Origin of the sequence: Lelliottia nimipressuralis (assembly GCF_004115925.1) — a bacterium.
GTDB lineage: Bacteria > Pseudomonadota > Gammaproteobacteria > Enterobacterales > Enterobacteriaceae > Enterobacter > Enterobacter nimipressuralis.
In genome coordinates this window covers 57,449-114,245 of the sequence record NZ_SDDX01000020.1, presented here as the reverse complement: position 1 = coordinate 114,245, position 56,797 = coordinate 57,449, and the positions used below count along the sequence as shown (strand labels likewise).

At 57.0% G+C, this 56,797-nt stretch carries 54 protein-coding genes, 4 pseudogenes and 1 other annotated feature (2 of these 59 cut by a window edge); of the genes and pseudogenes, 29 read left to right on the top strand and 29 right to left on the bottom strand.

Features of this window, described 5'->3' with window-relative positions; genetic code table 11:
• Positions 1–594, bottom strand: partial view of a class I SAM-dependent methyltransferase gene (locus ETG88_RS16505; protein WP_129035816.1) — the 5' portion only. 405 nt of this gene lie to the left of the window's left edge; only the first 594 of its 999 coding nucleotides appear in the window; it begins with the start codon at positions 592–594; its stop codon lies off the left edge, out of view.
• Positions 595–731: 137 nt separating this feature from the next.
• Between ETG88_RS16505 and ETG88_RS16500 the strand changes: the two genes are divergently transcribed.
• From ETG88_RS16500 to ETG88_RS16445, 12 genes are all read left to right on the top strand, one after another.
• Positions 732–1,169, top strand: coding sequence for a hypothetical protein (locus ETG88_RS16500; protein WP_107702548.1), 438 nt, complete (start codon positions 732–734; stop codon positions 1,167–1,169).
• A 52-nt stretch (positions 1,170–1,221) separates the two neighbouring features.
• Positions 1,222–1,950 (top strand): MerR family transcriptional regulator, encoded by a 729-nt coding sequence (locus ETG88_RS16495; protein WP_100778223.1) that lies wholly within the window; start codon positions 1,222–1,224, stop codon positions 1,948–1,950.
• A 98-nt stretch (positions 1,951–2,048) separates the two neighbouring features.
• Positions 2,049–2,459, top strand: coding sequence for a hydroxyisourate hydrolase (gene uraH / locus ETG88_RS16490; protein WP_129035815.1), 411 nt, complete (start codon positions 2,049–2,051; stop codon positions 2,457–2,459).
• A gap of 184 nt (positions 2,460–2,643) precedes the next feature.
• Positions 2,644–3,078, top strand: a complete 435-nt coding sequence (locus ETG88_RS16485; RefSeq protein WP_100778225.1) for a nuclear transport factor 2 family protein — start codon at positions 2,644–2,646, stop codon at positions 3,076–3,078.
• The gene (locus ETG88_RS16480; RefSeq protein ID WP_129035814.1) at positions 3,075–3,794 is read left to right on the top strand and encodes an SDR family NAD(P)-dependent oxidoreductase; all 720 of its coding nucleotides are present in this window, start codon (positions 3,075–3,077) and stop codon (positions 3,792–3,794) included. Before ETG88_RS16485 ends, ETG88_RS16480 begins: the two co-directional genes overlap by 4 nt.
• The gene (locus ETG88_RS16475; RefSeq protein ID WP_129035813.1) at positions 3,791–5,056 is read left to right on the top strand and encodes an NAD(P)/FAD-dependent oxidoreductase; all 1,266 of its coding nucleotides are present in this window, start codon (positions 3,791–3,793) and stop codon (positions 5,054–5,056) included. Before ETG88_RS16480 ends, ETG88_RS16475 begins: the two co-directional genes overlap by 4 nt.
• Entirely contained in the window at positions 5,053–5,775 is a 723-nt protein-coding gene (locus tag ETG88_RS16470; protein WP_129035812.1) for a DUF1365 domain-containing protein, read from the top strand. Before ETG88_RS16475 ends, ETG88_RS16470 begins: the two co-directional genes overlap by 4 nt.
• Positions 5,772–6,992 carry an SAM-dependent methyltransferase gene (locus ETG88_RS16465; protein WP_129035811.1) on the top strand — a complete coding sequence of 407 codons (1,221 nt, stop codon included), beginning with the start codon at positions 5,772–5,774 and terminating at the stop codon, positions 6,990–6,992. The genes ETG88_RS16470 and ETG88_RS16465 overlap by 4 nt, the downstream gene beginning before the upstream one ends.
• On the top strand, positions 6,989–7,474 hold the full coding sequence (locus tag ETG88_RS16460) for a DUF2878 domain-containing protein (RefSeq protein ID WP_129035810.1): 486 nt from the start codon (positions 6,989–6,991) through the stop codon (positions 7,472–7,474). Before ETG88_RS16465 ends, ETG88_RS16460 begins: the two co-directional genes overlap by 4 nt.
• Positions 7,471–7,998: a chalcone isomerase family protein gene (locus tag ETG88_RS16455; protein WP_129035809.1), complete on the top strand. Its 528-nt coding sequence runs from the start codon at positions 7,471–7,473 to the stop codon at positions 7,996–7,998. The genes ETG88_RS16460 and ETG88_RS16455 overlap by 4 nt, the downstream gene beginning before the upstream one ends.
• Positions 7,995–8,525 (top strand): DUF3833 domain-containing protein, encoded by a 531-nt coding sequence (locus ETG88_RS16450; protein WP_129035808.1) that lies wholly within the window; start codon positions 7,995–7,997, stop codon positions 8,523–8,525. Before ETG88_RS16455 ends, ETG88_RS16450 begins: the two co-directional genes overlap by 4 nt.
• 12 nt (positions 8,526–8,537) lie before the next feature.
• Positions 8,538–9,497 (top strand): YbgA family protein, encoded by a 960-nt coding sequence (locus ETG88_RS16445; protein WP_129035807.1) that lies wholly within the window; start codon positions 8,538–8,540, stop codon positions 9,495–9,497.
• 147 nt (positions 9,498–9,644) lie between these two features.
• On the opposite strand, the gene ETG88_RS16440 is transcribed toward ETG88_RS16445, so the two are convergent.
• From ETG88_RS16440 to ETG88_RS16420, 5 genes and pseudogenes are all read right to left on the bottom strand, one after another.
• Positions 9,645–10,076 (bottom strand): hypothetical protein, encoded by a 432-nt coding sequence (locus ETG88_RS16440; RefSeq protein WP_129035806.1) that lies wholly within the window; start codon positions 10,074–10,076, stop codon positions 9,645–9,647.
• 769 nt (positions 10,077–10,845) lie between these two features.
• A pseudogene (locus tag ETG88_RS22545) lies at positions 10,846–12,084 on the bottom strand (VENN motif pre-toxin domain-containing protein); the annotation flags it as partial.
• A pseudogene (locus tag ETG88_RS16430) lies at positions 12,077–13,048 on the bottom strand (ShlB/FhaC/HecB family hemolysin secretion/activation protein); the annotation flags it as partial. The pseudogenes ETG88_RS16430 and ETG88_RS22545, both read right to left, overlap by 8 nt.
• A 206-nt stretch (positions 13,049–13,254) precedes the next feature.
• Positions 13,255–14,064 carry a lipoprotein NlpA gene (gene nlpA / locus ETG88_RS16425; protein WP_100778235.1) on the bottom strand — a complete coding sequence of 270 codons (810 nt, stop codon included), beginning with the start codon at positions 14,062–14,064 and terminating at the stop codon, positions 13,255–13,257.
• Positions 14,065–14,216: 152 nt separating this feature from the next.
• The gene (locus ETG88_RS16420; protein WP_129035803.1) at positions 14,217–14,624 is read right to left on the bottom strand and encodes a GNAT family N-acetyltransferase; all 408 of its coding nucleotides are present in this window, start codon (positions 14,622–14,624) and stop codon (positions 14,217–14,219) included.
• A gap of 200 nt (positions 14,625–14,824) precedes the next feature.
• Between ETG88_RS16420 and ETG88_RS16415 the strand changes: the two genes are divergently transcribed.
• From ETG88_RS16415 to ETG88_RS16395, 5 genes are all read left to right on the top strand, one after another.
• Entirely contained in the window at positions 14,825–15,394 is a 570-nt protein-coding gene (locus ETG88_RS16415; protein WP_102105101.1) for a TetR/AcrR family transcriptional regulator, read from the top strand.
• 146 nt (positions 15,395–15,540) lie between these two features.
• Positions 15,541–16,662, top strand: a complete 1,122-nt coding sequence (locus tag ETG88_RS16410) for an efflux RND transporter periplasmic adaptor subunit (RefSeq protein WP_129035802.1) — start codon at positions 15,541–15,543, stop codon at positions 16,660–16,662.
• Positions 16,662–19,769 carry an efflux RND transporter permease subunit gene (locus ETG88_RS16405; protein ID WP_129035801.1) on the top strand — a complete coding sequence of 1,036 codons (3,108 nt, stop codon included), beginning with the start codon at positions 16,662–16,664 and terminating at the stop codon, positions 19,767–19,769. The genes ETG88_RS16410 and ETG88_RS16405 overlap by 1 nt, the downstream gene beginning before the upstream one ends.
• A 2-nt stretch (positions 19,770–19,771) precedes the next feature.
• The gene (locus ETG88_RS16400; RefSeq protein ID WP_102105104.1) at positions 19,772–21,136 is read left to right on the top strand and encodes an efflux transporter outer membrane subunit; all 1,365 of its coding nucleotides are present in this window, start codon (positions 19,772–19,774) and stop codon (positions 21,134–21,136) included.
• 157 nt (positions 21,137–21,293) lie between these two features.
• Entirely contained in the window at positions 21,294–21,590 is a 297-nt protein-coding gene (locus tag ETG88_RS16395; RefSeq protein ID WP_100778241.1) for a YicS family protein, read from the top strand.
• A gap of 30 nt (positions 21,591–21,620) precedes the next feature.
• On the opposite strand, the gene ETG88_RS16390 is transcribed toward ETG88_RS16395, so the two are convergent.
• Entirely contained in the window at positions 21,621–22,571 is a 951-nt protein-coding gene (locus ETG88_RS16390) for a LacI family DNA-binding transcriptional regulator (protein WP_100778242.1), read from the bottom strand.
• 293 nt (positions 22,572–22,864) lie between these two features.
• On the opposite strand from ETG88_RS16390, the gene ETG88_RS16385 reads away from it, so the two are divergent.
• The 6 genes and pseudogenes from ETG88_RS16385 (at position 22,865) to ETG88_RS16360 (ending at position 28,808) form a co-directional block, all read left to right on the top strand.
• Positions 22,865–23,179, top strand: a complete 315-nt coding sequence (locus ETG88_RS16385) for a PTS sugar transporter subunit IIB (protein WP_102105105.1) — start codon at positions 22,865–22,867, stop codon at positions 23,177–23,179.
• A gap of 12 nt (positions 23,180–23,191) precedes the next feature.
• Positions 23,192–24,514 carry a PTS sugar transporter subunit IIC gene (locus ETG88_RS16380; protein ID WP_100778244.1) on the top strand — a complete coding sequence of 441 codons (1,323 nt, stop codon included), beginning with the start codon at positions 23,192–23,194 and terminating at the stop codon, positions 24,512–24,514.
• A gap of 21 nt (positions 24,515–24,535) precedes the next feature.
• Positions 24,536–25,924, top strand: a complete 1,389-nt coding sequence (locus ETG88_RS16375; RefSeq protein WP_129035800.1) for a glycoside hydrolase family 1 protein — start codon at positions 24,536–24,538, stop codon at positions 25,922–25,924.
• Between the two features lie 6 nt (positions 25,925–25,930).
• Positions 25,931–26,233: a PTS lactose/cellobiose transporter subunit IIA gene (locus ETG88_RS16370; RefSeq protein WP_142503674.1), complete on the top strand. Its 303-nt coding sequence runs from the start codon at positions 25,931–25,933 to the stop codon at positions 26,231–26,233.
• Positions 26,234–26,377: 144 nt separating this feature from the next.
• Positions 26,378–27,756: pseudogene (locus ETG88_RS16365) on the top strand (carbohydrate porin).
• A gap of 146 nt (positions 27,757–27,902) precedes the next feature.
• Positions 27,903–28,808 carry an EamA family transporter gene (locus ETG88_RS16360; RefSeq protein ID WP_100778247.1) on the top strand — a complete coding sequence of 302 codons (906 nt, stop codon included), beginning with the start codon at positions 27,903–27,905 and terminating at the stop codon, positions 28,806–28,808.
• A 39-nt stretch (positions 28,809–28,847) separates the two neighbouring features.
• Here the strand turns inward: ETG88_RS16360 and nepI are convergent, their stop codons facing one another.
• From nepI to ivbL, 9 genes are all read right to left on the bottom strand, one after another.
• Entirely contained in the window at positions 28,848–30,038 is a 1,191-nt protein-coding gene (gene nepI, locus ETG88_RS16355) for a purine ribonucleoside efflux pump NepI (RefSeq protein WP_100778248.1), read from the bottom strand.
• Between the two features lie 124 nt (positions 30,039–30,162).
• Entirely contained in the window at positions 30,163–30,615 is a 453-nt protein-coding gene (locus ETG88_RS16350; protein ID WP_102105107.1) for a DUF1198 domain-containing protein, read from the bottom strand.
• A 156-nt stretch (positions 30,616–30,771) separates the two neighbouring features.
• Entirely contained in the window at positions 30,772–32,163 is a 1,392-nt protein-coding gene (gene uhpT, locus ETG88_RS16345) for a hexose-6-phosphate:phosphate antiporter UhpT (protein ID WP_100778250.1), read from the bottom strand.
• A gap of 137 nt (positions 32,164–32,300) precedes the next feature.
• Entirely contained in the window at positions 32,301–33,629 is a 1,329-nt protein-coding gene (locus tag ETG88_RS16340; RefSeq protein ID WP_129035799.1) for an MFS transporter, read from the bottom strand.
• 9 nt (positions 33,630–33,638) lie between these two features.
• Positions 33,639–35,138: a signal transduction histidine-protein kinase/phosphatase UhpB gene (uhpB, locus tag ETG88_RS16335; RefSeq protein WP_100778252.1), complete on the bottom strand. Its 1,500-nt coding sequence runs from the start codon at positions 35,136–35,138 to the stop codon at positions 33,639–33,641.
• Positions 35,135–35,728, bottom strand: coding sequence for a response regulator transcription factor UhpA (gene uhpA, locus ETG88_RS16330; RefSeq protein ID WP_095280027.1), 594 nt, complete (start codon positions 35,726–35,728; stop codon positions 35,135–35,137). The genes uhpB and uhpA overlap by 4 nt, the downstream gene beginning before the upstream one ends.
• 72 nt (positions 35,729–35,800) lie before the next feature.
• Positions 35,801–36,088 carry an acetolactate synthase small subunit gene (gene ilvN / locus ETG88_RS16325; protein WP_100778253.1) on the bottom strand — a complete coding sequence of 96 codons (288 nt, stop codon included), beginning with the start codon at positions 36,086–36,088 and terminating at the stop codon, positions 35,801–35,803.
• Between the two features lie 3 nt (positions 36,089–36,091).
• Positions 36,092–37,780, bottom strand: a complete 1,689-nt coding sequence (gene ilvB / locus ETG88_RS16320) for an acetolactate synthase large subunit (protein WP_100778254.1) — start codon at positions 37,778–37,780, stop codon at positions 36,092–36,094.
• Positions 37,781–37,882: 102 nt separating this feature from the next.
• The gene (gene ivbL, locus ETG88_RS16315) at positions 37,883–37,981 is read right to left on the bottom strand and encodes an ilvB operon leader peptide IvbL (protein ID WP_100778255.1); all 99 of its coding nucleotides are present in this window, start codon (positions 37,979–37,981) and stop codon (positions 37,883–37,885) included.
• 522 nt (positions 37,982–38,503) lie between these two features.
• Between ivbL and tisB the strand changes: the two genes are divergently transcribed.
• Entirely contained in the window at positions 38,504–38,593 is a 90-nt protein-coding gene (gene tisB / locus ETG88_RS22595; protein WP_100778256.1) for a type I toxin-antitoxin system toxin TisB, read from the top strand.
• Between the two features lie 230 nt (positions 38,594–38,823).
• Positions 38,824–40,008 carry a multidrug efflux MFS transporter EmrD gene (gene emrD / locus ETG88_RS16305; protein ID WP_129035798.1) on the top strand — a complete coding sequence of 395 codons (1,185 nt, stop codon included), beginning with the start codon at positions 38,824–38,826 and terminating at the stop codon, positions 40,006–40,008.
• Here emrD and ETG88_RS16300 read toward each other — a convergent pair.
• Positions 39,911–40,999 (bottom strand): glycoside hydrolase family 5 protein, encoded by a 1,089-nt coding sequence (locus tag ETG88_RS16300; protein WP_129035797.1) that lies wholly within the window; start codon positions 40,997–40,999, stop codon positions 39,911–39,913. The two genes, emrD and ETG88_RS16300, sit on opposite strands and share 98 nt — an antisense overlap.
• A gap of 86 nt (positions 41,000–41,085) precedes the next feature.
• Positions 41,086–42,012, bottom strand: coding sequence for a DNA-binding transcriptional regulator DsdC (gene dsdC, locus ETG88_RS16295; protein ID WP_100778258.1), 927 nt, complete (start codon positions 42,010–42,012; stop codon positions 41,086–41,088).
• Positions 42,013–42,226: 214 nt separating this feature from the next.
• Here dsdC and dsdX point away from each other — a divergent pair, with 214 nt between their 5' ends.
• Together dsdX and dsdA are read left to right on the top strand one after the other, a co-directional pair.
• Entirely contained in the window at positions 42,227–43,564 is a 1,338-nt protein-coding gene (gene dsdX, locus ETG88_RS16290; RefSeq protein WP_102105110.1) for a D-serine transporter DsdX, read from the top strand.
• A 17-nt stretch (positions 43,565–43,581) separates the two neighbouring features.
• On the top strand, positions 43,582–44,883 hold the full coding sequence (gene dsdA, locus ETG88_RS16285; RefSeq protein ID WP_129035796.1) for a D-serine ammonia-lyase: 1,302 nt from the start codon (positions 43,582–43,584) through the stop codon (positions 44,881–44,883).
• Here the strand turns inward: dsdA and ETG88_RS16280 are convergent.
• The 5 genes from ETG88_RS16280 to ETG88_RS16260 all read right to left on the bottom strand — a co-directional run bounded on the left by ETG88_RS16280 (position 44,869) and on the right by ETG88_RS16260 (position 49,037).
• Positions 44,869–45,330, bottom strand: a complete 462-nt coding sequence (locus ETG88_RS16280; RefSeq protein WP_129035795.1) for a radical SAM protein — start codon at positions 45,328–45,330, stop codon at positions 44,869–44,871. The genes dsdA and ETG88_RS16280 overlap by 15 nt on opposite strands.
• On the bottom strand, positions 45,331–45,687 hold the full coding sequence (locus ETG88_RS16275) for a DUF202 domain-containing protein (protein WP_107702572.1): 357 nt from the start codon (positions 45,685–45,687) through the stop codon (positions 45,331–45,333).
• Positions 45,677–46,024, bottom strand: a complete 348-nt coding sequence (locus tag ETG88_RS16270; protein ID WP_100778263.1) for a YidH family protein — start codon at positions 46,022–46,024, stop codon at positions 45,677–45,679. The genes ETG88_RS16275 and ETG88_RS16270 overlap by 11 nt, the downstream gene beginning before the upstream one ends.
• 77 nt (positions 46,025–46,101) lie before the next feature.
• Positions 46,102–47,424 (bottom strand): 6-phospho-alpha-glucosidase, encoded by a 1,323-nt coding sequence (locus tag ETG88_RS16265; RefSeq protein ID WP_129035794.1) that lies wholly within the window; start codon positions 47,422–47,424, stop codon positions 46,102–46,104.
• On the bottom strand, positions 47,421–49,037 hold the full coding sequence (locus ETG88_RS16260; protein ID WP_149044997.1) for an alpha-glucoside-specific PTS transporter subunit IIBC: 1,617 nt from the start codon (positions 49,035–49,037) through the stop codon (positions 47,421–47,423). The genes ETG88_RS16265 and ETG88_RS16260 overlap by 4 nt, the downstream gene beginning before the upstream one ends.
• A gap of 221 nt (positions 49,038–49,258) precedes the next feature.
• On the opposite strand from ETG88_RS16260, the gene ETG88_RS16255 reads away from it, so the two are divergent.
• Complete coding sequence (locus tag ETG88_RS16255) at positions 49,259–50,005, top strand: GntR family transcriptional regulator (RefSeq protein WP_129035793.1); 747 nt, start codon at positions 49,259–49,261, stop codon at positions 50,003–50,005.
• On the opposite strand, the gene ETG88_RS16250 is transcribed toward ETG88_RS16255, so the two are convergent.
• The 3 genes from ETG88_RS16250 to ibpA all read right to left on the bottom strand — a co-directional run bounded on the left by ETG88_RS16250 (position 49,973) and on the right by ibpA (position 52,799).
• Positions 49,973–51,634: a putative transporter gene (locus ETG88_RS16250; RefSeq protein WP_129035792.1), complete on the bottom strand. Its 1,662-nt coding sequence runs from the start codon at positions 51,632–51,634 to the stop codon at positions 49,973–49,975. The genes ETG88_RS16255 and ETG88_RS16250 overlap by 33 nt on opposite strands.
• Positions 51,635–51,825: 191 nt before the next feature.
• Positions 51,826–52,254, bottom strand: a complete 429-nt coding sequence (ibpB, locus tag ETG88_RS16245) for a small heat shock chaperone IbpB (RefSeq protein WP_100778267.1) — start codon at positions 52,252–52,254, stop codon at positions 51,826–51,828.
• Between the two features lie 134 nt (positions 52,255–52,388).
• Complete coding sequence (gene ibpA / locus ETG88_RS16240) at positions 52,389–52,799, bottom strand: small heat shock chaperone IbpA (protein ID WP_100778268.1); 411 nt, start codon at positions 52,797–52,799, stop codon at positions 52,389–52,391.
• Positions 52,793–52,865, bottom strand: a sequence feature (ROSE (Repression Of Heat Shock gene Expression) occurs in the 5'-region of heat shock genes and acts as an RNA thermometer to modulate expression.). It overlaps the preceding gene by 7 nt.
• Before the next feature lie 246 nt (positions 52,866–53,111).
• Here ibpA and ETG88_RS16235 point away from each other — a divergent pair.
• A complete protein-coding gene (locus ETG88_RS16235) occupies positions 53,112–53,444 on the top strand; it encodes a YceK/YidQ family lipoprotein (protein ID WP_100778269.1) in 333 nt (110 codons plus the stop codon).
• Here ETG88_RS16235 and ETG88_RS16230 read toward each other — a convergent pair whose 3' ends face one another.
• The 3 genes and pseudogenes from ETG88_RS16230 to dgoD form a co-directional block, all read right to left on the bottom strand.
• Positions 53,445–54,671 (bottom strand): YidR family protein, encoded by a 1,227-nt coding sequence (locus ETG88_RS16230; RefSeq protein ID WP_187469899.1) that lies wholly within the window; start codon positions 54,669–54,671, stop codon positions 53,445–53,447. It abuts the gene before it with no gap.
• A 51-nt stretch (positions 54,672–54,722) separates the two neighbouring features.
• Positions 54,723–56,058 (bottom strand): annotated as a pseudogene (locus ETG88_RS16225) (MFS transporter).
• Between the two features lie 86 nt (positions 56,059–56,144).
• Positions 56,145–56,797, bottom strand: partial view of a galactonate dehydratase gene (gene dgoD, locus ETG88_RS16220; RefSeq protein ID WP_129035789.1) — the 3' portion only. The gene runs 496 nt beyond the window's last position; 653 of the gene's 1,149 nt are visible here — the last part of the coding sequence; its start codon lies off the right edge, out of view; the stop codon is at positions 56,145–56,147.

Sequence of the window (56,797 nt, the reverse complement as noted above, 5' to 3'; positions counted from 1 at the left end):
CGCCATGGTTTCTGCCCAGCGCAGGGCGACGGGGTCATCGTCCACCAGCGAGAGATGCACCTTCTGCCCGTCCAGTTTTGCCGTGCGAAGTGCCTCGAGCACCGGGATCGCCGCGCCGCTCGCCAGGCTTATCCAGTCGCTTTCCAGCTCATTGTGAATGTATTTCTCCACCAGCGCGCCCAGCACCTGCGCGCGGGAGCGCACGCCGATGGCGTCGTTGGCGTGGATAAACCACTGTCGGCTTTCGCTGTCCATCCGCGTGCCTTCGGGCAGACGTTCTTCCAGCGGGTTTTGCACCACAAACAGCGCCAGCGCAGAGGGCACCAGCCGCGCGCGCCAGGCCGCCATCGCCGGGCGTGTGCGGAACGCTCGCTCGGAATGAACATGCTGCGGAATCAGCCTCGGCAGACCGTTTTCGCCCTCTTCCAGTAGCGGGGGCAGCAGCTCAGGGTCGGCTTTCATGGCCAGATTGAGCGCGTTAATCTCCCGCGTGACATCGTCTTTCATCGGCCATTGATCGCTGATATCAGGAAACGATGCGCTGTAAATTGTCATATTTGCCGGTGCATCACCGCGAAAAGAGTGCCAGTTCATCTCGTAACCCCCCGTTCGACCCTAAACGGAAGTCTATGCAAACGGTACGGCATTGCCCTACGAAAAATGCACGATATGCCTTAATTTTCAGCTCACCTGTGCCGCTTTGAATCGCTATACATGAAGGAGCGATCGGGATGAAAAAACAGGTTTGGCGGCTGCTGCTGCCGTTGATGCTAACGGGCTGCGCCAGCATTGTCGGCAGCAACGAAGAGACGCTGTATATCGACAGCACCCCGACGGAGGCATATTACGCGGTCATCGATCGCAACGGCGAACTGATCGCCACCGGCAAAACGCCGCAATCTGTGGTGTTGAAAAAATCCGACGGCAGTTATTTCGGCAAACGGGAATACACCCTGACGCTGAAACAGGAGGGCTATTACTCGACGATGATGCCGCTCGAGTACCGCTTCAGCCACTGGTACACCTTCGGGAATATCCTTTTCTTCGGCGTACCGGGCTGGCTTGTCGTAGACCCGTTCTCGGGCGGCATGTACACGCTCAAAGAGGACCACGTACACGCCATATTGCGCCCCTGCCCGCCGGGGCCGTTCAATCACATGTGCTCGTAACGAGCGGAATTCGTAGTATATTGAGAGTTAACTTGGTCATCAGGCGCACTCCATGTCTTACTCCATCGGCGAATTCGCCCGACTTTGCGGCATCACCGCGACCACGCTGCGCGCGTGGCAGCGTCGCTATGGTTTGCTGAAACCGCTTCGCACCGATGGCGGACACCGTCTTTACAGCGATGACGACGTACAACAGGCGCTGAAAATTCTCGACTGGGTGAAAAAAGGCGTACCGGTCAGCCAGGTAAAACCGCTGCTAGCGCGGCCTGGCGCACGGCGCACCAATAACTGGCTCACCCTGCAGGAGAGCATGCTGCAGCGCCTGAAAGAGGGGAAAATCGAATCCCTGCGCCAGCTGATTTACGACTCAGGCCGCGAATCCCCACGGCCAGAACTGGTGACCGAAGTCCTGCGCCCGCTGCGCAGTCAGGTCTCCGCGAATATCCCGGCGATCATGACCCTGCGGGAAATCCTCGACGGCATCATCATTGCCTACACGTCGTTTTGCCTCGAAGGGGATAAACGTGCGCCGGGCGATAACTGTCTGATCACCGGCTGGCATCTTAACGACCCGTGTGAAATCTGGCTCGAAGCGCTAAAACGCACGGGGCAAGGCCACCGCATCGACGTTCTCCCGATACCGCCCGCAACCCTGGCACCGGAAATTTTTCCGGACCGCAAATGGCTGCTGGTGACCACCGGCAAATTAACCGTCGCGCGCAAAAAACAGATTGCGCAGTGGCAGGAACAGGGTATTTCTCTGGAAATCATCACCCTGTAAAGGCTATTTCCCGCGCCAGTTATCACAAAAGATTGAATATTTTCCTGCCGCCATAATGCTAACGTTTTCCTGTATTCATCACTCAACAGGAAAACAACATGAATAAAGTCTCCGGCCTGCTGCTTTTATCCTCCCTCGCCTTTGCCCCAGTCGCTTTTAGCGCCCCGATGGGTACGTTGAGCGTCCATATCCTTAACCAGCAAACGGGCACACCGCCGCCGGATGTCACGGTCACGCTGGAAAAACAGCAGCAGGGAAAATGGACCACGCTGGCGAGCGGCAAAACCGATCACGATGGACGTATTAAATCCCTGTATCCGCAGGATCAGGATATGCAGCCCGGCGTGTATAAAGTGACCTTTAAAACCGGTGAATACTTCCAGGGCCAGAAATTATCCTCGTTTTTCCCTGAGATCCCGGTGCTCTTTACTGTCACCACCACCAACGAAAAACTGCATATTCCACTGCTGCTAAGCCAGTACGGCTACTCCACCTACAAGGGCAGCTGATTCGTCCTGCGCTCCTGCCCCGCTATCGGGAGCGCATTAATCCCCGCAAAAATCACCTTTCCTATCCAATTGAAATAAATCACTAATTTATAAATAATCCAAATCAAACTTGGACAAATATCATTGTTTGTGTAAGTTTTAATTATTGGGTTTTTTCAGGATCGTCAACCGCAAAGGTGAGTCAATGAGCGCCGTGCACACCGTCATCGATCGGTTCGTGAGTTATTACGCCGAGCTGGACAACCAGCCGCCCTCGGCGCTGCCTGCGCTCTATCATCCTGAAGCCGTGCTGATTGATCCTTTCGGTGAGCATCAGGGGCTGTTCGCGATCCAGCGTTACTTCACCCATCTGCTGGCCAATGTGGACCAGTGTCATTTCTCCATCGATAAGCCATTTACCGACGGTGACCGTTTCGCGCTCACCTGGACCATGCACTGGTCGCATCCCCGTTTAACGGAGGGTAATACGCTGGCTCTGCCAGGCTGTTCCGTGGTGGACGTGCAGGACGGCACAGTGAAACGCCAGCGGGATTATTACGATGCCGGAGAGATGATTTACGAACACCTGCCGGTGCTGGGCTGGGCGGTTCGCGGTGTGAAAAGGAGGGTGCGCCCATGATGACTGTCCTCATCACCGGCGCAAGCTCAGGGATTGGCGAGGAGCTGGCGAAGTCCTGGGCGGATGACGGCTGCCGCGTCATCGCCTGCGGCAGGGATGCTGCCCGCCTTGAGGCCCTGCGCCAGTACAGCCCGCTAATCTCCCTGCGTCAGTTTGACATGACCGACGCACAGGCCTGTCGCGACGCGTTGGCCGATTGCCCCGTGGATCTCGCCGTTTTGTGCGCCGGAACCTGCGAATATCTCGATCACGGGTCGATCGACATCGATCGCGTCACGCGGGTCATGCGCACCAATTTTCTCGGCCCGGTGAACTGCCTGGCCGCGCTTCAGGATCAACTTGCGCCCGGTAGCCGCGTGGTGCTGGTCAGTTCCATGGCGCACTGGCTGCACTTCCCACGCGCCGAGGCTTACGGCGCATCCAAAGCAGCGCTGACGTGGTTTGCCAACAGCCTGCGTCTGGACTGGGAGCCTAAAGGCGTGGCCGTTACGGTCGTTTCCCCAGGCTTTGTCGACACGCCCCTCACCCGTAAAAATGATTTCCCGATGCCCGGCAAAGTCAGCGTAGAGCAGGCCGTTGCCGCCATCCGCCGTGGCGTGGCGAAAGGCAAAACGCACATCGCGTTTCCTGCCGGGTTTGGTGTGATCCTGCGGCTGCTGGCGTCCCTGCCGCCGTTTGTGCAGAACGCGCTGCTGCGCAGGATGGTGCGCTCATGAACATCGCCATCATCGGCAGTGGGATCGCCGGGCTGACCTGCGCCTGGCGGCTGGCCGGGCACCATCAGGTGACGCTGTTCGAAGCGGCCACCACCGTCGGCGGCCATACCGCCACGGTCGATGTCACCACGCCGTCGGGAGATTTTTCCATCGACACCGGTTTCATCGTTTACAACGACCGCACCTATCCCCGCTTTATGGGCCTGCTGGGCGAGCTGGGTATTAGCGGGCAAAAAACGCAGATGAGCTTTTCTGTGCATAACCCGGCCAGCGGGCTGGAATACAACGGCCACACGCTCTCCAGCCTGTTTGCCCAGCGGCGCAATCTGCTGAACCCGACCTTCTGGCGGCTGCTGAAATCCATCGTGCGGTTTAACAAACTGGCGAAACAGACGCTGAATAAGGGCACCAGCAATAACGACACGCTGCAAACGTTCCTGGAACAGCACCACTTCAGCCCTTTCTTCGCCCGGCACTACATTCTGCCGATGGGCGCGGCGATCTGGTCCTCCTCGTTGCAGGAGATGCGCCGTTTTCCGCTCGCCCTGTTTTTACGCTTTTTTGAGAATCACGGGCTGCTGGACATCACCCATCGTCCCCAGTGGTACGTGGTGCCCGGCGGATCGCGCGAATATGTCCGCGCACTCGTTACGCAGCTGGGCACTCGCCTGACGCTGCGCACGGATGCACTCGTGCAGAAGGTGATCCGCCACCCCCACCAGGTTGACATTGAACTTGCCGACGGGACTCACACCTTCGATCAGGTCATTTTCGCCTGCCACTCCCGCCAGGCGCTGGCGCTGCTGGCTAATCCCTCGCTCGCGGAAAAACAGATCCTCGGTGACATCGGCTGGCAGCGTAACGAGGTAGTGCTGCACAGCGACAAACGCTGGCTGCCGGTGCGTGAACGAGCCTGGGCAAGCTGGAACTATCGTCTGAACGATCGGGAACAAAACAGCGCCTGCGTGACCTACAACATGAACATTTTACAAGGGCTGCCAGAGGGCGCGCCGCTGTTCTGCGTCACCCTGAATCCGGATTCTCCCATCGACGAGCGTTACGTCTGGCAACGCTTTGTGTATGAACATCCGCAGTTCAACCCAAAAAGCTGGCGTGCCCAGACGCGCCGCGCCGAGATCAACGGCCAGCAGCGAAGCTGGTTCTGCGGTGCCTACTGGTACAACGGATTTCACGAGGATGGCGTGCGCAGCGCGCTCGACGTGGTGACGGGGATCGCAGGAGTGGGAGGGGAAGGAACATGAACAGTTGCCTCTATCAGGGCGTGCTTCGCCACCGCCGTCTGCTGCCGCGAGCGCACCATTTCCGCTACAGCATTTTTTTGGCGTGGCTCGATCTCGACGAGCTGACGCGCCTGCCGTCGCTGGGCATTCGCCGTAACCGCTTTGCCGCCGCGTCGTTTTACGATCGCGATTATCCGCTGGGCGAGCCGCTCAAAGAGCAGGTGCTCACCAGGCTGGAGACGCTGACCGGTGAGCGCACCGATGGCCGGGTGATGCTGCTCACCCAGCTGCGCTATTTCGGTATTCATTTTAATCCGGTCAATTTTTATTACTGCTTTGACCAGCAGGATGTCCTGCGCTGGGTGCTCGCCGAAGTGCGCAACACGCCGTGGAACGAGCGGCATTACTACGCAGTAAACGGGCAGGAGGCGCGCCCGATGGCGAAAGCCTTCCACGTTTCGCCGTTCAATCCAATGGATATGGTGTACCACTGGCGCTTCAATCGCCCGGCAAAAACCTTATTCATGCACATTGAGAACCATCAGGAAGCAAAAGTGTTTGATGCCACGCTGATGCTCACTCGTCAACCTCTGACACGTGCGGCGCTGAGTTCGCTGCTGTGGCGCATTCCGCTCATGACGCTCAAAACCGTCCTCGCCATTTACTGGCAGGCGCTGCGGCTGTGGCTCAAACGCGTACCCATCCATCCCCATCCCACCAGCAGGAGTGAACGCTCATGACCGATCCCGTTTATGCGTTTGAGCCAGACTATCCGCGCAACGCGCGCATGGCGCGCTGGCTGCTGTTCCGCCTGCTGGGGGACTTACAACAGGGTTCGCTGACCGTACGCGAAGGTAACCAGACGTTCCATTTTGGCGACGCCAGCGCGGCCCTGCATGCCGACGTGGAGGTTCTCTCCTCCTCCGTTTACCGGCGACTGCTGACGGGCGGAAGTCTGGCCGCCGCCGAAGCCTGGATGGACGGCGAGTGGGAGACGCATCAGCTCACCACGCTGCTGCACATCCTCGCCCTTAACGGTAAAACGCTGGGGCGGCTGGAGAGCGGTTTTCGACTGCTGGGCAAGCCCGTCGAACGGCTACGCCACTGGATGCGCCGCAACCATCGCCAGCAGGCGCGGGAAAATATTGCCGCCCATTACGATCTCGGCAACACCTTTTATGCCCAGTTTCTCGACGAAGAGCTGCTCTATTCCAGCGCCCTTTTTACCTCGCCGGATCAGGATCTGACGGCCGCGCAAAAGGCAAAAATGGCCCGCCTGTGCGATCAGCTGGCGCTGACGCCGGACGATCATCTGCTGGAGATTGGCACCGGCTGGGGAGCAATGGCCGAATTCGCCGCGCGCCACTACGGCTGTCGGGTCACCACCACCACGCTCTCTTACGAGCAGTTTTGCTGGGCGCAGGCACGGATTAACCGCGCCGGGTTGCAGGATAAAGTCCAGGTTTTGCTGTGTGATTACCGCGACTTAACCGGGGAGTACGACAAGCTGGTGTCCGTTGAGATGATCGAAGCGGTCGGCAAAACCTTTCTGCCGGAGTTTTTCCGCACCTGCCAGGCCCGCCTGCGCCCCGGCGGCAAAATGGCGCTTCAGGCGATCACCATTCAGGACCAGCGCTATCGCGACTACAGCAAAAGCGTCGATTTCATTCAGCGCTACATCTTCCCCGGCGGCTTTTTGCCGAGCATTACGGCGATGAACGAACTGATGACGCGCCACACGGACTTCGTGGTACGCAACCTTTTCGACATGGGACCGGACTACGCCCGCACCCTGACACACTGGCGCACGCGCTTCCTCCACGCCTGGCAGGAGATCGAAAAACTCGGCTTTGACGAGCGTTTTCGCCGCATGTGGCTCTACTACCTGGGCTACTGCGAAGCCGGGTTCAACGCCCGCACCATCAGCGTGGTGCAACTGACGGCAGAGCGCGTATGAACCGCCATGTGCAGGTCTTCGTCCTCGCCATCGCGTTCGATCTCTACTGGACGCTGGTGGTGATGTTTCGTGAGCGGGGAGTGATTGTGTGGCTCGCGCTGGCGCTGCTGGCCTGCCTGATGCTGAAACCGGTCCAGCGACTCTTCGCCCTTATGCTGGCGGTCGCCGGGAGTTCTCTGGACACCCTCTGGTCGCTGACCGGTCTGCTGCGCTTCAACGGCGAAGGGATTTTGCCTCTCTGGATGATGGCGCTTTGGCTGATGTTCGCCTGCGTCTGGACCCAGCTCACGACGACCACCGCGCTGCCGCGCTGGCTGCTGGTTCTGATGGGCACCGCCGGCGGTCCGGTGGCCTATTTTCTCGGCGAGCGGCTGGGCGCGATCACCTTTCAGGCACCGTCATTCATCGTCCTGAGCTGGATGGCGATGGGCTGGCTGGTACTGATTCTCTTTTTCCATCTGCTGGTGGGGAGGCAACGATGAGATCCGCTTTGCTGCTTCTGCTCTGGCTGGCTGCCGCGCTCCCTGCGGCGCACGCCGCCGACTGGCTCACCTGGCGCAAAGTGGGCGAGGCGACCCTCACCTGGGGCCCGTTTAACGTTTATCGCTCCCAACTGAGCACCCCGGATGGGCGTTATACCGGCCTGCAACAGGATCAGGTGCTGCTGATTACCTATCAGCGCAGTATCAGCCGTGACGAACTGGTCGACGCCACCCGCGAGCAGTGGCAGGCACAGGGCATTCTGGACAGTGAACCCAACAGCGCCGAATGGCTGCGCAGGCTGCAGGCAATTTGGCCCAATGTAAATCAGGGAAGCCAGCTGGCGTTTGTCGTGAATAACGGGCAGGGGCAATTCTGGTATCGCGCCCCGACCGACCGTTCGGCATTCACACCGCTCGGCCCACCGCAATCGGCGACCTTCAGCGAGCGCTTTCTGGCGATCTGGCTCGGTCCTCGTACGCAATATCCCGAACTACGACTGCAGTTGCTCGGAGGTAAACCATGAAACGTTTTCTGACTCTCGGCCTGGTGCTGATGACGCTGCTGGCGGGCTGTAGCGCGGACATTAACGATTACCACGATCAGCAACCGCGGCTCGATATCTTCCACTATTTTCAGGGCCAGACCGAAGCCTATGGAATGGTGCAGGATCGCAGCGGGAAGCAAATTCGCCGCTTCCACGTCGATCTCAAGGGCGAGGTCAGCGGCGATACGCTGACGCTCAACGAGCAGTTTGTGTATGACGATGGCGAAAAACAGCAGCGCGTATGGCATATCCGGCGCGTCAGCGCCGATCGCTTTGAAGGTCGTGCGGGGGATATCGAGGGCGTGGCGACCGGCCAGGCGGCGGGAAACGCCTTCAACTGGCGCTACAGCATGAACGTCAAAGCCGACGGCAAAACCTGGCTACTGCACTTCGACGACTGGATGTATTTGCAGGACGGCAAACACCTCTTCAATAAAACCGCGATGACGAAGTTTGGCTTTAACGTCGGAACGGTGACCATTTTCTTCACCCGCAACGAGCAGTAAGGGGACAACACCATGAACAATAAACCCATTCTCGGTATCAGCGGATGTCTGACCGGCTCAGCCGTACGGTTCGACGGCGGACATAAACGCATGAGCTTTTTGATGGATGCACTGGCGCAATGGGTAACATTTAAACCCGTATGCCCGGAAATGGCGGTGGGCTTGCCCGTCCCTCGCCCGGCGCTGCGGCTGGTCAAAACGCCCGACAGTGAGATGCACATGCGTTTTACCCAGGCCCCCCATGAAGACATCACCCATAAAATGGCCGAGTTTGCCGGGCACTATTTGCCGGGTATTGCCGATTACGCCGGTTTCATCGTCTGCGCCAAATCGCCAAGCTGCGGCATGGAGCGCGTGCGCATCTACGACGAAGCGGGAAATCCTGGCCAGAAAGAGGGAAACGGCCTCTTCACCGCCGCGATGCAGGAAAAATATCCGTGGCTGCCAGTGGAGGAAGACGGGCGGTTGCACGATCCGGTACTGCGGGAGAACTTTATCGCGCGGGTATTTGCCCTGCACGAGCTGAACATGCTCCGCGCCAGCGGCCTGACACGCGGTGCGCTGCTGGCTTTTCACAGCCGCTACAAGCTGCAACTGCTGGCACATAATCAAGCCGGTTATCGCGAGATCGGGCCTTTTGTGGCGTCGCTTCACGAATGGGACGATCTGGATGCCTTTTTTGCGGTCTATCGTGAGAAACTGATGGCGATTTTGAAACAGCCCGCGTCGCGCAAAAACCACACCAACGTGCTGATGCACATTCAGGGCTATTTCCGTAAACAGCTCAATACCCGCCAGCGCGTGGAGTTGCGTGAAGTTATCCTCAACTACCGCGCCGGTCAGCTGCCGATCCTCGCCCCGCTCACGCTGTTGAAACATTATCTGGCTGAGCACCCGGACCGCTATCTCCTGACGCAAAACTACTTCGACCCGTACCCGCAAGACTTAGGCCTGCGGCTGGCCATTAGCTGATAGTCCAAAACGAGAGACCCCAAGCCCAAAAGGTCCTTACAGGTAGCATCTTTAGACGACAAACCTCACTGTCGTCTTTTTTTTGGCTCAAAAAATGAATACACCGCTCCCGCACACCAGAGTGAGTATTAAAATCATCCCAACACCTCAGGCTTTTCTGTTTTCGACTCTTGGTTCACGATACCATTCTGACTTTTCAAATAATTCAAGCCAATCCATACGCCCTTCGAGCATATCGGGAAAATGGTTTTTCAATGCATTTGCGAAGTGATTAAGACTGTAGATATTTCTTTTGTACACTTCATTTTGATCCGCAGTAAACGTGATTTCTGATATTGTCCGGTCAGCATCTGTCATATAAGTAATAATGAAATCCCTGACGTTATAAGTGACAACCTCAGTATCATTTTTTATCACACAGTAGCTTATTTCAACCGCTTCTCGCCATATAACAAAGACCAGTTGATAGCCTCTCCCGGCCATAATGATAGTATCATTATCAAACGCAGTCACATTAAATCCATAGCGCTTAATAATATCGCCAAAAATTTCGCAAAATGGTGATAAATATTGGTTCATGCTATTTACCCTTTATCATCTGCATTGTTTTGCTATCGAATGAGTAACCATGGTCTAACAGATAATTAAACTCTCGTCCAAAGCCCGTCAACTCACTTTTGCCCGTGGCACTATCCAGTCGATATAAATTATCATTACTTGGCTTTGTCGCAAGCACTATCGGATCATTCCTTGCTATAGCGTTATCAAGCCATGGCTTATTGTACTCTTTCCAAAACTGAGTTGGGTTTTGATACAATTCATCAGGTGTATTTAATAAATTAAACCCGCCTTTTCTACCGCCAAGATCTGTCGATTTGGGCAATCCAAGCTCTTTGATAATAGCCCCTGTGTCGTCCCGATAGGTTCCCAGTACAGTGGTTGTTCTATCCGGATCGGAGGTCAACTTAAGCCCTGACGTCGTCGGACGTTCAAGCTGAATGACGGGATTGTTTGCTGGATCGACAGGCTTAACCGTCTGTCCTGGCTTTGGCAGGCTCCCCGCACCCAGTGTGCCATAAACAGCGTTAGTGAGTCCTTCAGCCGTCGTTTTTGCCAGCGCCGCTTCGAGCCAGCCGCATTTTCCAGAACACTGATCAATAATATCTGCATACCAGTTTGCAGAAGCCTCATAAGTGCGTCCAACCAACTCATCCTGCTTGCGCAGATCAGTATAAGCCTGCTGGCTCAGCTCAATCTGATTGCGCATTTGTGCAACACATTGAGTATCACCAGCATCCCAGCAGGCTTTCAGCTTCTGAACGTTATCTGATGATTCTTTGGCAATATCCTTGCGGATAGTCTGCTCACAGTTCGCATTTCCACGGCACGCCTTGAGCTGTTCAACGTACTTCTGAGGACTACCGACACTCAGATAGTTATTCTCCACCGCATTCTTCCCGGCCTGCGCGCCCGTTGCTGCGGACAATGCGCTGTCGCCCGTCAACCCGCCCGCAATTCCCGCGGAAATTGAGGCCAGCGCGCTGATCGTCTGCTTCTCCTCTTCCGTTAATTTATCTTTCGCTACATCCGGGTAAAGCTGACGGGCGATAACTTCTCCCGCCGCAGCGCCCATGGCTCCTGCCGCCGCATTGTTACCCTGCAATGCCGCCACTGCTCCGCCGAGAATGGCATGTGCAATTGTATTGACAACGGGACTACCTTCGGTCGGTTTCAGCATATGCGCCAGCTGTGGAGCACTCGCCCCCGCAAGGGCACCCGCAATATTTCCACCCGCCAGTCCCTGAAGCGCTGCCGTCGCCGCCTGGATACCACGCTGGATATCGCTCCCTGTACCGTACTGCTGCATTTCCTCTTTGTACGCCTGCGAATTACGCAGATTCGCAAGATAATCCAGCCGTTGTTCCTCTGTCGCATTAGCTGGCAGTGTCGTTTTCAGTTCGCTCTGGGCTTTCTTCAGCCCGTTGATATCACCCTGCGTCCGCGCGATATCCGCCGCCTGGCTGCCGATGTCGCTGATTAAGCTCACCGCCTTCAGCCGGTTTTGCTCTTTCTCCTTATCGAAGATTGGGCTGATGCTGTCGTTGGCATGTTCGGTGTCACGGCTCAGATCTGCCACGTCCTGCTTCTGGTTCGCCTGATCGCGCACGGTGATCGACCCGTTCGCCACTGCCGCCTGCGTGGTCCCTTCCGCGTGCCCGCTATGGCTTACCGCCGAGATCATCCCGCCCGGCATATTGCCTTTGAACTGATCGCCGCCAAAGCTACCGCCGCCGCTCAGGCTAATGCCCGCGTGGTTGACTTTATAATCCGCTTCGTTTTGCAGATCGCTAAACCCAAGCGTGCCGGTATCGAGGCTGTTTTTATCCGCCGTGGCTGTGGACGCGATAACCGCACCGTCGAGCTGGGTGTGATTGCCGACGGTAATATCAAAACCGCCGTCACCGGCAAACAGCCCGGTCTGCTCGGCCACCGAATCGAAGCGGCTTTTCATTTTGTCCTGGCTAGCGTTGATATAGCCTGAGCCACTCATCGAACCAAAGGTGAAGCTACCCCCTGCCGCTATCGCCAGTGGAGACCCATTGATACCCCATGTTATCTATCGTGGTGCGGTAGTTACTCCACGCGTAGCTGTAATCAAACAACCCATAGCCGAACGGAACGCTGACACCCGCCTGGAAATTCTGCGCGTCATATGCCGTTGCGAAATCGCTGCTGCGTCCGCCGCTCACGAACCATTTATCCGCCAGGCCCAGCATATTATTCGCCGTGAGGGCGCCATTAAGTTGTTCATCACCGGTACTCTTCTGCCCGCTATTATCCAGACTAAGACTGGCACTTAACGGAAATTCAGGCTGAGCGGTGAGATTAACGACTGAATATCCAGGTTGTGATGCAGGAATAATTTCAATCTGAACGGGTTGAGCACGCAAACGATTAATTTGCTCCATTCCCTGCTCTATATCACGCAAATTTAGAATGCGCCCTGTCAGTCCAGGAAACGCCATTTTAAGCATCAACGGCGTTTTCCCCTCCAGGCGAATCGCTTCAAGTTTTCCTTCCAGCACTACAATATTCAGCTGACCACTTGAAAGATCCTGCTCGGTCAAGAACGCACGGCTGGTGATGTAACCTCGGCTGATATACCAGTCAGAAATATGTGCCGTTAATTCAGTTATTTTTGCCATGTTCAGACACTGGTCCTGCCACGGCGCAAGCAGCTTCACACGGGTTTTTTCCGGCATAATAGTGACACCGGTGAGGTTGATTGTATGGACAGTAAAACACGGGCCAGCGTCGCTGACAGCAGGGGCCGTGGGGACGGCTTTCGGCAGCGGAATACTTCTTTCAAGCTCATCACGTTGTTGCTGGTTTTGTAATAACAATTGCTGTTGCTGCTGCTGAATAGCATCACGGTCTGAGGGTGAAAGCGGTGCAGCCTGTACAGCAAAAGATAAAATACTTCCAACGATAAAAGCGATAATATAATTTACCGGAGAAATTATTTCAAAACACTTGAATGGGCTACTCATTCTTTCCCTGAAATAGCTGAATAGACGAATTAATCGCACTATAAGATGAGTCTTATTTTGAGTAAATTCAATTTTAGATAGGGCGTGAGTTTTTATTCAAGTTGTGACTGCGGTAAGATAATGGATTATATCCCAAGGATATTTAATATATCCTTTGGGGGCCATAGAGAGTTCACGATGAAAAGGCGGGCACTCCCGCCCTCCGATCACCAGCCTGGAACCGCGCCGCCGTTAAAGATTTTTTCCGCCGCTTTCGCCACTTCTGGCGACTGGTACGACTGAATAAATTCCTTCACGTTTTCCGCGTCTTTATTCTCTTCGCGGGTTACCACGATATTCACGTAAGGCGAGTTTTTATCTTCGATAAACACGCCGTCATGCACCGGCGACAGCCCGGTTTGCTGGAGGTAAGTGGTGCTGATGATCGCCACATCCACTTTTGGGTCGTCAAGCACGCGCGGCAGCTGCGCGCCTTCCAGCTCCATGATGTTCAGCTTTTTCGGGTTAGCGGTAATATCAAGAGCCGTTGGCAGCAGGCCGACGTCGGGTTTAAGCGTAATCAGCTTCTCTTTTTGCAGCAACAACAGCGCGCGGCCCAGGTTGGTAGGATCGTTTGGAATCGCAACGGTCGCACCATCCTTCAGTTCCGAAACCGATTTGATTTTGCGCGAGTAGCCTGCCATCGGGAAGACAAACGTATTTGCCACCGCGACCAGCTTATAGTTGTGAGCTTTGTTATCTTCCGCCAGGAATGGGCGATGCTGGAAGACGTTCGCATCCAGTTCGCCGTGGTTCGTCGCATCGTTGGGCAGCAGCGAGCCGCTGAAACCGACCAGCTCCACATCCAGCCCGTACTTCTCTTTCGCCACTTTTTTGGCGACTTCCGCCACATCCTGCTCTGCGCCGTTAATCACGCCGACTTTAATATGTTTGGCATCGCTGCCGCTTTGATCACAGCCCGCAAGCAGAACGCCCGCCAGAAGTAATGCACCACATCGAGGTAAAGAGAGTTTCACGAGACAGATCCTTTTGAAAAACGTTTGAACGACTATATCGACAACGAAGCGGTACGCTAAAAACCGAAAAAGAATCAACCAGAAGGAAAAGTTATATATCGGTACTGTCTGAATGGCAGGCCCGGTCACACCGCGCCACCGGGCATCCGCCGTTACAGATCTTTTGCCAGATAGTGCCGCTGCATGCCCTGATAAGGGAAATCCTCCAGCGTCATCTGCAGTGTGTACCCCTGCTTTTCATAAAACGGACGCGCCTGAAAGCTGAACGTATCCACCAGCGCATGGCGGCGGGCTTCTTCTTCGGCGGCATTCATCAGCTGACTCCCCAGCCCGCTACCGCGCGCGTCGTTGCTTACCCACAGGTACTGAATATTCAGCCATTCGCCTTTGCGATTGCCGATCAATCCGCCCGTCATCACGCCACTGTCGTCGCGTGCATAAACGGCGATATCGCCACCGACCGCAGAAAAATCGATATACTGCCGGTTATAGGATCGTAATCCATTCAGGAGTTCTTCTTTATCGGCTTCAGTAATGGTATCCGTAAGGCTCAAGTACATGTTGTTCTCCTTATTTTCAGCGCAATCTGAATATCGCACACCTTTATCTTCATAAAAACTCCTTATTCTCTCCTTTATTTCGCAGTAGAAATATTCTTTCAATATGAAATTAAAAAAAATTGCTTTCCTGTACCTTCCTGAAACGTATAATAACCAAAAATGAGAACGATCATTCTCACTCTCAGCGCGGCGGGTAAACGATGAGCACAACGCTTGAAGAACGGCAGAAACTACGGCAGGACGAGATCATCACCGCGGCGCGGCGCTGCTTTCGCGCGAGCGGCTTTCACGGTGCCAGCATGTCGCAAATCGCCAGCGAGGCGAAGCTGAGCGTCGGGCAAATCTACCGTTATTTCAGCAATAAAGATGCCATTATCGAAGAGATGATCCGCCGCATTATCGACTACCGCATCGCCGAGATGGAAGGCAAAACCCAGACCGACCGCATGCCGCAGATCCTTGCCTGGCGCCAGACTCTGAGCGAAGACGACGATGCGCTGATGCTGGAAATGTCTGCCGAAGCGACCCGCAATCCGCTGGTTGCGGCGATGCTGGTGGAAGCCGACGCGCGCATGTTTGCCAACGCCTGCGAGCACCTGAAAAAACAGTGCCCGCACCTGAGCGACGAGCGCATTCGCTGCTGCGTGGAAATTATCGCCGTGATGATGGAAGGCTCCATCTATCGTCGATTAACCCCACAAAAAGTATCAGCAGAAGAATTAGAAAAAATTTATCGGGAAATACTCAATATGCTTCTCATTGTGAATTAATTAAACCTGAACTCATCACCGGGAAATAGCTATTTCCCGTTTTTTCATTTCCGCGAATCGCGGAGATGCGGCATCGCTGTGCCTTAAAACCTCCTCATCTCGTTAAGCCATTAACGGGACAGGCGTCGTTCACCCTGGAAAAAAGTATGAAAACCCTAACAACCGCCATCGCGGCATTATTTCTCCTGACCGGTTGCGATAATGCACAAATATCCGCGCCAGAAGGCGCACTCCCGCAAGTGGGGATCGTCACCCTCATGAGCCAGCCCGTCCCGGTGGTCAGTGAGCTTACCGGGCGTACCAGCGCCGCTCTGAGCGCGGAAGTACGTCCGCAGGTGGGCGGCATCATCCAGAAGCGGCTGTTTAATGAAGGCGATACGGTGAAAGCCGGGCAGGCCCTGTATCAGATCGACCCAGCCAGTTTCAGGGCGAGCTACGACGAAGCCGCCGCCGCGCTGAAACAGGCCCAGTCGCTGGTGCAGGCCGACTGCCAGAAAGCCAGGCGCTATGCGCAGCTGGTGAAGGACGATGGCGTTTCGCGCCAGGATGCAGAAGATGCACAGGCCACCTGTGCGCAGGACAAGGCCAGCGTCGAATCTAAAAAAGCCGCGCTGGAGAGCGCGCGCATCAGCCTGAACTGGACCACCGTCACCGCGCCGATTAGCGGGCGCATCGGTATTTCGTCCGTCACGCCGGGCGCACTGGTGACCGCCCAGCAGGAGACGGCTCTGGCGACCATTCGCGGGCTGGACAGCATGTACGTCGATCTCACACGTTCGAGCGCCGATCTGCTGCGATTACGCAAGCAAACGCTGTCCACCAACAGCGATACCCTGAGCGTTTCGCTGATCCTCGAAGACGGCAGCACTTACAGCGAAAAGGGCCGTCTGGCCCTGACGGAAGTGGCTGTTGATGAATCCACCGGCTCCGTCACCCTGCGGGCGATTTTCCCCAATCCGAAGCATCAGCTTCTGCCGGGCATGTTCGTTCGCGCCAACTTGGACGAGGGCATCATGGATGACGCGATTCTGGCACCGCAGCAGGGCATTACCCGCGACGCCAAAGGCAACGCCACCGCACTGGTCGTGAACGGCAGCAACAAAGTCGAACAGCGCACGCTGCAAACAGGGGAAACCTACGGCGACAAATGGCTGGTGCTGAGCGGGCTGAAGGCGGGCGATAAGCTGATCGTAGAAGGCACCGGAAAAGTGGCCTCCGGGCAGGAAGTGAAAGCCGAAGAGATCAAAACCGCCGGAGGAGACGCCTGATGTTCTCCCGTTTCTTCGTGCGTCGCCCGGTGTTTGCGTGGGTGATCGCCATTCTGATTATGCTCGCCGGGATGCTGGCGATCCGCACCCTGCCGGTCGCGCAGTACCCGGACGTTGCGCCGCCGTCGGTGAAAATCTCCGCTACCTACACGGGGGCCTCCGCCCAGACCCTGGAAAACAGCGTCACCCAGGTGATTGAGCAGCAGCTGACAGGCCTGGATAACCTGCTTTATTTCACCTCCACCAGCAGCTCCGACGGCTCCGTAAGCATCAACGTCACCTTTGAACAGGGTACCGACCCGGATACCGCCCAGGTGCAGGTGCAAAACAAAGTTCAGCAGGCCGAATCGCGCCTGCCGAGCGAAGTACAGCAGTCGGGCATCACGGTAGTGAAATCCCAGAGCAACTTCCTGCTGATCATGGGCGTGTACGACAAAACCGACAAAGCCAGCAGTTCAGATATTGCCGACTGGCTGGTGAGTAACGTGCAGGACCCGCTGGCGCGCGTGGAAGGCGTGGGCAGTTTGCAGGTGTTCGGCGCGGAGTACGCGATGCGCATCTGGCTCGATCCGGCGAAGCTGGCCTCGTACGCGCTGATGCCGTCCGACGTACAAACGGCGATTGAAGCGCAGAACGTGCAGGTCTCTGCCGGGAAAATTGGCGCGCTGCCGTCGTCGAATGCACAGCAATTGACGGCCACCGTGCGCGCCCAGTCGCGCCTGCAAACCGTCGATCAGTTTAAAAATATCATCATCAAGAGCCAGTCCAACGGCTCGGTGGTGCGCATCGGCGACGTCGCCCGCGTTGAGATGGGCAGCGAAGATTACACCGCAACCGCGAAGCTGAACGGCCACCCGGCGGCTGGCGTGGCGGTGATGCTCTCGCCTGGGGCTAACGCCCTGAGTACCGCGACCGCAGTGAAAGAAAAAATCGCCGAGTTCAAACGTGCAATGCCCGAAGGCTATGACGTCGCCTACCCGAAAGACAGCACCGAGTTCATCAAAATCTCCGTTGAGGATGTGATTCAGACGCTGTTCGAAGCCATCGTGCTGGTGGTGGTGGTGATGTATCTGTTCCTGCAAAACGTCCGCGCCACGCTGATCCCGGCGCTGGCGGTACCGGTGGTGCTACTCGGCACCTTCGGCGTGCTGGCGCTGTTCGGCTACTCCATCAACACATTAACCCTGTTCGCGATGGTACTGGCCATCGGCCTGCTGGTGGATGACGCCATCGTGGTGGTGGAAAACGTCGAGCGCATTATGCGTGACGAGGGCCTGCCCGCCCGCGAAGCGACCGAAAAATCGATGGGTGAAATCTCCGGCGCACTGGTGGCGATTGCCCTCGTGCTCTCGGCGGTGTTCCTGCCGATGGCGTTCTTCGGCGGCTCAACGGGGGTGATTTACCGTCAGTTCTCCGTGACCATTATCTCGGCGATGATCCTCTCGGTGGTGGTGGCGCTTACGCTCACCCCGGCCCTGTGCGGCACGGTTCTCAGCCACACACCGCCGCACAAGAAAGGCTTTTTTGGTGCCTTTAACCGCTTTTACAGCAGAACAGAAAGTGGCTATCAGCACCGTGTCCTGCGCGTGTTACGCCGCTCCGGCAGCATGATGGCGATTTTCGCCGTCCTGTGCGGGGCGATGGCCCTGACCATGTGGAAACTGCCAGGCAGCTTCCTGCCGACGGAAGATCAGGGCGAAATCATGGTGCAGTACACCCTCCCCGCAGGCGCGACCGCCGTGCGCACCGCCGAAGTGAGCCGCAAGGTCACCGACTGGTTCCTCAGCAAAGAGAAAGACAACACCAATGTGATTTTCACCGTTGAGGGCTTTAGCTTTAGCGGCAGCGGTCAGAACGCCGGGATGGCGTTTGTGTCGCTGAAAAACTGGTCCGAACGTAAGGGCAGCGAAAACACCGCACAGGCGATTGCCCTGCGCGCCAGCAAAGAGCTGGGCGGCATTCGTGATGCCACCGTGTTCGCCATGACGCCGCCGTCCGTGGACGGTCTCGGCCAGAGCAACGGCTTTACCTTTGAGCTGATGGCGACGGGCAATACGGATCGCGATACCTTGCTGGCGTTTCGTAATCAGCTGATTGGTGAGGCGAATAAAAACACGTCGCTGCAGGCGGTGCGCGCCAACGATCTGCCACAGATGCCGCAGCTGCAGGTCGATATCGACAACAACAAAGCCGTTTCTCTCGGCCTCGCGTTGAGCGATGTCACCAGCACCCTCTCCAGCGCCTGGGGCGGAACCTACGTGAACGATTTTATCGACCGTGGCCGCGTCAAAAAGGTCTACATCCAGGGCGATAGCGATTACCGCGCCGCACCGTCGGATCTCAACAAATGGTACGTGCGCGGCAGCGATGACAGCATGACGCCGTTTTCCGCCTTCGCCACCACCCGCTGGGAATACGGTCCGGAAAGCCTGGTGCGCTACAACGGCTCTGCGGCGTATGAAATTCAGGGTGAGAACGCCAGCGGCTCCAGCTCTGGCAGCGCGATGACCACCATGGAACAGCTGGCGAACAAACTGCCCGCTGGCACCACCTGGGCGTGGAGCGGCCTGTCGTTGCAGGAAAAACTGGCCAGCGGCCAGGCGATGAGCCTTTACGCCCTGTCGATTCTGGTGGTGTTTCTGTGCCTGGCGGCGCTGTACGAGAGCTGGTCGGTGCCAATCTCGGTGATCATGGTCATTCCGCTCGGCGTGCTCGGTGCGGCGCTGGCCGCGACGATGCGCGGTCTGAACAATGATGTTTACTTCCAGGTGGCGCTGCTGACCACCATCGGCCTGTCGTCGAAAAACGCCATTCTGATTGTCGAGTTTGCCGAAGCCAAAGTGGCGGAAGGGTACTCCCTGACGCGCGCCGCCCTGCGCGCCGCCCAGACCCGTCTGCGCCCAATCATCATGACCTCGCTGGCGTTTATCGCAGGGGTCACGCCGCTGGCGGTCGCGACGGGCGCGGGCGCTAACAGCCGCGTGGCAATCGGCACCGGCATCATCGGCGGAACGCTTGCGGCAACGCTGCTGGCGATTTTCTTTGTCCCGTTATTCTTTGTACTGGTGAAGCGTCTGTTCTCCGGTAAGCACGCAAACCGGAGGTAATCATGTTTCGTGTTTCTGTTTTAGTGTTGGCGCTGATGAGCGCAGGCTGTGTCTCACTGGACCCGACCTATCAGCGCCCGGATGCGCCCGTCCCGGCGACGCTGCCGGGCAGCCACGGCGAGGCCAGCGCGGTCGTCAGCCAGTGGCAGCAGGTGGTGAACGATGCGCGGTTAAAAAGCGTGGTGACGATGGCGCTTAACAGCAACCGCGACGTGCAAAAAGCGATTGCCGATATCGACGCCGCCCGCGCCCAGTATGGCGAAACGCGCTCATCCCTGTTCCCGACGGTCGATGCTGAGCTGAGCCATACCCGCAGCCGGACGCTGGCCGGTGGCGTCACCACCAGCGATGAAGCCAACGGCGCGGTGTCGAGCTTTGAGCTGGACCTGTTTGGCCGCAACCAGAGCCTCTCCCGCGCCGCGCGGGAAACCTGGCTCGCCAGCGAATTCACGGCGCAAAACACACGCCTGACGATGATTAGCGAGCTGACCACCGCATGGCTGACGCTGGCGGCGGATAACAGCAATCTGGCGCTGGCGAAATCCACCATGGAAAGCGCAGCCAATTCGCTAAAAATCGTGAAACGCCAGCAGGAAGTGGGCGTGGCGGCGGCGACGGATACCAGCGAAGCGATGGCGGTGTATCAGCAGGCGCGCGCCAGCGTGGCGAGTTACCAGACGCTGGTCGCGCAGGATAAAAACGCCCTTAATCTGCTGGCGGGCGATACGGTGCCAGACGCGCTGCTGCCGGGCACGCTGGAGAGTCTGAGCGACAACGCCATCACCTTGATCCCGGCGGGTGTCAGCTCCAGCGCGCTGCTGCGCCGCCCGGATATTCAGGAAGCTGAGCACAATCTGCTGAGCGCCAACGCCAGTATTGGCGCGGCGCGTGCGAATTTCTTCCCGACCATTTCCCTGACCGCCAGCGCCGGGGTTGGCAGCGATTCATTGTCATCTCTGTTCAGCCACGGCCTCAAAGTGTGGTCGTTCGCACCGTCGATCACCCTGCCGCTGTTCAGCGGCGGGAGCAATCTGGCGCAGCTGCGGTATGCCGAAGCGGAGAAAAAGGGGCTGATCGCCACCTACGAAAAGACCATTCAGAGCGCGTTCAAAGACGTTGCCGACGCGCTGGCGCGGCGGGAAACGCTCAGCGAGCAGCTGGACGCCCAGCGGGAATACGTCGCGGCGGAGCAGAAAACGCTGGATGTGGCGACGCGCAGCTATCAGGCGGGTGCGGGGGATTATCTGACCGTACTGACCGCGCAGCGGTCTCTGTGGTCGGCGCAGACGTCGCTGATCGCCCTGCAACAGACGGACTTCACCAACCGCGTGACCCTCTGGCAATCGCTCGGCGGTGGCATCCAATAAATCTTTTGCCGGGCGCTGATGCCCGGCAAAAACTCCAGCTACGCTTAAAACGTCTCATACCTGTGTCTGTCCAGAATCATACTTTCGGCTTGAATCGCTTTGATGAATGTAACGATATATTTCAGAGAACAATGCGCGTTTTACTCCGGGGGTTTCAATGAAAGCTGCTCACCTGTTTTGTCTGGTTATCTGTTTGCTTTTCGCCGCCTTCGTCCACGCCAGGGAGACGCAAGACCCAGTAAAAACGGAGAAAATCCGCCAGGCCGTGATGAAAGATATCAAGAAAGTGTGCTCGCCTCAGGGCAAGCAGACGGACAAAGAGTGGCAGGCGATGATCATGTCATCCGAGGCTAACAAGCTGCTGGTGAAAAACGCCGTGCTGGCGATGGAGCGCGACAACCTGGATAACTACTGGGAAGCCGTCGGCAAAGTGGACTGCATGGAGGATTACTAAGCGTGAAGCGTGCTTCACGCTTTTTTTTGATTAGCGTTTGCGCATATCCGGGATAATCAGATCCCCGCGCAAGACGTAAGAGCCGAGCATCTGCGTTTTCTCATTCAGCCACGCCACAATCCGCGCCGCCATCGCATCCATGGAGTATTCGATGGCCGGAATGGTCGGAATTCCCGGAAGATGCAGCGATCCGGCGAGACTAAAGACCATGATGTCTTCCGGAACCGACTTATTAAACGCCTGCAATTGCGGGATCACGCGCTGCGCTTCCTGCTCATCCGCCACCAGCAACGCGTTGAAATTCAACGTGGTCGCGTTATTCAGTAATTCCTGCAACGCCACGGACGATGAAGTGGCGTCCATAAACACCAGATTGCGGTTAAACGGCAGGAAGTTTTTCTCCAGCGCGTGTTTGTACCCGAGCAGCACCTGATCGGCAAAACCGCTGCCCTGTGGCTGAATTAAGGCAATCTGCCGACGGCCCTGGCTGGTGAGGTAGTTACAGGCGGTTTCGGCGGCAAAGGCGTGGTCAAACTGGATGCTGTTGGCGTTATCGGACTCCATGCAGTCCACCAGGATGACGTTATCCTGATCGATATGCAGCGGGAAACGCGCCCCGATAATCAGGATGTCGTCGCAAAGGCCGCAGGAGAGTTCATCGAGCGCGTTGAGCACCTCGCTTTTAGTGTTGGCGAAGCGCAGCAGCAGATGTTTTTGGTGCTGACTGAGCTGTTTTTCCAGCGCGTAAAGATACCCAGTGGTCTGGTTGATATTATCCTGCGCACAGATCACGCCGATACAGCCGGTGGACTGGCTCAACAGCGATTGCGCTATGACGTTGGGCCGATAGTTCAGCTCATCCACCGCTTTCAGTACGGCCTCACGGCTGGCTTCCTTCACGCCGCGCGACCCGCTCAACACCCGTGACACCGTGGCTTTGGACACCCCGGCCAGACGTGATACATCGTTGATTGTAGACATCATATTCCCCTGTCAGGACCCACGTAGCCCTGTAATTCCTGTTACCGCTTCGGCTCACATTATAGCCAATCCGGAGTATATCCGTTTCCGTTTTCCATGGAAACCGATTTTCCGTTTCCACTCAATTTGATGTCAAAAACGCCAAATTTTGTGACCCACATCGTGATAACAAGCCCCATAAGCGGCGGATCTTGATGGTTATCACACTTCTGGGGTTTATAAATGGAAACCGGTTTCCATATGATATCCAATCATCCCCGCAATAACTTTTTACACTTTGAGGATGGTTGTCGATGTTCAAGATTATGCTGTGCTGCTCTGCCGGGATGTCCACCAGCCTGCTGGTGAGGAAAATGGTTGAAGTGGCAGAAGAACGCGGAGTCCCGGTCACGATTGATGCATACGGCGTGTCCGAATTTGACACGCAGTTTCCGCAATACCAGGTCGTTCTTCTCGGACCGCAAGTGAAATACATGTTAAAGACACTGGCAGACAAGGCCGCTACGCAGGGTATTCCGGTACAAGCCATCGACATGATGGACTACGGTATGCAGCGTGGTGATAAGGTACTGGACTATGCTCTGTCGCTCATCGAAGCGGCACACTAAGAAGGTGTTCTCATGAGTTCGTTATATCAATCAATGGTTGCCGTTATTGAGCAGTCCATTACCCCGCTGGCGGCAAAGCTCGGACAGCAAAAGTACGTGATTGCGATCCGTGACGGGTTTACCGCCGCCCTGCCGTTTATGATCATCGGCTCGTTTATGCTGGTGTTCATCTTCCCGCCGTTCTCGGCGGATACCACCAACAGTTTTGCCCGTGGCTGGCTCGATTTCTCCCAGACCTACCGCGAACAGCTGATGCTGCCGTTTAACCTCAGCATGGGCGTGATGACCTTCTTTATCTCGGTAGGGATCGGCGCGAGCCTGGGTCGCCAGTTTAATCTCGATCCGGTGATGTCCGGCCTGCTGGCGTTTATGGCGTTTCTGCTGGTGGCGGCCCCCTATGCTGACGGCAAAATCTCCACGCAGTATTTGTCCGGTCAGGGGATTTTCACCGCGCTGATTACCGCCATCTACTCCACCCGCGTTTACGCGTGGCTGAAGGAGAACAAAGTCACCATTCGCCTGCCGAAAGAAGTCCCGACCGGCGTGGCGCGCTCCTTTGAGATCCTGATTCCGGTGATGGTGGTGATCGGCACGCTGCACCCGCTGAACCTGTTCATCGAAGCGCAAACCGGGATGATTATCCCGCAGGCGATTATGCATCTGCTGGAGCCGCTGGTGTCCGCCTCTGACTCCCTGCCGGCGATTCTGCTCTCCGTGCTGCTGTGCCAGATCTTCTGGTTCGCAGGCATCCACGGCTCACTGATTGTTACCGGCATCATGAACCCGTTCTGGATGGCGAACCTGTCGGCAAACCAGGCAGCACTGGCCGCGGGCGCAGCGCTTCCGCACGTCTATCTGCAGGGCTTCTGGGATCACTATCTGCTGATCGGCGGCGTTGGCTCGACCTTACCGCTGGCCTTCCTGCTGCTGCGCAGCCGCGTGACGCATCTGCGCACCATCGGCAAAATGGGCGTGGTGCCGAGCTTCTTTAACATCAACGAACCGATTCTGTTCGGTGCGCCGATCATCATGAACCCAATGCTGTTTATCCCGTTTGTGTTCGTGCCGCTGGTGAACGCCTGTCTGGCCTACGCCGCGACCAAACTCGGCTGGCTGGCGCAGGTGGTATCCCTGACGCCGTGGACCACCCCGGCCCCCATCGGTGCGTCGTGGGCAGCAAACTGGGCGTTCAGTCCGGTAGTGATGTGCGTAATTTGTATGGTGATGTCAGCCCTGATGTATCTGCCGTTCCTGCGCGCCTATGAGCGCTCTTTGATGAAAACCGAAGAGCAAAAAGCCCAGGCAACCGTCGGTACTGCTGAAGCTGCACGTTAATAACGTCAAAGAGGAAGCATTATGAAATATTCATTTCCCGATAACTTTTGGTGGGGCAGCGCAAGCTCCGCGCTGCAAACCGAAGGGGAAAGCCTGGGCGGCGGCAAAGGAGTGACCACCTGGGATCACTGGTTCGCCAATGAGCCAAACCGTTTCCATCAGGGCGTGGGGCCGCAGGATACCTCCGCTTTTTACCAGAACTGGAAATCGGACATTCAGCTGCTGAAACAGCTGAACCATAACAGCTTTCGCACCTCGATTAGCTGGGCGCGCCTGATCCCCGACGGTGTCGGTGAAGTGAATCCGCAGGCGGTGGAATTCTACAATCAGGTCTTCGATGAGCTGCTTGAGCAGGGCATTACGCCGTTCATCACCCTGTTCCACTTCGACATGCCGATGGTGATGCAGGAGATCGGCGGCTGGGAAAACCGTGACGTCGTGGCGGCATACGCCCGCTACGCGCAGATCTGCTTTGAGCTGTTCGGCGATCGCGTGCTGCACTGGTTCACCTTTAACGAGCCGATTGTCCCGGTGGAAGGCGGTTATCTGTACAATTTCCACTATCCCAACGTGGTGGATTTCCGTCGCGCGGCGACCGTGGCGTACCACACGGTGCTGGCCCATGCGCAGGCGGTGCGCGCCTTCCGCGCCGGGCATCATGCGGGGGAGATCGGCATCGTGCTGAACCTGACGCCGTCCTATCCGCGCTCGCAGAATCCGCAGGATCTGAAAGCCGCGCACTATGCGGATCTGATGTTTAACCGCAGCTTCCTCGATCCGGTTCTGCGCGGGGAATATCCGGCGGATCTGGTAGCGCTGCTGAAAGCCTACGATCAGCTGCCTGCCTGTCAGCCCGAAGACAGCGCGCTGATTGCCGAAGGAACCATCGACCTGCTGGGCATTAACTATTATCAGCCGCGCCGCGTGAAGTGTCGCGACAGCGCGGTGAACCCTCAGGCGCCGTTTATGCCGGAGTGGTTCTTTGATAATTACGAGATGCCAGGGCGCAAAATGAACCCGTACCGCGGCTGGGAAATCTACGAGCCGGGTATTTACGATATTCTCGTTAATCTGCGTGAGAATTACGGCAACCCGCGCTGTTTTATCTCTGAAAACGGCATGGGCGTCGAAAACGAGCAGCGTTTTATTGAAAACGGTCAGATTAACGATCAATACCGTATCGACTTTATTTCTGAGCACCTTAAATGGGTTCACAAAGGAATTAGCGAAGGCGCAAATTGTCTTGGTTACCATATGTGGACATTTATTGATAACTGGTCATGGTGTAATGCGTATAAAAACCGCTACGGATTTATTCAGCTGGATTTAGCCACGCAGAAACGCACCATTAAGAAAAGCGGGGAGTGGTTCGCCGCCACCTCGTTAAATAATAGTTTTGATAAAGAGTAATGAATGATGATCGCATTAGAAGATGCCGTAATGGAAATTATCGTCAACGCCGGTCAGTCGCGTAGCCTGTGCTTTGAAGCCCTGCACGCGGCCCGGCAGGGCAACCTTGACGAAGCCAAAAGCCTGCTGCGCGAAGCCGATGGCTACGCGCGCCAGGCGCACCATATGCAGACCAAACTCATCGAACAGGACGCGGGCGAAGCCCGCCAGCCGATGACTTTAATTATGGTGCATGCCCAGGATCATTTAATGAATTCACTGTTGGCCCGTGAATTGTCCGAAGAGATTATCCATCTCTACCAGAGATAATAAAGGGAGATATCGTTACGCTAAATTAAACCCTCTGTACCTATAAAAATATAAATCAACTTTTTCTGATGATAGCGACATATTCTGTCAGATCGGAATGGGATGGTTATTGTCTGAATAAAATTTAAATTAATAGAGATGACAATGAATATCATAAAAAAACTTCCATTAACAATGGCGGTTATCGCCGCGCTTTGCCCAATTTCTGTGCTCGCACAAGAATTCACGCAGGAGCAAATTGACGCCATTGTCGCCAAAGCGGTGGATAAAGCCCTGACAGAACGTCAGCAAAAATGGATGCGGCAGTCGCGAAAAAAGCGGACGTGGTGACGGAACCGCAAAGCGCCGCGCAGTCCCCGGATCTGGCGATTCCCTTTGGCATTAAATTTACCGGCTACGCCCGCTACGGCGCACACTTCCAGGCCGCCGATCAAAAATATGTGGCGGTCGATGGCTCGTATAACGGCGGCTCGGCGATTGGTCGTCTGGGTAACGAAGGCAACGGCGGTGAATTCCAGCTCTCTAAAGCGTTCAAAGGCGATAACGGCGCGATCTGGGACATCAACGTGATGATCGACCACTGGGGCGACGAAGTTAACCTGAAAAAAGCCTACGCGGGGGTGACCAACATTATGTCATCTAACCCAAATGCCTATTTCTGGGCCGGTCGAGACTTCCACCAGCGTCCACAGCAGGGCATCAACGACTACTTCTGGATGAACCACGATGGCCAGGGCGCCGGGGTGAAAAACTTCGATATCGGCGGGGTGCAGTTTGACGTGGCAACCGTCGCGGCAGTGGAATCCTGTAATCCGGAAGTGGAAAACGACGGCTCTAACCCGTCGCGCATCTCCTGTACCGGCGGCTCCGGCACCGGCGATAAAGGCAACTACGCGGCCACCTCCAAAATCCACGGCATGAAAATCGGGCCGCTGGATCTGGAACTGTACGCCAACTACGGTTTCGACTCGAAAGCCATCGAGAGTGACGATCGTCTGAACGCCTGGCAGGGCGGCGTGGTACTGAGCCACACCAACGACAGCGGCGTGAACAAAGTGATCGCCCGTTACTCGGATAACTCAGACAACAGCGTGTTCAATAAAACCGAAGATCTGACTACGGTTTACGCCAGCTTCGAAGGGCTGCATAAATTCACCCAGCAGACGCAGGTGGAGTACATCCTCGCCTTCCACGATTACGACAACAGCCGTGACAGCACCGACAATCGCAAAAACTACAACGCGATTGTGCGCCCAATGCACTGGTGGAACGACGTTCACTCCACCTGGCTGGAAGCGGGCTGGCAGCACGTTGACTACGATAACGGCGGTGATAACAAAGGCTGGAAGCTGACCCTGTCGCAGAACATGTCTATCGCCATGGGCCCCGAGTTCCGCCCGATGCTGCGCTTCTACGTGACCGGCGGCAAGGTGGATAATGAACGTACCGCTCGCGTGAACGGCACCGACGACCAGACGCTCGACGATTTCAACGTCGGCGCAATGTGGGAAGCCTGGTTCTAAGGTAAAAGCAAAACGGCAACGGGCGTTGCCGTTTTTCGTGTTTTCCCTCTCCCTGTTCGGGAGAGGGCGGAGCGAGGGCATCAGACCGCACCACCCGGCATTGCTCCCATGATATGCTAGAAAAAAACGAGCATGCAGGGGAGAACATGGGTTCCACAAAAAGAGGGATGCTGAATGTCCTGATCGCCGCCGTGTTATGGGGCAGTTCAGGGGTTTGCGCGCAGTACATTATGGAGAAGAGTCAGATTTCCTCGCCTTATCTGACCATGATTCGTCTGCTGTTCACCGGCGTGATTTTACTGACGCTCTCTTTCGTCCACGGCGACAAGATTTTCTCAGTCATCAAACATCGCAAAGACGCTATCAGCCTGCTGATTTTCTCACTGGTTGGCGCGCTCACGGTCCAGCTCACGTTCCTGCTGACGATTGAAAAATCCAACGCCGCTACCGCGACTGTCCTGCAATTTCTCTCCCCGACCATTATCGTGGCGTGGTTCGCGCTGGCGCGGAAAAAACGGCCTGGGATATTTGTCCTCTCGGCAATTTTGACCTCCCTGATTGGCACGTTTTTACTGGTGACGCATGGCGATCCGACATCGCTGTCTATCTCCCCTGCGGCGCTGTTCTTTGGCATCGCCTCGGCCTTCGCCGCCGCGTTTTACACCACCTATCCCTCGACGCTTATCGCCCGCTACGGCACGCTGCCGATTGTCGGCTGGAGTATGTTGCTGGCAGGGCTGATGCTGACGCCGTTCTACGCCGGGCGCGGCACCACCTTCGTGATTGACGGCAGCCTGCTGCTGGCCTTTTTCTATCTGGTGGTGATCGGCACCGCGCTGACCTTCAGTTTGTATCTGAAAGGCGCGCAGATGATTGGCGGACCGAAAGCGAGCATTCTGAGCTGCGCCGAACCGCTGAGCAGCGCGTTGCTGTCGGTGCTGCTGTTAGGGGTGGCGTTTACGCTGCCGGACTGGCTGGGGACATTGTTGATTGTGTCGTCGGTAGTACTGATTTCGATGGATTCGCGCAGACGCGTTCAGGCTTCGGTGTAACCCGATATCCTCACCCGAAAGGGTGAGGATATGCCAGACTTACTGCGCCTTGACCTTCCCCGCCACCAGCAGTGCCGTCAGCAGCATCAGCGTGCCAGACAATACCAACGGCGACAGCAGCCCCAGATTATCCAGCGCATAGCCGCCAATCGCCGCGCCGCAGGTGTTTGCCAGTTGAATCACCGCAACCTGAATCGACCCGGCTTTTTCCGCCTGATCGGCAAGGGAACGGGTGATCCACGTTGACCAGCCCACCGGCACCAGCGCAAAAGCAAAGCCCCAGATAATCGCAATGGCCGACGCCACCCACTTGTCACTTCCCCACAAAATCAGCACCACGGCGCTGACCGCCAGCACCAGCGGCGCACCTGCCAGGGCGAATTTAAGGGAGCGCTTCAGGAACTGCGCCGACAGGGATGTGCCGACAAAACTCGCAATACCAAAACTCAGCAGCACCAGCGTCAGGCCATCCACATCAAAACCGGCCATGGTCATAAACACCGGGCGGATATAGGTGAAAAAGGCAAACTGCCCGGCGAACGCCATAAAGATGGCGGTCATCCCCGCCAGCACACCGGGGCGTTTCAGCAGGCTGAACATATTCTGCTTATGATGCGCCGCTTCGCCCGGCAGGGACGGCAGCGCCTTCCACACCCAGAAAATGCACAGAATGCCCATGATCGCCGCGCCGTTAAAGACGTTACGCCAGCCGATAATGCCGCCCAAAAAACTGCCCAGCGGTGCGGCAATCACCAGTGCAATCGAGACGGCGCCGAAGATCACCGAGAGCGCTTTCGGCACTTTGCGCGCGGGCACCAGACGCATGGTCAGCGAGGCCGACATTGCCCAGAATCCACCCAGCCCCAGCCCCAGACAGGCGCGGCCCAGCAACAGCAGAGTAAAGTTATCGGCAAAGGAGACCAGCACGCAAGAGAGCGTGAGCAGAACCGCAAACAGGATCACCACTTTGCGGCGGTCGATGGTGCCGATTATCTGGGTGATAAACAGGCTGGAGAACATGGCGACAAACGCCGTGACGGTGACGGACTGGCCCGCCACCCCTTCGGAAATCCCCAGATCCTGCGCCATCGGCGTCAGCAGGCTGACCGGCAGAAACTCCACGGTAATCAGGCAGGCGACGCAAAACGCCACGGAGAAAACCGCCGACCAGTTAGGTCGCAGGACCTCACCGGTATGGGCTGTGGGCGTGGAGTGGATCTGTTCTGTCATGGTGTCACCTGAGGATAAAACTGCGGGAAAGTCGCGCAGTTTATCATCAAAACTGTGACGGATTTAACGTTTTGACAACTTTTGTTGAAATCTGACCTTCACCGACAGACAGCCAGCATGGGGCTCAGTGCAGGAAAAAAACGCCCTCTTCAGGCAGGAACAGGCGGTTGTAGCGCAGCTGAAAAGCGTTGAACTCCTGCGGATCGGGGTCTATTTCGCGCATAAATCCCAGCGCCAGGCGGATCTGCGCGTCGGTAATCGGCGCGGCAAGACGCGCTTTACGCAGTAGTCGATGCCAGGTATGCAGATTCTCTTCGCTGCCGTCGACGATGCAGACCTGCCAGATCAGCAGCACCTGCGCGGCATTTTGCAGATGGGCTTCGTCCGGGCGCTCCAGGTAGCGGATAAACTCAGTGCCTGCGGTTTTACCGCACTGGTCAATCATCGACTCCAGCGGAACGGGCGTAATCCCTAAGCGTTCGCTCAGTCGTTTGATCGCCCGACGCGAATCAGACGTCAGAATGCGAAACCCGACTACAAACACCACAACCAGGGTGGCCAGCATTATCCAGACCATGCGTTCTCCTTAATAATAGCCGCTCATGATATCGGGAAACGCGCCGTTGTCGACAGCGTAAAACATGCTGAAAGGGATCGGAAAAAACAGGGGCGGGAATGAAAAAAGCCCGGCACGCAGCCGGGCAAAAAGTTACCTGCACAATTACTCAAGCCATTAAGCCGCTTTCAGTCGTTGAATGCGTTTTTCGCGGCGAATTTTGCGCTCTTCCATCACGGCGACCATCGCCATCAGGCAGATACAGGCGATAGCTGCGGCGTCCAGCGCGGCGAAGGTGCCCGCCCAGCCGGTCAGGCCGAAGATCGGCGTGCCGTCGGCGATCATCCCGAGACCCAGTTTGGCGAAGCTGTCACCGATCAGATAGGCGAAGGTGCCTTTGATCCCATCGGCAGCGCCGATCGCTTTTTTCGGCACAAATCCGACGGCCGCGACACCAATCAGCAGCTGCGGGCCAAACACCAGGAAACCGAGCGCAAACAGGGAGGCGAGATAGACGTACTGGTTGCTGGCGTGCTGATACACACCCAGCGTAGCGATAATCAATGCCAGCGCAACGCAGGCCACCAGCGCCCGACGACCGTTAGCCAGATCCGACAGCCAGCCCCACAGCAGCGTTCCCACCAGCGCGCCCACTTCAAACAGGGTAAAGCCCTGGATCGCCACCTCTTTGGAGAGTTTCAGCTCCTGGAAGGCGTACACGGTAGACCACTGGTCGATGCCGATGCGCACCACGTACAGGAAGATGTTGGAGAAGCAGAGCAGCCAGATGACTTTGTTTTTCAGCACATACTCAACGAAGATCTGCCATTTGGTCATCGACTCGTCTTCAGCGTCTTTGTCTTCTTCACTCAACTCTTCGCCAAACAACTCCTCCGCTTTGCCCAGACCGTAGGATTCCGGGGAATCGCTGCCGTAGCGCAGGCCGATAAAGCCAACAATCAGCGCGATAATGGACGGGAAGATGAACATGCCGATCACATGGCCGTCGAACAGGACATTCGCCCCGAACAATGCCACGCCTGCCGCACCCGCCCCACCGAGGTTATGGGAGATGTTCCACATACCAAGATAAGTGCCGCGCTTGCGACGTGGCGTCCATTTGGTGATGGTGGAATAGCTGCACGACCCGCCGGTGCTCTGGAAGAAACCGCTCAGGGCGTAGAAGGCGATCATCATAAACAGGCTGACGGAACCTGCGCCCATGCTGGCGCTAAAGCCAAGCATACAGATGGCGGAGAGGATCAGCATAAACGGCAGGAACTGCTTGGTATTTTTACCGTCGGCGTAGTACGAAACCAGGGTTTTCCCCACCCCGTAAGTGATGGAGAAACCGAGGCCGATCATCCCCAGCTGCGTCATGCTCAGCCCGTAGGTGGAGATCATGTCGTTCTGGGCGATGTTGAAGTTTTTGCGGATCAGGTACATGGTCAGGTAGCCGATGAACACCACCAGATAGGACTGCATGAACGGCTTGAACCACATTTTGCGCCGCATCTCGAGCGGCAGATCCAGGGTCGGCTTGCGCACCTGGTTTAGAAAGGCCAGCATCAAAAACTCCTGATATGAATACCTGCGAATGGCAGGCATTGTAAAAATCAGCAGTCGCATTGGCCTGAGACAGCGTCCAGGCGAAACCGGGAAAATTTCCTAGTTTTGCCCCACTCGGGGCAAAAAGGTGAGGCGCATCACGCTTCGTTGACCTCACGCGGGGCCTGAGCGTTCAAAAACGGCAACAGCAGCAGGGCGGAAACCCCCGCCGCGATAGCGATCACCGCGAAAAAACCGCTCCAGTGCCAGATGTCGATGACCCGCGCCAATGGCCAGCCGGACAGGGACGCGCCAAGATAGGCAAACAGGCCGACAAAACCGGTCGCCGCCCCCGCCGCCTCTTTGTGCGAGCACTCCGCTGCCGCCATGCCGATCAGCATTTGCGGGCCGAAAACGAAGAATCCGGTGGTGAAGAAGCACGCCGCCTGCATCACGTAGCTAGCAAAAGGCATCAGCCACAGCGAGCCAACGGAGAGCAAAATCCCGGCGGCGAAAATCAGGTTCATCGGGCCACGGTTGCCGTTAAACAGTTTGTCCGAGCCCCAGCCCGCCACCAGCGCGCCGATAAATCCGCCCAGCTCAAACATGGTCACCGCCGAGTTGGCGGTCACCAGATCGACGCCGAGCGTCTCGGACATATACAGATTTCCCCAGTCGTTGATCGCCGCACGCACCACGTATACCAGCACATAGCACAGAGACAGCAGCCAGATATAGGGGTTCAGCAGCACGTATTTGGTGAGGATCTCTTTGCGCGTCAGCCCCGCGCCTTCCTGCTGCTGGGCGATCTCCATCTCATCGTGCCGCCAGTCGCCCACCGGCGGCAGGCCGACGGTTTGCGGGCGGTCGCGCAGACGCCAGCAGAGAAACAGCCCGGCGAAAATCGCCAGGGTTCCGGCGATCATCATCCCGGCGCGCCAGCCGTAGTGTAGCGCCGCCGCTCCCACCACGATGGGGATCAGCGCCCCGCCGACGTTATGGGCTGTGTTCCAGATTGCCCACCAGCCGCCGCGCTCGTTGCGGGAGAACCAAGCGGTGAGCAGACGCGCGCAGACGGGTGCGCCCCAGCCCTGGAAAAAAGCGTTCAGCGCCCACAGCAGCGCGAACGCCCACAGGGAGGTGGAGAAACCAAACAGGATATTGACCACTCCGGTTGCGATAAGCCCCATCCCCATAAAGTAACGGGCGTTCGAGCGGTCGCTGACGATGCCGGAGAAGAATTTCGACAGACCGTAGGTGATGTAAAACAGCGTCGCCAGCAGGCCGATGTCCGTGCGCGTCATCACGCCGCTGGCGAGGATTTCGGGCGCAGCGGCGTTAAAACTTTTGCGGGTGAAATAGAACAGCGCATAGCCCAGCCAGATGGTGGTCAGAATATGGCGTCGCCAGTAGCGGTATCGCGCATCTCTTTCGCGTTTATCGCCAATGGGTGCAGCATTCGCCGGCGTTTTCAGAAAGGTAAACATGGTCGGTCCTTACGTATAACGCAGCGGCAAATTCACGCTGACGCGCGTGCCGTGGGTACAGGAGATCGTCAACGTTCCGCCGAGCGCCGTGACGCGCTCGCGCATTCCGGCCAGGCCAAACCCCTGCTGCCCGGAGCCAGGCGGCAGACCGCAGCCGTCGTCTTCGAGAACCAGCATCAGGCGCTCGTCCTGCTGCCAGCCCTGGAGCGTCACCGCGCTGGCACTGGCGTGTTTGACGATATTGTTCAGCCCCTCCTGACAGACGCGGAACAGGGTGACGCGCTGGCTTTCGCTCAGGAGTGTCTCGTCGATAGCCCAGTCGAGATGGCTGACGATCCCGCGATCTTCCAGCTCCATCTCACGCATCAGGGAACGCACCGCCTGCTCAAGGGATAAATCATCTAACTGGCGTGGACGCAGGCGCCCCAGCAGACGTCGCACGGAATCGTACACCCCGAGAGAGAGCTGCTCGATGTGCGCGCCGCCCTGCCGGACGCCGGGATTTTCCGGAGCCAGCCGCTGAACGATACCCGCCTGAGTGCGGATGGCCGTGATGGTCTGGCCGATATCATCGTGCAGTTCGCGCGCCACTTCCTGCCGCACATTTTCTTCGGTTTCCAGTAACCGCTCGGCCAGGCGTCGATTGCGGGCCAGCTCGTTTTGCAGCGACTGGTTCAGCTCGCGCAGACGCTGTATACCCGCGCCCAGCAGCAGTCCGGTCAGGCTTTGCGCCAGCAGCGAGAGGAGTAAATCAACGGGATGATCGTGCCACGTCTGGCTGGCAATCAGGGCGATGGCGTTCATCAGGGTAGCGATCAGCGCCCCCTGCCAGCCATAGTGCCAGGCCAGCGCGATAATCGGCAGCGCCAGACAAAACGGCGTAAAGCGAGAGAGTTCCGCAGGCAGACCCAGCTGCAGCCACAGGCTGACCACAAACAGCAGCAGATACCAGATAAGGTGCCGCGCGCGCCAGTTTACCGGCTGGGAGACCAGCGCCGGGCCGAGCGGCTGCCAGACAGTGCTGGTGAGATAATGCCAGATGACGAGGCACGTGGGCGCAAGCGTCAGGCCGCCGGTCAGCGTCAGCAGGAGCGCCGTCAGGGTGTCGGGTTTGCCGATCCACGGCAGGGATTGCAGCAGCGCAGCGGCAATCAGCGCCGCGCCCTGACGCAGTAGCGTGCGCCAGTCGCGCTGATGGCGGTAGCGGGAAATCAGCGCCACCGGCAGCAGCGTCAATACGCCCCCGATCATCAATAAGGGAAGATGCGCCAGTGCCACTTCCTGCGCCAGCCAGACCAGCATGATCCACTCGGCCCCCAGCAAAACCGGCCAGTAGCCGCGCGGACATTGCAACATCAGCCCCAGACGCAGGCCAAACGGGAAGAGCAGCACCGCCAGCTCCGGGCGCTCGACCAGATGCAGGCTGATACTCCACAGGCAAAACCAGGCGGCCGAGAAGATAAAAAAGCTGGCGACAACGGAGACCAGCCGCGAGAAGTACGGGCTCATTGCCAGCCGTCAAACATGCGGCGGGCCAGCTCGACATCGTTACTGACGCCGAGTTTTTCCATCAGATTGGCGCGATGGACGTGAACGGTTTTGGGCGACAGACCCAGCTCGACGGCGATCTCTTTCACCGCCATCCCCTGAGCGAGCTTTTCCGCCACCTGACGCTCGCGTTTTGTCAGCGGGTCCTGGCGTCCGGCGGCCAGTTTAATGGCGATATCCGGCGTAAGATAACATCCGCCCGTCGCGACGGTGCGCACGGCGGAAATGAGTTCGTCGGGGCTACAACGTTTGGAGAGAAACCCTCGCGCGCCGGCGTTGAGCGCCTGTTCTACCAGCGCGGGGCTGTCGTGAACAGAGAGCATAATGGTCGCCATTCCTTTCGGCAGCTGGCTGAGCAGCTCAAGCCCGGAGAGATCCGGCATTGAGATATCGCAAATGCAGACCTGCACGCCACGCCCCGGTAATCCGGCCAGCGCCTCGCGGCCTGAACCGAATTCAGCCACGACCTGAAAATCTGCCTCCAGGCTCAGCAACTGGGCAAAACCGGAGCGGACGATAAGGTGATCGTCGATAAGGGCAATGGTGGTCATGTGGCATTCCTGGCGGATAAAAAACGCGCTTACCTTAACGATAAGCGCGTTGCCGTTCAAGCCTTGAGCGATTTACTCAAAAAACACCGCAATTTTATTGAACATGGTCGGATCAGACTGGTTGCGGACCACTTGGGTGACATCTTCCAGTTTGTCGATTTGGGCAATCATCTGCTCGAGGCGCTGATCGTCGTTCACGAGGAGCCAGATGCGGCTATGATCGCTGCCCTGAATCGGCAGGCAAAGAATGCCTTCCACGTTAAATGCGCGGCGCGCGAACAGGCCGCAGACGTGAGTCATGACGCCAGGGTGGTTGCGGACGGTGAGTTCGAGAATGACGTTATCATATTGTTTCTGCATGGCTTATTCTCCCACCATCTCAGTATTCGCCGCACCCGGCGGGACCATTGGATACACTTTTTGTTCTGGATCGATGCGCACGTGAATCAGTGCCGGGCCAGGGCGGGAAATCGCCTCCTGCAGGGCGGCTTGCGCGTCCTCGGCGGCATTCAGATCGCAGGTGTGCAGGCCAAAACCGGCCGCAATCTGCATAAAGTTGATCATCCCCGGATAGGTCGCCGCAAACACGCCCTGCTTGTAGAACAGGCTCTGCTGCTGATGCACCAGCCCCAGCGCTTCGTTGTTCATCAGAATGATTTTCACATCCAGCTGGTTTTCAGCCGCCGTCGCCATCTCCTGAATGTTCATCATCAGGCTGCCGTCACCGGAGAAACAAATCACCTTCCGATCCGGATTCGCCAGCGCAGCGCCCACGGCGGCTGGCAGGCCAAAGCCCATGGTGCCTAAGCCGCCGGACGTCAGCCACTGACGCGGACGGTTCAGCGGGTAAGCCTGGGCGGTCCACATCTGATGCTGGCCGACGTCGGTGGTGATAATAGCGCTGTCGTCCACGCAGGAGGCGACGGCGTTAATCAGGCCGTAGTGGCTCAGCGGGTCGCCTTCGGTCGGGATGGCGCTCGGAAACTCCTGCTGCAGTTGAGCAACTAGATCGCACCACTCGGCGTTGTCGGTGGCGTGGGTTTGGGGGATTAACTGGGCCAGTACCTCGCCCACATCGCCCTGAATCGCCACATGCGGCTGCTTGATTTTGCCAAGCTCTGCGCGGTCGATATCCACGTGAATGATTTTCGCGTTCGGGCAGAACTGCTCAGTTTTACCAATCGCCCGGTCATCAAAACGTGCGCCGAGAACGATCAGTAAATCAGACTCTTGCAAAATAAAATTGGTGCTGCGCGCGCCGTGCATCCCCAGCATGCCCAGCGACAGTGGGTGCGCTTTCGGCAGCATTCCCAGCGCCATTAAGGTCATGGTGGTGGGCAGATTGGCTTTTTCGGCAAATTCACGTACCTGTTCTGCGGCGTTGATCGCCCCGCCGCCCAGATAGAGCACTGGCCGTTTCGCGGCGTTGATCATCGCGGCGGCGTCCTGCACGCTCTGAGCGCTGAATTCCGGTGCGGGGGCACGGCCACCCGGTTCCGGGAAGGTTTCGATGTCGATTTCAGCGGTTTGTACGTCCTTAGGAATGTCTATCCACACCGGGCCTGGGCGGCCGGATTGCGCAATGCGGAACGCATCGCTGATCACCTGAGGTAACTCGGCGATGTCGCGAACTAAATAGTTATGCTTGGTGATGGGGATAGAAATACCGTAGGTGTCGACTTCCTGAAACGCGTCGGTGCCGATCATCGACGAAGGAACCTGGCCGGTAATACAGATCAGCGGAATGGAGTCGAGGCGCGCGTCGGCAATCGCCGTGACCAGGTTGGTGGCACCCGGCCCGCTACAGGCCATACAGACCGCAGGTTTGCCCTGCGTACGCGCCATGCCCTGCGCGATGAAGCCTGCGCCCTGCTCGTGGCGCGCCAGAACGTGGCGGATTTGCGTGCTTTGACTTAACGCGTCATAGAGCGGCAGGACCGTACCGCCCGGGATCCCCGAAACGATGCTGATACCCTGACGTTCCAGTAAGTGAACGATTAATTGCGCGCCCGTAAAACGCGTCTTGCCTGATGTTGTGCCCGAACTTGCCATGCTCCAGTCCTTTTGTTCTGAGCCGACTTTCCGGGAGGTTTAAACTAAAAACCCCGCCGGTTTGCGCCGGCGGGGTTTTGGATTCGTGTGTTGATCCAGTCCCTACGGCGCATTGCCGACGACCACCACCACACGTACGACGACCACTGCGGCAGGTTGCGCAGTTTTTAGTAGGGTCGACGCCATCATGGAAGTTGTCATTGAGGACCTGTGTTTAGAATCATTGATAGAATTTATACAAACACAGGATTCGGTGCCTGACAATGGAAATATTTTCATCCACCCAAATTTGCGTCAGGGATCACGTTTCGTTTGTAAGAGAAATAAAAACAAAAAACCCCGCCGGAGCGAGGTTTTTTCAGGGTTTGCGGTTGGTTTCCGCGAACACACTGTGTTACGTCAACGCAAGAAGTATACGCGATCGGCCACGAACGCGCAATTTTAGCTCTCTTTTTTGACGAATATGAGTATGGATCAGCCTTCCGAATTTGTCGACAAAATACTGTTCATGCATCCAGTGTTTATCTATACTGAGTTTGTTCGCAGTGCGTATTGGGGGCCGCAAGCAGTACACCGGCGCAAAGAAGTCCTGGCTGAAACGGGTGGTGCCGTCAGTGCCTTAACCCCCAAATGAGCACACTGTGTTACGTCAACAAAGGTGCTGGCAACAGGCGGCGGAGAGGTACGCCAGCATCGTGCTCCTTCTGCCAGAAGGAGGCGCGTATGGGCGTCGTGGATATGGTTATTCTTATCCTGAGACTCATTGTTGCGGTACTGCAACTGCTTGACGCTGTCCTGAAATACCTCCGGTGATTCAGGGTCAAGTCGCACCAAAGAGGGGCGGGCAACCGCCCCTCTTTAACATCTGCACACTGGCAACATAAGTTGCCGATATCGTTTACAAATCCTGCCTGCTTCTGCTCAATCATTCACCCCAGAGATGCTTAAATTGTCATCTCATTGTGGTAGATTCCTCGCGCATTTATGGGAATGCGCAGTCACTTATTCTTTATTTCTCTCTTTTTGCAAAAGTATTCAGCGACATGAAAAAGCAAAGGAACGTGAATTTACTGTTGATGCTGGTGTTACTGGTGGCCGTCGGTCAGATGGCGCAGACCATTTATATTCCGGCGATTGCAGACATGGCGAAAGAGCTCAGCGTGCGCGAAGGTGCGGTGCAGAGCGTGATGGCCGCCTATCTGCTGACTTACGGCGTCTCGCAGCTGTTCTACGGTCCGCTGTCTGACCGCGTCGGGCGTCGCCCGGTGATCCTGGTCGGGATGACCATTTTCATGATCGCCACGGTGATCGCCATAACCACTCACAGCCTGACGATCCTGATTGCCGCCAGCGCCCTGCAGGGCATGGGGACCGGCGTCGGCGGGGTGATGGCGCGTACGCTACCGCGCGATCTGTACGAAGGGTCACAGCTGCGTCATGCCAACAGCCTGCTGAATATGGGTATTCTGGTAAGCCCGCTGCTGGCACCGCTGATTGGCGGCGTGCTGGACAGCATCTGGTCGTGGCGCGCCTGCTACGCTTTCCTGCTGGTCCTGTGCATTATCGTCACCTTCAGCATGGCGCGCTGGATGCCGGAAACACGCCCGACGGGCGCACCGCGCACCAGGCTTATTGCCAACTACAAAACGCTTTTCGGCAACGGCGCGTTCACCTGTTACCTGCTGATGCTGATTGGCGGCCTGGCGGGGATTGCGGTGTTTGAAGCCTGTTCCGGCGTGTTGCTGGGTGCAGGACTGGGGTTAAGCAGCATGGTGGTGAGCATTCTGTTCATTCTGCCGATCCCGGCGGCATTCTTCGGCGCATGGTTTGCCGGTCGCCCGAACAAGCGTTTTTCCACGCTGATGTGGCAGTCGGTGATGAGCTGCCTGCTGGCAGGGGTGATGATGTGGGTCCCTGGCTTACTGGGCGTGATGACCGTCTGGACGCTGCTGATCCCGGCCGCCCTGTTCTTCTTCGGCGCGGGAATGCTCTTCCCGCTCGCGACCAGCGGCGCGATGGAGCCGTTCCCGTTCCTGGCAGGAACCGCAGGTGCGCTGGTGGGCGGCCTGCAAAACATCGGCTCCGGCGCGCTGGCCTGGCTCTCCGCCATGATGCCGCAGACGGGTCAGTCTAGCCTTGGCCTGTTGATGACCCTGATGGGGCTGCTGATTTTACTGTGCTGGCTGCCGCTGGCGTCGCGCGAGCCGCATCACGAGCAGACGATTTAATCGCATGATGGCCCGGCTTCTCGTCGGGCTTTTCACACACCGGTGCAAGCATCGCCTGCAGCAGCGGTTCCGGCCCGGGTCGCCACGCCCCCTCCTCGCCGTCATAAAACTGGAAATCCGCATTAATGGCGTAAGGGATTTTGGCTTTTTGCAGTTCGCAGGCCATAAAGCTGGCGAAAGCCATCTGCGGTGCCGTCGGGGTAACGCGGCTGGATTCACCCACGCCCCAGCCGCCCACCCAGCTCACATGCCCGGTTTTTTGCTGCCAGCGCAACGCGGTAGTGATCCGGCTGCGAATCATCGATTTCTCCGCCGCCGTGCCTGATGTCCACGGGTATTTTCCGTTGTTCTTGAGCGGTCCCCACGGGAAGATGTGCCATTCGGCCAGCACGTAATTCTGGCTGTGGGCAGGCAGCTTAAGGCTGCCGAGATCTTCCGGTGCCGCGCGCAGGCGCGGAGCGACGAAAATCATGCGTTCGGCATCAATGGCATGAATGGCTTTGATCGCTTTTTCGTAGACACGGTTAAGGGATGCGAGATTGTGATTGAGCTTGTCCGCCGGCTCGTAGATCAGGTCAAAACCGAGCAGCGGCGAGCTTTTCTCGAAGTAGTGCGCCACGGCAATCCACCAGTTCACCACCTCTTTTTCGTTATCCGCTTTCGGGTCGTTTTTGTATTCATCTGCCTGATAGGCAATCACCGGGATCACGCCGTATTGCTCACAGGCTTCCACCAGCTTGCGCAGATGAATCAGGCGCGCTTCCGTCGGCTCGCCGGCCACGCGGATTCGCACGTGGGTAAACCCTTTGGCCTTAAAATCACGCACTTCCAGCGGATCGAATTCGCGAATGCCGCGCTCGGTGCGCGCCCAGTCCACGTCGATGCCCACCCCGAGCTGCTGCGCGTAGCGCGCAGCCGTCAGCGGTGGCTCAGCGGCAGACACCCAGCCAGAGGAGATAATCAGCGCAGCGGCGATCAGGGGCTTTAACACGGTTAACCTTGCGAGAAATCGAAAGCAATATGCTGTATTTAGCACGCTTTTCGCGGTTTGGTGTAGAGGCTACGCGTAATAATTCTTCAACCCACCTGACTTTTCAGCCAGTCGATAAAGGCATCAATTTTCGGCCACTGCCTGCCCGAAAGGGTCGATATGTAGTAGTGCTGATGGCATTTCAGGGCTTTCTCGCCGAAGGGCGCAATCAGCTCTCCGCGATCCAGCCGCTTTTGCACCAGCCGCTGACGCCCCATGGCGACACCCACGTGGTTCATCGCGGCGATAACAGCTAAATCGGAACGATCGAAACCAATGCCCGACGATGGCGGCAAATTCACTGCAAAGTGCTGCGCCCAACTAAACCACTCATCGGTTCCCGAGTCGTTACTCCACGCCTGTCTGTCATGCAGCAGCGTGCAGTGGCGCAGATTGTCTGGGTTTTTAATTAACTCATGTTCGCGCGCGTATTCCGGCGTACACACCGGCAGGATCGCCTCGTTCATCAGAAAATGATGGGCGAGCTGAGTGGGCGGCGTATCGTCGAAGTAGAGCGCCAGATCGATACCCGTTCGCTGCATGTTCGGGTAATCATTGCCGGTGAGTATGGTCAGGGAGATCGACGGATAGCGGCGGGAAAAATCCCCGAGCATCGGCACCAGCCAGCACTGGGCGATGCTGGGGCGCGAATAGACGGTCAGGGTGCCAGAAAGCGCCTGATTCTTGATGTCGAGGATCTCCTGGTTCAGAGTATCCAGCGACGATTTGAGGGTCCAGAAAACCCGTTTTCCCTCCTGCGTCAGCTCCACCTTGCGGTGCGAGCGGACGAAAAGCTGAATCCCCAGCTCCTCTTCCAGCAGGTTAATGCGATGGCTGACGGCGCTCGGGCTGAGCGACAGCTCTTCCGCCGCCAGCGCGAAGGACTCATGACGGGCCGCCACTTCAAAGGTGTACATTTTTGACAGTTGCCAGCCGTTCAGCAGGCGATTGCCGACCTCATTCGCATCGTTCATAGCGGTTTTTTATCCCCTCAGCCTCGTATTTCTGCCCTCAGAATATCCGTTATGAATGAATTAATGTGAAGCAACGACGAATAAAGTGCGCTTTTTAGAGCAATGTCACTCACTTGATCCAATCTGCCTCACCTGAACGGCAATTTATATCGTTTGTCAGCCGGTGCCGTTTTTTCGTCCAATAGCCGCAGATAACTTAAGGGTGGGGTGAGATATGGGATCTCAGATGTGGGTTGTGGCGACGCTGCTGGCAAGCATCGTGTTGATTGTATTAACCATCGTAAAACTGAAGTTTCACCCGTTTCTGGCGCTGCTGCTGGCGAGCTTCTTCGTTGGCGCAATGATGGGCATGAGCCCGCTGGATATGGTCAATGCCATCGAGAGCGGCATCGGCGGCACGCTGGGATTCCTGGCGGCGGTGATTGGCCTCGGCACCATTCTCGGCAAGATGATGGAAGTTTCTGGCGCGGCGGAACGCATCGGGCTGACGCTCCAGCGTTGCCGCTGGCTCTCCGCCGATGTGATTATGGTCCTGGTCGGGCTGATCTGCGGTATCACGCTGTTCGTTGAAGTGGGCGTGGTATTGCTGATCCCGCTGGCATTCTCAATCGCCAAAAAGACGCAGACTTCGCTGCTGAAACTGGCAATCCCTCTGTGTACGGCGCTGATGGCGGTTCACTGCGTGGTGCCTCCCCATCCGGCGGCGCTGTTTGTCACCAACAAACTGGGCGCGGATGTGGGAACGGTGATTGTATACGGTCTGCTGGTCGGGCTGATGGCCTCTCTGGTGGGCGGCCCGCTGTTCCTGAAAATCCTCGGCGATCGCCTGCCGTTTAAACCGGTTCCGGCGGAGTTCTCTGACCTCAAAGTGCGAGAAGAACATACGCTGCCCACGCTGGGCGCCACGTTGTTCACGGTGCTGTTACCGATTGGCCTGATGCTGGTAAAAACCATCGCCGAGCTGAATATGGAAAAAACCGGCTCGCTCTACACGCTGCTGGAATTTATCGGCAACCCGATCACCGCCATGTTTATCGCGGTGTTTGTAGCCTATTACCTGCTCGGCATTCGTCAGCATATCGGGATGAGCGCGCTGCTCAAGCACACGGAAACGGGCTTTGGTTCAATTGCTAACATCCTGTTGATTATCGGGGCGGGCGGAGCGTTTAACGCGATCCTCAAAACCAGCGGCCTGGCCGATACGCTGGCGCTGATTTTATCGAACATGCATATGCACCCGATTCTGCTGGCCTGGCTGGTGGCGTTAATTCTCCATGCGGCCGTCGGGTCTGCCACGGTTGCGATGATGGGGGCCACGGCGATTGTCGCGCCGATGCTGCCGCTCTATCCCAACGTCAGCCCGGAGATCATCGCCATTGCCATCGGTTCTGGCGCCATTGGCTGCACAATCGTCACAGATTCTCTCTTCTGGCTGGTGAAGCAATACTGCGGCGCGACCCTGAACGAGACCTTTAAATACTATACAACGGCGACATTTATCGCCTCGGTACTTGCACTTGGCTGCACGTTCCTGCTTTCTTTCATTATCTAAGCGCGAAGAGACGTACTATGGAAAACGCAAACATCACCACCTTAATCGCCCAATATCCTCTGGTAGAGGATCTGATGGCGCTGAAAGAGACCACCTGGTTTAACCCGCGCACCACCACGCTTGCCGAAGGGCTGCCGTATGTCGGGCTGACGCAGGCGGATGTGAAGGATGCCCACGCCCGCCTGGCCCGCTTTGCGCCTTATCTGGCGAAAGCTTTCCCGGAAACCGCGGCCAAAAACGGCATTATCGAATCAGACGTGGTGGCCATTCCCGCCATGCAAAAGCGCCTGGCGAAGGAGTTTGCCACGCCGATCAACGGCACTTTGCTGCTGAAAAAAGACAGCCATTTACCGATTTCCGGCTCTATCAAAGCGCGCGGCGGGATTTATGAAGTGCTGACCCACGCCGAAAAACTGGCGCTGGAAGCGGGGCTGCTGTCGCTGACAGACGATTACAGCATCCTGCTGGAACCACGCTTTAAAGCGTTTTTCAGCCAGTACAGCATTGCCGTTGGCTCAACGGGTAATCTGGGGATGTCGATTGGCATCATGAGCGCCCGCGTTGGCTTTAAGGTGACGGTGCATATGTCTGCCGACGCCCGCGAGTGGAAAAAGGCCAAACTGCGCAGCCATGGCGTTGAAGTGGTGGAGTACGAACAAGATTACGGCGTGGCGGTGGAGCAGGGGCGCAAGGCTGCCGAGAGCGATCCCAACTGCTTCTTTATCGACGACGAAAACTCTCGCACCCTGTTTTTGGGTTATGCCGTGGCGGGTGAGCGTCTGAAAGCTCAGTTTGCTGAACAGGGGCGCGTGGTGGATGCGGATCATCCCCTGTATGTCTATCTGCCGTGCGGCGTGGGCGGTGGCCCTGGCGGCGTCGCGTTTGGCCTTAAGCTGGCCTTTGGCGACCATGTTCACTGCTTCTTCGCCGAGCCAACCCATTCGCCGTGCATGTTGCTGGGTGTTTATACCGGTTTGCACGATGAGATTGCGGTGCAGGATTTGGGGATCGACAACCTAACGGCCGCAGACGGTCTGGCGGTGGGACGCGCCTCCGGGTTTGTCGGCCGCGCAATGGAGCGTCTGCTGGACGGGTTCTACACCCTGTCCGATCAGAGCATGTACGACATGCTGGGCTGGCTGGCGCAGGAAGAGGGCATTCGTCTGGAGCCATCGGCGCTGGCGGGTATGGCCGGGCCGGTGCGTGTCCCTTCTTCAGCCAATGCGACCCACCTCGTCTGGGCAACGGGCGGCGGGATGGTGCCGGAAGCGGAGATGGCAAAATATCTGGCGAAGGGCCGTCCGTCACGTCTGCCGTAACAGCGTCATCAGCTCTTGCGTCGAGCGGTTGTGCTTTTTCAAATCGCGCATCACTTTCATAAAGGGTGCGCTGTAGTCATAGAACGCCAGATAGCCCTGACAGAGCACGTCGTCATTTGCCGACGTGCATAACCGCCGTCCTGCGCACGTCTGGCATTTCAGCAGCCCTTTCTTCTGGCACAGCGCGGTGCCGCACCACCCGTCCAGTGTGTCGTCGAACAGGCGCACCGAGATCTCCCCGATATCCTGCCGGACCCACATCGCAAAAATCTGCGTTAAGAACTCGCCCCACACCTCCGGCGTTACGGGCTTTTCACCCGCCGTCTGTGGCAAAAAATGGACGTTTTTGTTACCGCTGAGGCGTAACGCTTGATAAACCTTCCCTGGCTCGCGCGCGTTGCAGTTATCGACTACAACCACGCGGGTACTTCCGTGGCATCCTGTCATTCACGACCCTAGAAAAATCAGTATTTGCTGTAAGTGTGTTACAGCAAACAGTAATGCGAGGGAGAGAACTGCGAGAGAGATCAAGAATTTGTCACGCACTGCTTTGGGCTGCGCGAAATCGTTGTGATTCACGTCCATCAGGTTGCGGCTGCGGGTGTAGCGCCAGAGAAGAGCCGCTACCAGCGCCAGCACCACAATCGAGACCCAGAACGGCAGACCGGTGCGGTGCCAGTTGTGTTTAATCGCCAGTGCGATCAGCGCGCCATAGCCCAGCAGCGTGCGCAGCCAGGCCAGCGATGTGCGCTCGGGCTGCAGGCCGGGATCGGCTTCCCTTCGCGCTTTGCGGCTATCCGCCATAGAACACCAGCACCATGACCGCTGCCGCGACGGCCAGCAATATCACGCTGATCGCCAGCAGGCCGCGCGTGTAGGGCATATCCTGTTTCAGGCGCATCGCCTTTTCATTGCGCAGCCAGCGCAGATAACCGTAGATCGCCAGCACACCTGCGAACAGACACAGCAGCAGCGCCAGCACTTCACGAATCAGCGGCGTGGCAAAATCTGGTGCGAGCTGGTCCAGCCCGACGCCTGCGGCGAGAAACCCCAGCGCGGTGCGGATCCATGCGAGAAATGTGCGCTCATTGGCGAGGGAAAACCGATAGTCAGGCGCTTCGCCCAGCTGGGAAATTTTCATGAAGGCTCCTTGTCGTACCGCAAGCAGGCTTCAGCATAGCGTAAATTGACCGGCATCTGGGATGCCGGTCGGCGGGATTAGTGCAATTCTGGCCAGTAATCTTTGTTGGCCTCAATCAGATCATCAAGGATGGCTTTGGCAACCGAAGCGCTTGGCACCGTTTTAGACAGGGTAATCGCCTGCCAGAGTTTGGTGTAGGAGCGCTCTTCCCAGGCGTCGACCACCAGTTTTTCCACTGCCACCTGCTGGCCCATCAGCCCTTTCTGGAAGTGTGGAATACCGCCCACGGTCAGCGGCTCAGGGCCGTTTTTCCCGACCAGGCAAGGAATTTCGACCATCGCATCGGCGTCGAAGTTATGAATCGCCCCGTTGTTCGGCACAATCAACAGCATCCGCTCCTGAGTGTTGAACGCAATAGCCGTTGCGAGATCGACGATGTACGACGCATGTTCATCGATTTCCAGCTCACCGGCGGAAGATTTCCCCGCTTCGATGATGGCGCGGCAGGAGCTGAAAACATGCTTCTCGCGATGATCCATCACTTCGTTCGCGCGGGTGCGCTCCGGGTTTGAGTGCGCCACCACGTAATCCGGGAAGAGGTAATATTTCAGGTAGGTGTTCGGCATGGTGTCCGGATCGAGCGCCTGCACGTCTTTTGCTTTCGCGAACGTGTCATTCCAGCTGGCTTCCGTATGGGCATCGTCAGAAGGTGGCACATAACCGTTTTTCGCCACGTATTCGCGCAGTTTCGGCATCAGATCGTTACCGTTCAGATCTTCAATCGACGTCCACCAGCCGAAATGGTTCAGGCCGTAGTAGCGCACGCGCATCTCTTTGCGGTCTTTCAGACCGACGATCTGCGCCATGCGCCCTTCAATGCCAATCGGCATATCGCAGATGTTGAGGATTTTGGCGTGAGGTCGCAGACGGCGGGTGGCTTCAGCAACGATCGCCGCCGGGTTGGAGTAGTTGAGCATCCACGCATTCGGGGAGTATTGCTCCATATAATCCACCAGCTCCAGCACGCCGCCAATGGAGCGCATGCCGTATGAAATCCCACCCGGACCGCAGGTTTCCTGGCCCAGCACGCCGTGACGCAGTGGGATTTTCTCATCCTTCTCACGCATCGGGTATTTGCCGACACGGATATGCGCCATCACAAAGTCCACGTCGGTAAACGCGGCTTTAGGGTCGGTGGTGTAGCTGAATTCGATATCCGGCGCCTGCTCCTGCAGGATGATTTTGCATGCCTCGGCGATGGTCTCCTGACGTGCGCCGTCGTTGTCATAAAACTTGAGCGCACGCAGTGGGAAGCGGTCGCGATTCGCCAGCAACATCAGGACGATACCAGGAGTGAAGGTGCTGCCGCCGCCTGCGATAACAACTGAGAATTTTTTCATGATACAGCCTCTGTCATGGTGGATGATGGGTTTGTAGAAGAAGGGGTCATCAGAGATTCAAGCTGGTCGCGCACCTGTGGGACGTGCAGCCCAACAATCACCTGAATACCATTGCCGCGACGCACCACACCGTGGGCGCCAAGGGCTTTGAAAACGTCGTCACTTTGCGTTTTGCTCATATCAAACAGGGCGATACGCAGCCGGGTGGCGCAGTTGTTGATACTTTCGATATTGCCTGCGCCGCCCAACGCCTGCAGATAGGCGGCCGCCTGGCCGGAGCTGGTGTTCGCCGCAACGGTGGTTTGCCCGCGCGCGGCCTGGTAATCCGCTTTGCTGTAGAGTTTGATTTCACTCTCTTCACGGCCCGGGGTTTTCAGGTTGAAGCGTTCGATAAGCGTCTTAAAGACCAGGAAATAGAGAGCGGTGAAGCACAAGCCGATGCCAATCTGGGTGAACATCATGGAAGCATGATTGTGGAACATCGGTATCCAGTTCTGCGGGAGGAACTGGTCAAGCAGCCCGCCGCCCATGTTGCCGACCACGCCAAAGATATACATCACGGTCGCCATGGTCGCGGCGAGGACCGCGTGAACGGCAAACAGTAGTGGCGAGATAAACAGGAAGGTAAATTCCAGCGGTTCGGTGATCCCCACCAGCATTGCGGTCAGCGTCGCCGGGATCAGCAGCCCCGCCACTTTGACGCGATTTTCCGGCGAGGCGGTGTACCAGAGCGCCAGCGCAATCCCAACGGAGCCAAACACTTTCGAGTTACCGTGCAGCGCAAAGCCGCCTTCGGGGAACAGGGTTTTCAGCGGCAACGTGCTCTGGCTGAACGCCTGCAAATGCTGCGCCCAGTACACCTGAATACCGCCCTCGACCGCCGCCGGGCCGAAAATAAATGGACCGTAGACGAAGTGGTGCAAGCCCGTTGGGATCAAAATGCGCTCCAGGAAGGTATACACCCATACGCCCAGCGCCCCGGCGGAGCGTAAAAACGCCTGCAACGACTCAATGCCCATCTGCACTTTTGGCCAGCCGAGTAGCGTCAGCCAGGCGCACGGAATCATCACGAAGAAGGCGATGATCACCACAAACGACGTGCCCTGGAAGATGCCTAAAAATACCGGCAGCTGTTTATCGAAATAGCGGTTGTGGATGGCGGTCACCAGCCCGGAAATCACAATCGCGCCGATAATGCTGGTATCGAGAGTTTTGATCCCGGCAATCATCGCCAGCCCGCTTCCCGCGGTAGGCTCGGCCATAAAGTTCACGCCAAAGAACTGACCCCAGGTCATACCCATTGCGTTGATAAAGTAGTTCCAGGTCAGGAAGCTAATCAGCACCGCCAGACACGCCCGGCCCTGCGCCTGTTTGGCGAGGCCGATCGGTAAGCCGACGGCGAAAATCAGCGGCATATTACGAAAGACCGCCCAGCCGCCCTCTTCAATGATGTGGACGATTTGGGCAAATAAATGATCGGGTGCCGTTAAGGCCTCGCCCACAAAAAGCGGATTGCGCAGCATGATGGCAATTCCGACCACCATGCCTGCGAAAGGGAACAACAGCACCGGGGTAAACATGGCGCCGCCAAAACGTTGTATTTGACTGAGCATCTTTAAATCCTCATGTAACAACCTGTAGGGGGTTTGGCCTTATTGGTTTTGTGCTGGCCTGAAATGAGAATAAAAATTTACCCAGCGGCTCACACCGCGCACCGCTGCGTTCCGTGATCGCATTCATGGTTTTAATTTGCCCACTCAGGTCTACTTTCAGTTCAAAATATGGACATGTTAAGACGCGATGCACGACTGAATACGCGCAGAGAGGTCTACAGGTGATCTACAAATCCATTGCCGACAGATTACGTCTGCGGCTCAATTCGTCGGATTACAATGTCGGCAGCCCGCTGCCCGGCGAAAAAGCGCTGGCGCAGGAGTTTGGCGTGGCGCGGATGACCATTCGCAAGGCCATCGATTTGCTGGTCGGCTGGGGGCTGGTAGTGCGCCGTCACGGCAGCGGCACCTTTGTTGCGCGCAAGGATGTTCATCATGAAACCACCAATCTGACCGGGCTGGTGGAGGTCTTGCGCCAGCAGGGTAAAGAGGTGCAGAGCAAGGTATTGCAGTTTGAAGTGATGCCCGCCCCGCCCGCCATCGCCAGCCAGCTGCGTATTCAGATTGACGAGCGGATCTACTTTTCGCGTCGGGTGCGTTACGTGGAGGGAAAACCGCTGATGCTGGAAGACAGCTTTATGCCCGTGAAGCTGTTCCGCAACCTGTCGCTGGCGCACCTTGAAGGATCGAAGTTTGATTACATCGAGAAGGAGTGCGGGATCACCATCAGCGGGAACTACGAGAGCCTGACGCCGGTGCTGGCTGACCGGCAGCTGGCGAATCTGATGAACTTACCGGAACAGACGCCGCTGCTGCGCATTACGTCCTTGTCCTACAGCGACAGCGGCGAGTTCCTGAATTACTCCGTGATGTTCCGCAATACCAGCGATTACCAGGTGGACTACCATCTGCGGCGTATCCACACGGACGCGTTGTTAGCCTATCCCCCAGAACAGCACGGCCAGTAGCTGCGGCGTGATGATGCGCAGGAACATCACCAGCGGATAAACGGTGGCGTAGGAAAGTGCCGCCGCGCCGCTGGTGGCGTGCAGATTGTTGGCGAAGGCCAGCGCCGGAGGATCGGTCATCGAGCCGGCCAGCATGCCGCACAGGGTCAGGTAGTTCATCTTCGCGAAGATCCGCGCCAGAATCCCGACCGTTAGCAGCGGAACCGCCGTGATGATAATTCCGTAGCCAATCCAGCTTATCCCCTCGCCCTGCGTCAGAGTGTGGATAAAGTCGCCGCCAGATTTCAGCCCCACTACCGAGAGGAACAGCACAATGCCCAGCTCGCGCAGGGCCAGGTTGGCGCTTGGCGGCATGAACCAGTACAGCTTCCCGATACAGCCGATACGCCCCAAAATCAGCGCCATGATCAGCGGCCCGCCCGCCAGACCGAGCTTGAGCGCTACCGGGAATCCGGGCACGTAGAGGGGAATTGAGCCGAGCAGCACCCCCAGCCCGATACCGATAAACACCGGCAGCATCTGCACCTGCTGCAATTTTTGCTGCGCATTGCCGACCATATCGGCGACGGCATCGATGGATGACGGGCGGCCAACCAGATTGAGGATATCGCCAAACTGCAGGCTGGCATCCGGACTGGCAACCAGTTCAACGCCCGCACGATTCAGGCGTGAGATCACTACGTCGTATCGCTCTTTTACCTGCAGATCGCGGATTTTCTTGCCCAATACCTGCTCATTGGTGACCACAACGCGTTCCACGCACATGTCGGTGCCCCGCGTCGAGAGGGAGGTGTCTACCTCCTGGCCGATCACCAGTTGCGCGCTGTGCAGATCGCCGGGCTGGCCGACCAGGTGCAATAAGTCCCCGAGCTGAATCACAGTGCCGGGGGACGGGACCATCAGCATTTCGTCCCGCTTCAGGCGCGAACAGATGATATTGACGCTATTCAGAATCGGCACATCCTGAATCGCCATGTGGTTCAGATTGGGGTTTTCGACGCGAATGTTGATGGTTTTGATCAGCATGTGGCCGTTGGTGATCGTGGATTCATGCTTTTTGGCTTCGTCGTCCACGTTGATACGAAACAGCACACGCACCAGCCACATGGTAAGCAGAATGCCGCAAATACCAAACGGGTAAGCCATCGCATAGCTCATCCCCATCTGATCCACTACGCCGGGCGCAATGCCCAGATCGCGCAGAATTTGCTGTCCGGCCCCCAGCGCAGGAGTATTGGTGACCGCGCCGGAGAAAATCCCCAACACCACCGGGAGCGGAATATCAAAGATTTTATGCAGAATGGCGGTGACGAGGCCGCCCATGGCGACAATGCCGAGAGCAAAGAGATTCAGCCGCAGCCCGGAGACGCGCAGCGAGGCGAAAAACCCAGGTCCGACCTGAATGCCGATGGTGTAGACGAAGAGGATCAGGCCGAATTCCTGAATGAAGTGCAGCATTTCAGCGCTGAGGGTTAACCCAAGCTGATCGGCGAAATGGCCGACAAAAATACCGCCGAAAAGCACTCCGCCAATGCCAAATCCGACACCGCGGATTTTGATATTGCCAATCCACAGCCCAACCACTGCAACCAGGGCCAACACGCTAACCGTTAACGCGATATCACTCATGACCTTTTCCCTGCGCATATCCTTAGTGATTAAGGGGATTCTCGCAGAGGTTATGGGGTTTGTATGGGCGATGGCGCACAAAAAAGCCCCGCGAAAGCGGGGCTTAGTCGTTTGCTTTGCCCGCAGACACTGCCCTTGAGCAGGCCTGCGGGTTTTGTTGGCCGGGAAAGCGTAGCGCCTTCCGACACAAATTAGCTGTTCAGCGCCGGACGTTCGCTGATGGCGATTTTCTGCGGTGCCAGTGCTTCCGGCACGTTGCGAGTCAAATCAATGTGCAACAGCCCGTTGGTAAAGGTCGCTCCGGAGACTTCCATATGGTCAGCCAGGGTAAAGCTCAGGCTAAACGGCTGAGTCACCAGGCCCTGATGCAGCCACTGGGTCTCGGTTTGTGGTTTTTCCGGCGTCCCTTTCACCGTCAGGCGCGCGCCTTCGAGCTGGATATCGAGATCCTCCTGACGGAATCCGGCCAGCGCCAGCGTGATGCGGTAGTGGTTGTCATCGCTTTTTTCGATGTTGTACGGCGGAAAACTCTGTTGTTCAGCCGTGCTTTGCAGGGCGTTAGCCAGTTTGTCAAAACCAATCCACTGACGCAGCAGGGGGGATAAATCGTAGTTACGCATTGTTAATCTCCTTCTGAGAAGCGAGTTAAGCACTGTTTTTAGTGCGCAGTTGTTCCTGCAAATCCACATGGATTCGCACAGGCTCCCGTTTCGGCAAGCCACTCTGGTTGGGCCGCGCGAGCGACCCGCTTAAATTAGTTGATCTCGATACGGCGCGGTTTTTTCTCTTCCGGAATCACACGTTCCAGATCGATAAACAGCAGACCGTTCACCAGGTTTGCACCGTAAACGTGGATATTTTCGGCGAGCTGGAATTTGCGTTCAAAGTTGCGCTCAGCAATGCCCTGGTAGAGATAGGTACGTTCTTTCTGCTCTGCCGTATGTGCGCCTTTCACCACCAGCAGGTTGTCCTGCGCGGTGATTTCCAGTTCGCTCTCAGCGAAACCGGCGACAGCAATGGCAATGCGGTAGTGGTTTTCGTCAACCAGCTCAACGTTGTATGGAGGGTAACCGTTACCCTGGCTTTGGTTATTTTCTAAATGGTTGAACAGGCGATCAAAACCAATAGCAGAACGGTACAGCGGGGAAAAATCGAAATTACGCATAAATCAACGCTCCTGAAATCAGCGAGTAATGTTTGCCTTCCACCATGGACAGGCCGTTGTGCCACCAAACACCCATCAGGCGTGTTCGTTCTTCGGCTACACAGATAAAGTGGGTCTGATTCCGATCATTTCAAGAGGTTAAATGCGAGATTTTTTTGCACTTTGCTGGGTCTCGCATAGACTGGGACTACAGCACAAAGAGTGAAATTGCGATGGCTGCCACAGAGCGGCGCTTTCCAGCTATTCTTTTCGCACATGGCTCGCTATAACTCGATATTGCGGTTATGTCTCGCCATTAACATTGATTAACAGATGATGAATAATGTTCTGATAAAGCTGACAACATGCAGCGTAGTGGTATTACTTTGCGGGTGTTCGAGCGTGATGTCTCACACCGGCGGTAAAGAAGGAACATATCCGGGCACGCGCGCCAGCGCGAATATGATTTCGGATGATGAGACGAACTGGGGCACCAAATCCCTGGCGATTCTGGATCTGCCGTTTACAGCGGTGCTGGATACGCTGTTAGTCCCGTGGGATCTGTTCCGCACCGATAGCTCGGTGCGTTCACGCGTGGAAAAAAGCGAAAAGCAGAATATGGCCACCAACAGCGTTATCCCACCCGCTGAGATGACAGCGCCCTGATTACTTCCCGGTTTCCGTGACCCAAAGCTGACGGAAACCGGCAGTCTCTTCCATCCACGCCACATAGCGGCCATCCGGCGAGAATACCACCGCATCACCCGAGGGCGGATTGCCGTGATCGGACGTCAAAAACGTCACTTCACCGCTTCGCGCATCGCAGCAGGCGATGCGGTTGTCCAGCACAAATCCAAGCGCTTCCCCCGACGGATGCCAGTTAAACGCCGACTGAATATCGCGGGTGTTATGCGTCAGCTGGCGTGGCTCACCGCCCTCTGGTGCGATAAGCCACAGCTGCACAATGCCACGCTCATCGCGCATCAAAAATGCGATTTCACCGCCCTGCGGATGGCTGCGCACCCAGTGGCGCGGCACGTTGACCAGCCCCGGATAGCGGTTTTCATGGGTAAACGTTAAACGCCGCTGCACCACGCCAGCAGGCGGTGCGGGCAGGGTCTGCTCCGTCCCTTCCAGCGGTTCGTCGCCCGCCCGTTTCCAGCCTGCCTCATCGTCTGGAAGATCGACGATAAACAGCTCCGGCACTTTTTCACCGCGTTCAGAGAGCGTGTCGCCGATAAAGGCCAGCTGGCGGTTACCCACCCAGCCCTCTTCATAGGCGCGGTTGATCTCATCGCTGCCAGGCCGTGGCGTAGGCGTCGTGCGGCTGATCAGTACGCTCCAGAACGTTCCGGCATATTCGCGCGGATGATTGCCCTGCGGCGTCACCGGGCCGAACGGCGCGGCGACGCCGACATTGCGCAGATCCAGCGTCACGTCGCGTTCGTGCATCACATGGTCGTTATAGGTAAAACTGACCCGTTGCCCGTTGGGGCTGAAGACGTGAACGTGGCTCCCGCCGCGCAGCGCGCCGGGGGTATAGGGCGCAGTGATGTCCATGGCATCGAGATTACTGACTTGGCCGTTGCGGGCAATCACACCGCGACGATGGTGAAAGTCGTAATGCCAGCCCGCATCCGGGTTTTCCGGGCCGTGAATAAAGACGTACTGTTCCTCAAGAGGATGAACGGTCACCACGCCCACGTGCGCGCCATTTTTAGCGCGGTAAATAACCTCGGTTTCGCCCGTCTTCACGTTGACTCGCTCGATCGTCTCGCCCGTAAAGGACGCGCCGGACGGTCGCACGTCAAACGCCAGCCATTGGCTGTCAGGCGTCCAGGTATTGGTATTCGTGAGTTGATGATGACGGGGAGCGAAGGTGATTTGTTTCATGGAGAGACCCTGATGCGCGGTTATCGCATCAGGGTAAAGCATCGCGAAGATTTAGCCTACTCGTTTAACATCACCGACCAGCAGGATGTAGGAGAGCGCGCCAATCAGGGTGATGACGGAGATGTAGGTCAGAGCAGGTGCAAAGCCGTGCGCCTGCGCCAGATAGCCAATGACCAGCGGAACGGTGATACCGCCTAACCCGCCGGCAAAGTTAAACACGCCTCCGGTGAGGCCAATCAGACGCATCGGTGCCAGCGAGGAGACCAGCGACCAGGTGATGGACGCAAAACCGTTGCCGAAGAAGGCCACCGCCATCAGCACGGTGATCCACACCGGGTCATTGGTGTAGTTCGCGCCCATGATGCAGGTGGAGAGCAGCAGGCCGAAGATGATGGGCAGCTTGCGCGAGAAACCAATCGAGAAGCCTTTGCGCACTAACATATCGGCGATCCAGCCCGACAACAGCACCCCCACGAACGCTGCCAGGAACGGAACCGTGGTCATGAAACCGGCTTTCAGCGCGGTAATGCCTTTTTCCTGGGTCAGATAGTTCGGGAACCAGGTCAGGAAGAACCACAGGGTAGACGCAATCGCGAACTGCCCGAGATAAACGCCCACCAGCTTGCGGTGGAAAACCAGTTTCCAGTCACTTTTGGTCAGGCGGGTGCGCCCCTTGCTTTCAATCTGCGCATCGCCATCCACCAGACCGCCGCCCTGCTCGATGTAATTCAGTTCAGCTGTGGTGATACCTTTGGTTTTACGCGGTGACTGATAGACCTTAAACCAGACAAACGACCAGATAATCCCGACGCCGCCGGTGATGATGAACACCCAATGCCAGCTCAGCGACTCCTGGATCCAGATCAGCAGCGGCGTGAGGAACGCCAGGCCTACGAACTGTCCGGAGGTGTAGAACCCCACCGCCGAGGCGCGTTCATGCTCCGGGAACCAGCTGGTCACCATGCGGTTGTTGGTCGGGAAAGCGGGCGCTTCGAAGATCCCGGTGATGGCACGCAGGCCAATCAGCGACAGCAGTCCGGTGGCAAAGCCCTGGAACAGGGTGGCAACGGACCAGCCAAAAATCGCGATGCAGTAGGTGGTGCGGGAGCCTAAGCGGTCCAGCACACGTCCACCAGGGATCTGGCACAGGGTATACATCCAGGCAAACGCCGAGAAGATGTAGCCCATCTCGGTTTTCGAAATGCCAAACTCTTCCTGAATATGCGCGGACGCCACGGCCAGGTTGGCGCGGTCAACGTAGCAAATCACCACAGTAATAAAAATCATCAGCAGCGTCAGGTAACGACGACGGCCTGTTTTTGCGGTAGTCACAGAAATATCCATTAATCTGTCTCCAGATTTTGGGCATAGCGATACACGTCACCATGCCCTGTAAGTTACAGAGGGTTATGTTTTTGTGGGTAAGAATTTTTGCCCGGGAATATGGCGCTGACCGGGCTTACGAAATGGTGATCACCACTCCGCTACGCTACCATCCGAATATCGCCACAGCGGGTTACGCCAGTCGGAGGCGTTTTTACTCAGCTCAATCACTTTGGCTTCGTCAATGTCCACGCCAAGACCCGGTTTGGTTAACGGTTTGAAGAACCCGCCTTCCATGCTGAAGTCTTCTTTGTTTTTCACAAAATCGAGCAGCTCAGCACCTTTGTTGTAATGGATGCCCATGCTCTGCTCCTGGAATACCGCGTTACGCGAGACGAAGTCCACGTGCAGACAGGCGGCCAGGGCAATCGGTCCCAGCGGACAGTGTGGTGCCAGCGCCACGTCGTAAGCTTCGGCCATACCAGCGATTTTGTAGCATTCGGTGATACCCCCAGCGTGGGACAAATCCGGCTGCAGAATCGCCAGGCCGCCCGCTTCCAGCACACGTTTGAATTCGAAGCGCGAGAACATACGTTCGCCCGCCGCGATGGGAATATGGGTCTGTGCCGCCAGCTTCGGATAGTACTCGGCCTGCTCCGCCAGTACCGGCTCTTCGATAAACAGCGGGCGGTACGGCTCCAGCTCTTTGATCAGCACTTTCGCCATCGGCGCGCTGACGCGACCGTGGAAATCGAGGCCAAACTCAATCTCATTGCCAAAGGCTTCGCGGATTTGCGCCACCG

Bases quoted from the DNA above. Each gene is read 5' to 3' on its own strand.
- ETG88_RS16500 (WP_107702548.1), top strand. From the start codon at position 732: ATGAAAAAACAGGTTTGGCGGCTGCTGCTGCCGTTGATGCTAACGGGC.
- ETG88_RS16495 (WP_100778223.1), top strand. From the start codon at position 1,222: ATGTCTTACTCCATCGGCGAATTCGCCCGACTTTGCGGCATCACCGCG.
- uraH (WP_129035815.1), top strand. From the start codon at position 2,049: ATGAATAAAGTCTCCGGCCTGCTGCTTTTATCCTCCCTCGCCTTTGCC.
- ETG88_RS16485 (WP_100778225.1), top strand. From the start codon at position 2,644: ATGAGCGCCGTGCACACCGTCATCGATCGGTTCGTGAGTTATTACGCC.
- ETG88_RS16480 (WP_129035814.1), top strand. From the start codon at position 3,075: ATGATGACTGTCCTCATCACCGGCGCAAGCTCAGGGATTGGCGAGGAG.
- ETG88_RS16475 (WP_129035813.1), top strand. From the start codon at position 3,791: ATGAACATCGCCATCATCGGCAGTGGGATCGCCGGGCTGACCTGCGCC.
- ETG88_RS16470 (WP_129035812.1), top strand. From the start codon at position 5,053: ATGAACAGTTGCCTCTATCAGGGCGTGCTTCGCCACCGCCGTCTGCTG.
- ETG88_RS16465 (WP_129035811.1), top strand. From the start codon at position 5,772: ATGACCGATCCCGTTTATGCGTTTGAGCCAGACTATCCGCGCAACGCG.
- ETG88_RS16460 (WP_129035810.1), top strand. From the start codon at position 6,989: ATGAACCGCCATGTGCAGGTCTTCGTCCTCGCCATCGCGTTCGATCTC.
- ETG88_RS16455 (WP_129035809.1), top strand. From the start codon at position 7,471: ATGAGATCCGCTTTGCTGCTTCTGCTCTGGCTGGCTGCCGCGCTCCCT.
- ETG88_RS16450 (WP_129035808.1), top strand. From the start codon at position 7,995: ATGAAACGTTTTCTGACTCTCGGCCTGGTGCTGATGACGCTGCTGGCG.
- ETG88_RS16445 (WP_129035807.1), top strand. From the start codon at position 8,538: ATGAACAATAAACCCATTCTCGGTATCAGCGGATGTCTGACCGGCTCA.
- ETG88_RS16440 (WP_129035806.1), bottom strand. From the start codon at position 10,076: ATGAACCAATATTTATCACCATTTTGCGAAATTTTTGGCGATATTATT.
- ETG88_RS16420 (WP_129035803.1), bottom strand. From the start codon at position 14,624: ATGTACTTGAGCCTTACGGATACCATTACTGAAGCCGATAAAGAAGAA.
- ETG88_RS16415 (WP_102105101.1), top strand. From the start codon at position 14,825: ATGAGCACAACGCTTGAAGAACGGCAGAAACTACGGCAGGACGAGATC.
- ETG88_RS16410 (WP_129035802.1), top strand. From the start codon at position 15,541: ATGAAAACCCTAACAACCGCCATCGCGGCATTATTTCTCCTGACCGGT.
- ETG88_RS16405 (WP_129035801.1), top strand. From the start codon at position 16,662: ATGTTCTCCCGTTTCTTCGTGCGTCGCCCGGTGTTTGCGTGGGTGATC.
- ETG88_RS16400 (WP_102105104.1), top strand. From the start codon at position 19,772: ATGTTTCGTGTTTCTGTTTTAGTGTTGGCGCTGATGAGCGCAGGCTGT.
- ETG88_RS16395 (WP_100778241.1), top strand. From the start codon at position 21,294: ATGAAAGCTGCTCACCTGTTTTGTCTGGTTATCTGTTTGCTTTTCGCC.
- ETG88_RS16390 (WP_100778242.1), bottom strand. From the start codon at position 22,571: ATGTCTACAATCAACGATGTATCACGTCTGGCCGGGGTGTCCAAAGCC.
- ETG88_RS16385 (WP_102105105.1), top strand. From the start codon at position 22,865: ATGTTCAAGATTATGCTGTGCTGCTCTGCCGGGATGTCCACCAGCCTG.
- ETG88_RS16380 (WP_100778244.1), top strand. From the start codon at position 23,192: ATGAGTTCGTTATATCAATCAATGGTTGCCGTTATTGAGCAGTCCATT.
- ETG88_RS16375 (WP_129035800.1), top strand. From the start codon at position 24,536: ATGAAATATTCATTTCCCGATAACTTTTGGTGGGGCAGCGCAAGCTCC.
- ETG88_RS16370 (WP_142503674.1), top strand. From the start codon at position 25,931: ATGATCGCATTAGAAGATGCCGTAATGGAAATTATCGTCAACGCCGGT.
- ETG88_RS16360 (WP_100778247.1), top strand. From the start codon at position 27,903: ATGGGTTCCACAAAAAGAGGGATGCTGAATGTCCTGATCGCCGCCGTG.
- nepI (WP_100778248.1), bottom strand. From the start codon at position 30,038: ATGACAGAACAGATCCACTCCACGCCCACAGCCCATACCGGTGAGGTC.
- ETG88_RS16350 (WP_102105107.1), bottom strand. From the start codon at position 30,615: ATGGTCTGGATAATGCTGGCCACCCTGGTTGTGGTGTTTGTAGTCGGG.
- uhpT (WP_100778250.1), bottom strand. From the start codon at position 32,163: ATGCTGGCCTTTCTAAACCAGGTGCGCAAGCCGACCCTGGATCTGCCG.
- ETG88_RS16340 (WP_129035799.1), bottom strand. From the start codon at position 33,629: ATGTTTACCTTTCTGAAAACGCCGGCGAATGCTGCACCCATTGGCGAT.
- uhpB (WP_100778252.1), bottom strand. From the start codon at position 35,138: ATGAGCCCGTACTTCTCGCGGCTGGTCTCCGTTGTCGCCAGCTTTTTT.
- uhpA (WP_095280027.1), bottom strand. From the start codon at position 35,728: ATGACCACCATTGCCCTTATCGACGATCACCTTATCGTCCGCTCCGGT.
- ilvN (WP_100778253.1), bottom strand. From the start codon at position 36,088: ATGCAGAAACAATATGATAACGTCATTCTCGAACTCACCGTCCGCAAC.
- ilvB (WP_100778254.1), bottom strand. From the start codon at position 37,780: ATGGCAAGTTCGGGCACAACATCAGGCAAGACGCGTTTTACGGGCGCG.
- ivbL (WP_100778255.1), bottom strand. From the start codon at position 37,981: ATGACAACTTCCATGATGGCGTCGACCCTACTAAAAACTGCGCAACCT.
- tisB (WP_100778256.1), top strand. From the start codon at position 38,504: ATGGGCGTCGTGGATATGGTTATTCTTATCCTGAGACTCATTGTTGCG.
- emrD (WP_129035798.1), top strand. From the start codon at position 38,824: ATGAAAAAGCAAAGGAACGTGAATTTACTGTTGATGCTGGTGTTACTG.
- dsdC (WP_100778258.1), bottom strand. From the start codon at position 42,012: ATGAACGATGCGAATGAGGTCGGCAATCGCCTGCTGAACGGCTGGCAA.
- dsdX (WP_102105110.1), top strand. From the start codon at position 42,227: ATGGGATCTCAGATGTGGGTTGTGGCGACGCTGCTGGCAAGCATCGTG.
- dsdA (WP_129035796.1), top strand. From the start codon at position 43,582: ATGGAAAACGCAAACATCACCACCTTAATCGCCCAATATCCTCTGGTA.
- ETG88_RS16280 (WP_129035795.1), bottom strand. From the start codon at position 45,330: ATGACAGGATGCCACGGAAGTACCCGCGTGGTTGTAGTCGATAACTGC.
- ETG88_RS16275 (WP_107702572.1), bottom strand. From the start codon at position 45,687: ATGGCGGATAGCCGCAAAGCGCGAAGGGAAGCCGATCCCGGCCTGCAG.
- ETG88_RS16270 (WP_100778263.1), bottom strand. From the start codon at position 46,024: ATGAAAATTTCCCAGCTGGGCGAAGCGCCTGACTATCGGTTTTCCCTC.
- ETG88_RS16265 (WP_129035794.1), bottom strand. From the start codon at position 47,424: ATGAAAAAATTCTCAGTTGTTATCGCAGGCGGCGGCAGCACCTTCACT.
- ETG88_RS16260 (WP_149044997.1), bottom strand. From the start codon at position 49,037: ATGCTCAGTCAAATACAACGTTTTGGCGGCGCCATGTTTACCCCGGTG.
- ETG88_RS16250 (WP_129035792.1), bottom strand. From the start codon at position 51,634: ATGAGTGATATCGCGTTAACGGTTAGCGTGTTGGCCCTGGTTGCAGTG.
- ibpB (WP_100778267.1), bottom strand. From the start codon at position 52,254: ATGCGTAACTACGATTTATCCCCCCTGCTGCGTCAGTGGATTGGTTTT.
- ibpA (WP_100778268.1), bottom strand. From the start codon at position 52,799: ATGCGTAATTTCGATTTTTCCCCGCTGTACCGTTCTGCTATTGGTTTT.
- ETG88_RS16235 (WP_100778269.1), top strand. From the start codon at position 53,112: ATGATGAATAATGTTCTGATAAAGCTGACAACATGCAGCGTAGTGGTA.
- ETG88_RS16230 (WP_187469899.1), bottom strand. From the start codon at position 54,671: ATGAAACAAATCACCTTCGCTCCCCGTCATCATCAACTCACGAATACC.